Annotated in this window: 58 protein-coding genes and 3 tRNA genes (1 of these 61 only partly in view); 25 read left to right on the top strand and 36 right to left on the bottom strand. The window is 68.8% G+C overall.

Annotation, left to right across the window (positions count from 1 at the left end):
• Positions 1–167 carry the 5' portion of a hypothetical protein gene (locus AC07N1_RS17865; RefSeq protein ID WP_494673006.1) on the bottom strand. Its footprint begins 28 nt before the window's first position, so 167 of the gene's 195 nt are visible here — the first part of the coding sequence; it begins with the start codon at positions 165–167; its stop codon lies off the left edge, out of view.
• Positions 168–420: 253 nt separating this feature from the next.
• Between AC07N1_RS17865 and AC07N1_RS17860 the strand changes: the two genes are divergently transcribed.
• Positions 421–651 (top strand): hypothetical protein, encoded by a 231-nt coding sequence (locus tag AC07N1_RS17860; protein ID WP_494673005.1) that lies wholly within the window; start codon positions 421–423, stop codon positions 649–651.
• Positions 652–716: 65 nt separating this feature from the next.
• Here the strand turns inward: AC07N1_RS17860 and AC07N1_RS17855 are convergent, their stop codons facing one another.
• The 5 genes from AC07N1_RS17855 to queC form a co-directional block, all read right to left on the bottom strand.
• Complete coding sequence (locus tag AC07N1_RS17855; protein WP_494673004.1) at positions 717–1,112, bottom strand: YciI family protein; 396 nt, start codon at positions 1,110–1,112, stop codon at positions 717–719.
• A 67-nt stretch (positions 1,113–1,179) separates the two neighbouring features.
• Positions 1,180–1,653 (bottom strand): recombinase family protein, encoded by a 474-nt coding sequence (locus tag AC07N1_RS17850; RefSeq protein WP_494673003.1) that lies wholly within the window; start codon positions 1,651–1,653, stop codon positions 1,180–1,182.
• Positions 1,654–1,751: 98 nt separating this feature from the next.
• The gene (locus tag AC07N1_RS17845; RefSeq protein WP_494600570.1) at positions 1,752–2,120 is read right to left on the bottom strand and encodes a 6-pyruvoyl trahydropterin synthase family protein; all 369 of its coding nucleotides are present in this window, start codon (positions 2,118–2,120) and stop codon (positions 1,752–1,754) included.
• Positions 2,121–2,192: 72 nt separating this feature from the next.
• The gene (gene queE / locus AC07N1_RS17840; RefSeq protein ID WP_494673002.1) at positions 2,193–2,825 is read right to left on the bottom strand and encodes a 7-carboxy-7-deazaguanine synthase; all 633 of its coding nucleotides are present in this window, start codon (positions 2,823–2,825) and stop codon (positions 2,193–2,195) included.
• Positions 2,826–2,954: 129 nt separating this feature from the next.
• Positions 2,955–3,734, bottom strand: a complete 780-nt coding sequence (gene queC / locus AC07N1_RS17835) for a 7-cyano-7-deazaguanine synthase QueC (protein WP_494673001.1) — start codon at positions 3,732–3,734, stop codon at positions 2,955–2,957.
• A 471-nt stretch (positions 3,735–4,205) separates the two neighbouring features.
• Here queC and AC07N1_RS17830 point away from each other — a divergent pair, with 471 nt between their 5' ends.
• From AC07N1_RS17830 to AC07N1_RS17810, 5 genes are all read left to right on the top strand, one after another.
• Complete coding sequence (locus AC07N1_RS17830; RefSeq protein WP_494673000.1) at positions 4,206–7,196, top strand: TonB-dependent receptor; 2,991 nt, start codon at positions 4,206–4,208, stop codon at positions 7,194–7,196.
• Positions 7,197–7,339: 143 nt separating this feature from the next.
• On the top strand, positions 7,340–8,863 hold the full coding sequence (locus tag AC07N1_RS17825) for an ATP-binding response regulator (protein ID WP_494672999.1): 1,524 nt from the start codon (positions 7,340–7,342) through the stop codon (positions 8,861–8,863).
• Between the two features lie 167 nt (positions 8,864–9,030).
• The gene (locus AC07N1_RS17820; RefSeq protein WP_494672998.1) at positions 9,031–9,759 is read left to right on the top strand and encodes a helix-turn-helix transcriptional regulator; all 729 of its coding nucleotides are present in this window, start codon (positions 9,031–9,033) and stop codon (positions 9,757–9,759) included.
• 265 nt (positions 9,760–10,024) lie between these two features.
• On the top strand, positions 10,025–10,846 hold the full coding sequence (locus tag AC07N1_RS17815; protein WP_494672997.1) for an acyl-homoserine-lactone synthase: 822 nt from the start codon (positions 10,025–10,027) through the stop codon (positions 10,844–10,846).
• Between the two features lie 111 nt (positions 10,847–10,957).
• Positions 10,958–11,389, top strand: coding sequence for a helix-turn-helix domain-containing protein (locus AC07N1_RS17810; RefSeq protein WP_110119520.1), 432 nt, complete (start codon positions 10,958–10,960; stop codon positions 11,387–11,389).
• Positions 11,390–11,486: 97 nt separating this feature from the next.
• On the opposite strand, the gene AC07N1_RS17805 is transcribed toward AC07N1_RS17810, so the two are convergent.
• From AC07N1_RS17805 to AC07N1_RS17790, 4 genes are all read right to left on the bottom strand, one after another.
• Complete coding sequence (locus AC07N1_RS17805) at positions 11,487–11,840, bottom strand: PilZ domain-containing protein (protein ID WP_494672996.1); 354 nt, start codon at positions 11,838–11,840, stop codon at positions 11,487–11,489.
• Between the two features lie 83 nt (positions 11,841–11,923).
• Positions 11,924–12,247 carry a hypothetical protein gene (locus AC07N1_RS17800; RefSeq protein ID WP_494672995.1) on the bottom strand — a complete coding sequence of 108 codons (324 nt, stop codon included), beginning with the start codon at positions 12,245–12,247 and terminating at the stop codon, positions 11,924–11,926.
• Between the two features lie 41 nt (positions 12,248–12,288).
• On the bottom strand, positions 12,289–13,956 hold the full coding sequence (locus AC07N1_RS17795; protein ID WP_494672994.1) for a pilus assembly protein TadG-related protein: 1,668 nt from the start codon (positions 13,954–13,956) through the stop codon (positions 12,289–12,291).
• Entirely contained in the window at positions 13,956–14,381 is a 426-nt protein-coding gene (locus AC07N1_RS17790; protein WP_494672993.1) for a TadE/TadG family type IV pilus assembly protein, read from the bottom strand. The genes AC07N1_RS17795 and AC07N1_RS17790 overlap by 1 nt, the downstream gene beginning before the upstream one ends.
• A 294-nt stretch (positions 14,382–14,675) precedes the next feature.
• On the opposite strand from AC07N1_RS17790, the gene AC07N1_RS17785 reads away from it, so the two are divergent.
• From AC07N1_RS17785 to AC07N1_RS17775, 3 genes are all read left to right on the top strand, one after another.
• Entirely contained in the window at positions 14,676–15,578 is a 903-nt protein-coding gene (locus AC07N1_RS17785) for a PAS domain-containing protein (RefSeq protein WP_494672992.1), read from the top strand.
• A 121-nt stretch (positions 15,579–15,699) separates the two neighbouring features.
• Positions 15,700–16,086, top strand: a complete 387-nt coding sequence (locus tag AC07N1_RS17780) for a helix-turn-helix domain-containing protein (RefSeq protein ID WP_494672991.1) — start codon at positions 15,700–15,702, stop codon at positions 16,084–16,086.
• An 86-nt stretch (positions 16,087–16,172) separates the two neighbouring features.
• Positions 16,173–18,722: a hypothetical protein gene (locus AC07N1_RS17775; protein ID WP_494672990.1), complete on the top strand. Its 2,550-nt coding sequence runs from the start codon at positions 16,173–16,175 to the stop codon at positions 18,720–18,722.
• A 171-nt stretch (positions 18,723–18,893) separates the two neighbouring features.
• Here the strand turns inward: AC07N1_RS17775 and AC07N1_RS17770 are convergent.
• Positions 18,894–18,970, bottom strand: a tRNA-Met gene (locus AC07N1_RS17770).
• A gap of 42 nt (positions 18,971–19,012) precedes the next feature.
• A complete protein-coding gene (locus AC07N1_RS17765) occupies positions 19,013–20,062 on the bottom strand; it encodes a glycosyltransferase (RefSeq protein WP_494672989.1) in 1,050 nt (349 codons plus the stop codon).
• A 165-nt stretch (positions 20,063–20,227) separates the two neighbouring features.
• Here AC07N1_RS17765 and AC07N1_RS17760 point away from each other — a divergent pair, with 165 nt between their 5' ends.
• Entirely contained in the window at positions 20,228–21,472 is a 1,245-nt protein-coding gene (locus AC07N1_RS17760; protein WP_494672988.1) for a PQQ-dependent sugar dehydrogenase, read from the top strand.
• A 2-nt stretch (positions 21,473–21,474) separates the two neighbouring features.
• Here AC07N1_RS17760 and AC07N1_RS17755 read toward each other — a convergent pair whose 3' ends face one another.
• From AC07N1_RS17755 to AC07N1_RS17730, 6 genes are all read right to left on the bottom strand, one after another.
• Positions 21,475–21,843 (bottom strand): hypothetical protein, encoded by a 369-nt coding sequence (locus tag AC07N1_RS17755; RefSeq protein ID WP_494672987.1) that lies wholly within the window; start codon positions 21,841–21,843, stop codon positions 21,475–21,477.
• 117 nt (positions 21,844–21,960) lie between these two features.
• Positions 21,961–23,070, bottom strand: coding sequence for an NAD(P)/FAD-dependent oxidoreductase (locus tag AC07N1_RS17750; RefSeq protein WP_494672986.1), 1,110 nt, complete (start codon positions 23,068–23,070; stop codon positions 21,961–21,963).
• A complete protein-coding gene (locus AC07N1_RS17745; RefSeq protein WP_494672985.1) occupies positions 23,067–23,342 on the bottom strand; it encodes a type II toxin-antitoxin system RelE/ParE family toxin in 276 nt (91 codons plus the stop codon). The genes AC07N1_RS17750 and AC07N1_RS17745 overlap by 4 nt, the downstream gene beginning before the upstream one ends.
• Complete coding sequence (locus tag AC07N1_RS17740; protein WP_494672984.1) at positions 23,339–23,644, bottom strand: hypothetical protein; 306 nt, start codon at positions 23,642–23,644, stop codon at positions 23,339–23,341. Before AC07N1_RS17740 ends, AC07N1_RS17745 begins: the two co-directional genes overlap by 4 nt.
• A gap of 39 nt (positions 23,645–23,683) precedes the next feature.
• Positions 23,684–23,971: a type II toxin-antitoxin system RelE/ParE family toxin gene (locus AC07N1_RS17735; protein WP_494672983.1), complete on the bottom strand. Its 288-nt coding sequence runs from the start codon at positions 23,969–23,971 to the stop codon at positions 23,684–23,686.
• Positions 23,968–24,279, bottom strand: coding sequence for a hypothetical protein (locus AC07N1_RS17730; protein ID WP_494672982.1), 312 nt, complete (start codon positions 24,277–24,279; stop codon positions 23,968–23,970). Before AC07N1_RS17730 ends, AC07N1_RS17735 begins: the two co-directional genes overlap by 4 nt.
• 116 nt (positions 24,280–24,395) lie before the next feature.
• Between AC07N1_RS17730 and AC07N1_RS17725 the strand changes: the two genes are divergently transcribed.
• Positions 24,396–25,208, top strand: coding sequence for an energy transducer TonB (locus AC07N1_RS17725; RefSeq protein WP_494672981.1), 813 nt, complete (start codon positions 24,396–24,398; stop codon positions 25,206–25,208).
• A 7-nt stretch (positions 25,209–25,215) separates the two neighbouring features.
• Here AC07N1_RS17725 and AC07N1_RS17720 read toward each other — a convergent pair whose 3' ends face one another.
• Positions 25,216–28,656, bottom strand: a complete 3,441-nt coding sequence (locus tag AC07N1_RS17720) for an indolepyruvate ferredoxin oxidoreductase family protein (RefSeq protein WP_494672980.1) — start codon at positions 28,654–28,656, stop codon at positions 25,216–25,218.
• Positions 28,657–28,798: 142 nt separating this feature from the next.
• Between AC07N1_RS17720 and AC07N1_RS17715 the strand changes: the two genes are divergently transcribed.
• From AC07N1_RS17715 to AC07N1_RS17695, 5 genes are all read left to right on the top strand, one after another.
• The gene (locus AC07N1_RS17715; RefSeq protein ID WP_494672979.1) at positions 28,799–29,296 is read left to right on the top strand and encodes an Lrp/AsnC family transcriptional regulator; all 498 of its coding nucleotides are present in this window, start codon (positions 28,799–28,801) and stop codon (positions 29,294–29,296) included.
• A 117-nt stretch (positions 29,297–29,413) separates the two neighbouring features.
• The gene (locus tag AC07N1_RS17710) at positions 29,414–29,743 is read left to right on the top strand and encodes an Mpo1-like protein (RefSeq protein ID WP_494672978.1); all 330 of its coding nucleotides are present in this window, start codon (positions 29,414–29,416) and stop codon (positions 29,741–29,743) included.
• Positions 29,744–29,839: 96 nt separating this feature from the next.
• On the top strand, positions 29,840–30,337 hold the full coding sequence (locus tag AC07N1_RS17705) for a bactofilin family protein (RefSeq protein WP_494672977.1): 498 nt from the start codon (positions 29,840–29,842) through the stop codon (positions 30,335–30,337).
• Positions 30,338–30,420: 83 nt separating this feature from the next.
• The gene (locus tag AC07N1_RS17700) at positions 30,421–30,951 is read left to right on the top strand and encodes a DUF3617 domain-containing protein (RefSeq protein WP_494672976.1); all 531 of its coding nucleotides are present in this window, start codon (positions 30,421–30,423) and stop codon (positions 30,949–30,951) included.
• Between the two features lie 181 nt (positions 30,952–31,132).
• Positions 31,133–31,450 carry a hypothetical protein gene (locus AC07N1_RS17695; RefSeq protein ID WP_494672975.1) on the top strand — a complete coding sequence of 106 codons (318 nt, stop codon included), beginning with the start codon at positions 31,133–31,135 and terminating at the stop codon, positions 31,448–31,450.
• 71 nt (positions 31,451–31,521) lie between these two features.
• Here AC07N1_RS17695 and AC07N1_RS17690 read toward each other — a convergent pair whose 3' ends face one another.
• The 5 genes from AC07N1_RS17690 to AC07N1_RS17670 form a co-directional block, all read right to left on the bottom strand.
• Positions 31,522–32,091 (bottom strand): DUF3035 domain-containing protein, encoded by a 570-nt coding sequence (locus tag AC07N1_RS17690; RefSeq protein WP_494672974.1) that lies wholly within the window; start codon positions 32,089–32,091, stop codon positions 31,522–31,524.
• A gap of 128 nt (positions 32,092–32,219) precedes the next feature.
• Positions 32,220–32,726, bottom strand: a complete 507-nt coding sequence (gene lspA / locus AC07N1_RS17685) for a signal peptidase II (RefSeq protein ID WP_494672973.1) — start codon at positions 32,724–32,726, stop codon at positions 32,220–32,222.
• 10 nt (positions 32,727–32,736) lie between these two features.
• Positions 32,737–32,895: a hypothetical protein gene (locus tag AC07N1_RS17680; RefSeq protein ID WP_494672972.1), complete on the bottom strand. Its 159-nt coding sequence runs from the start codon at positions 32,893–32,895 to the stop codon at positions 32,737–32,739.
• Between the two features lie 10 nt (positions 32,896–32,905).
• Positions 32,906–35,815 carry an isoleucine--tRNA ligase gene (gene ileS, locus AC07N1_RS17675; protein ID WP_494672971.1) on the bottom strand — a complete coding sequence of 970 codons (2,910 nt, stop codon included), beginning with the start codon at positions 35,813–35,815 and terminating at the stop codon, positions 32,906–32,908.
• A 321-nt stretch (positions 35,816–36,136) separates the two neighbouring features.
• Positions 36,137–36,892, bottom strand: a complete 756-nt coding sequence (locus AC07N1_RS17670; RefSeq protein ID WP_494672970.1) for a YebC/PmpR family DNA-binding transcriptional regulator — start codon at positions 36,890–36,892, stop codon at positions 36,137–36,139.
• Positions 36,893–37,066: 174 nt separating this feature from the next.
• On the opposite strand from AC07N1_RS17670, the gene AC07N1_RS17665 reads away from it, so the two are divergent.
• On the top strand, positions 37,067–37,456 hold the full coding sequence (locus AC07N1_RS17665) for a BA14K family protein (RefSeq protein WP_494672969.1): 390 nt from the start codon (positions 37,067–37,069) through the stop codon (positions 37,454–37,456).
• 42 nt (positions 37,457–37,498) lie between these two features.
• Here the strand turns inward: AC07N1_RS17665 and AC07N1_RS17660 are convergent, their stop codons facing one another.
• Positions 37,499–37,915, bottom strand: coding sequence for an organic hydroperoxide resistance protein (locus AC07N1_RS17660; protein WP_494672968.1), 417 nt, complete (start codon positions 37,913–37,915; stop codon positions 37,499–37,501).
• A gap of 143 nt (positions 37,916–38,058) precedes the next feature.
• On the opposite strand from AC07N1_RS17660, the gene AC07N1_RS17655 reads away from it, so the two are divergent.
• Positions 38,059–38,721 (top strand): DUF2059 domain-containing protein, encoded by a 663-nt coding sequence (locus AC07N1_RS17655; protein WP_494672967.1) that lies wholly within the window; start codon positions 38,059–38,061, stop codon positions 38,719–38,721.
• 7 nt (positions 38,722–38,728) lie between these two features.
• Here the strand turns inward: AC07N1_RS17655 and AC07N1_RS17650 are convergent, their stop codons facing one another.
• The 4 genes from AC07N1_RS17650 to AC07N1_RS17635 form a co-directional block, all read right to left on the bottom strand.
• The gene (locus tag AC07N1_RS17650; RefSeq protein ID WP_494672966.1) at positions 38,729–39,550 is read right to left on the bottom strand and encodes a TIGR00282 family metallophosphoesterase; all 822 of its coding nucleotides are present in this window, start codon (positions 39,548–39,550) and stop codon (positions 38,729–38,731) included.
• 6 nt (positions 39,551–39,556) lie between these two features.
• Complete coding sequence (locus AC07N1_RS17645) at positions 39,557–40,171, bottom strand: 5-formyltetrahydrofolate cyclo-ligase (RefSeq protein WP_494672965.1); 615 nt, start codon at positions 40,169–40,171, stop codon at positions 39,557–39,559.
• A 382-nt stretch (positions 40,172–40,553) separates the two neighbouring features.
• A complete protein-coding gene (locus AC07N1_RS17640) occupies positions 40,554–40,880 on the bottom strand; it encodes a cell division protein ZapA (RefSeq protein WP_110119535.1) in 327 nt (108 codons plus the stop codon).
• Between the two features lie 4 nt (positions 40,881–40,884).
• A complete protein-coding gene (locus tag AC07N1_RS17635) occupies positions 40,885–41,328 on the bottom strand; it encodes a hypothetical protein (RefSeq protein WP_494672964.1) in 444 nt (147 codons plus the stop codon).
• Between the two features lie 217 nt (positions 41,329–41,545).
• Between AC07N1_RS17635 and gap the strand changes: the two genes are divergently transcribed.
• The 3 genes from gap (at position 41,546) to fba (ending at position 45,219) form a co-directional block, all read left to right on the top strand.
• Positions 41,546–42,553 (top strand): type I glyceraldehyde-3-phosphate dehydrogenase, encoded by a 1,008-nt coding sequence (gene gap / locus AC07N1_RS17630; protein WP_487288554.1) that lies wholly within the window; start codon positions 41,546–41,548, stop codon positions 42,551–42,553.
• Positions 42,554–42,728: 175 nt separating this feature from the next.
• Positions 42,729–43,919: a phosphoglycerate kinase gene (locus AC07N1_RS17625; protein ID WP_494672963.1), complete on the top strand. Its 1,191-nt coding sequence runs from the start codon at positions 42,729–42,731 to the stop codon at positions 43,917–43,919.
• A gap of 208 nt (positions 43,920–44,127) precedes the next feature.
• Complete coding sequence (gene fba, locus AC07N1_RS17620) at positions 44,128–45,219, top strand: class II fructose-bisphosphate aldolase (RefSeq protein WP_494672962.1); 1,092 nt, start codon at positions 44,128–44,130, stop codon at positions 45,217–45,219.
• 63 nt (positions 45,220–45,282) lie between these two features.
• Here the strand turns inward: fba and AC07N1_RS17615 are convergent, their stop codons facing one another.
• The 4 genes from AC07N1_RS17615 to AC07N1_RS17600 form a co-directional block, all read right to left on the bottom strand.
• Positions 45,283–46,662 (bottom strand): hypothetical protein, encoded by a 1,380-nt coding sequence (locus tag AC07N1_RS17615; protein ID WP_494672961.1) that lies wholly within the window; start codon positions 46,660–46,662, stop codon positions 45,283–45,285.
• 72 nt (positions 46,663–46,734) lie between these two features.
• Complete coding sequence (locus tag AC07N1_RS17610; RefSeq protein WP_494672960.1) at positions 46,735–47,397, bottom strand: DUF1109 domain-containing protein; 663 nt, start codon at positions 47,395–47,397, stop codon at positions 46,735–46,737.
• A 197-nt stretch (positions 47,398–47,594) separates the two neighbouring features.
• Positions 47,595–47,990 (bottom strand): ribosomal maturation YjgA family protein, encoded by a 396-nt coding sequence (locus AC07N1_RS17605; RefSeq protein WP_494672959.1) that lies wholly within the window; start codon positions 47,988–47,990, stop codon positions 47,595–47,597.
• A gap of 45 nt (positions 47,991–48,035) precedes the next feature.
• Positions 48,036–48,608, bottom strand: a complete 573-nt coding sequence (locus tag AC07N1_RS17600) for a TspO/MBR family protein (protein WP_110119541.1) — start codon at positions 48,606–48,608, stop codon at positions 48,036–48,038.
• 57 nt (positions 48,609–48,665) lie between these two features.
• On the opposite strand from AC07N1_RS17600, the gene AC07N1_RS17595 reads away from it, so the two are divergent.
• A complete protein-coding gene (locus AC07N1_RS17595; RefSeq protein ID WP_494672958.1) occupies positions 48,666–49,172 on the top strand; it encodes a GNAT family N-acetyltransferase in 507 nt (168 codons plus the stop codon).
• Between the two features lie 102 nt (positions 49,173–49,274).
• On the opposite strand, the gene AC07N1_RS17590 is transcribed toward AC07N1_RS17595, so the two are convergent.
• Positions 49,275–50,246 (bottom strand): glycosyltransferase family 9 protein, encoded by a 972-nt coding sequence (locus AC07N1_RS17590; RefSeq protein ID WP_494672957.1) that lies wholly within the window; start codon positions 50,244–50,246, stop codon positions 49,275–49,277.
• Entirely contained in the window at positions 50,243–51,439 is a 1,197-nt protein-coding gene (locus tag AC07N1_RS17585; RefSeq protein WP_494672956.1) for a glycosyltransferase family 4 protein, read from the bottom strand. The genes AC07N1_RS17590 and AC07N1_RS17585 overlap by 4 nt, the downstream gene beginning before the upstream one ends.
• A gap of 56 nt (positions 51,440–51,495) precedes the next feature.
• Here AC07N1_RS17585 and AC07N1_RS17580 point away from each other — a divergent pair, with 56 nt between their 5' ends.
• Positions 51,496–52,368 (top strand): alpha/beta hydrolase, encoded by an 873-nt coding sequence (locus tag AC07N1_RS17580; RefSeq protein WP_494672955.1) that lies wholly within the window; start codon positions 51,496–51,498, stop codon positions 52,366–52,368.
• Positions 52,369–52,586: 218 nt separating this feature from the next.
• On the opposite strand, the gene AC07N1_RS17575 is transcribed toward AC07N1_RS17580, so the two are convergent.
• A complete protein-coding gene (locus AC07N1_RS17575; RefSeq protein WP_494672954.1) occupies positions 52,587–53,441 on the bottom strand; it encodes an SDR family oxidoreductase in 855 nt (284 codons plus the stop codon).
• A 169-nt stretch (positions 53,442–53,610) separates the two neighbouring features.
• Between AC07N1_RS17575 and AC07N1_RS17570 the strand changes: the two genes are divergently transcribed.
• Positions 53,611–53,685, top strand: a tRNA-Gly gene (locus tag AC07N1_RS17570).
• A gap of 46 nt (positions 53,686–53,731) precedes the next feature.
• Positions 53,732–53,806, top strand: a tRNA-Gly gene (locus AC07N1_RS17565).
• The last annotated feature ends 2 nt before the right edge of the window (positions 53,807–53,808 follow it).

Below are 53,808 nucleotides of genomic sequence, written 5' to 3'. Positions count from 1 at the left end.
TCCGGACGCAGGATCATCGACGGACGCAGGAACGGCGACTGGACGCGGTCGTAGTCGGCGACGTCAAGATCTCGACATATTTTGTCAAGCAGTTCAGGCCCGCTGAGGTCGGGCGCAGGCTCGCCGTGCAGCTCTCGCCACAGCGCCTGGGCCTCTTGCTTGATCATGTCTTCTCGGCGGGGCATCGGTTCAAGTCTCTATCATTCGACCAACCAACAGCCGAACTTTAGGACTCGTTCCTGATTTTTTCGTTTACAAACCTTAATCAAGCTGCGCCGACGCAATTTTGCCACGAGAACTGTCGGCCTACAGACTCCAAGACCTGAAAAGTCGGCCAGATGACAGCGACCTTGCGACGCGGAGATCGTAAACCTTTATTCGGCTAGAACCGGCGAACCCTTGTTCCGCGAGTTTCTTCTCATGCGCGTTTCCCGCCTGCTTCTCGTTCCCGCTCTCATGGCCGTCGCGGTCGGCGCCCAGGGGTGCCTGGCCGGCGCCGTGGCCGGGGCGGCCGTCGGCACGGCCGGAGCCGTGGTCGGCACGACCGGCAAGGTCGTGGTCGGCGCCGGCAAGGCGGTGATCCCCGGCGAAAGCAAGAAGGACCGCGAAAAGCGCGAATTCCGCGAGTGGAAAAAGGCCCAGCGGGGCTGACCCCCTCCGGCCCTTCGGGCCACCTCCCCCAGAGGGGGAGGATCTGGGGAGCCGGCCGAGGGCCCCTACTCCGCCGCCTGGGGCAGTTGGTCGCCCACGGCCAGGCCCTGGAGATACAGCGACAGCGGGCGGATCTCGTAGGCTCCCGTCGGATTGGCCTCGCCCAGGTCGCGGGCCACGTCGAGGGCCTCGTCCATCGAGGCGCAGTCGACGATGTAGAAGCCGAGCATGGCTTCCTTGGTCTCGGCGTAGGGGCCGTCCATGACGATCGGCGGCTCCTGGCCCTTGACCAGGGTCTTGGCCGAGCCGGTGAAGCCCAGGCGACCGGCCGGCCCCAGCTTGCCCTCGGCGTAGAGCCGGTCATGCACGACCGACAGCTTTTCCATCACGGCCGCGTCTTCGGCCGGGGTCCAGTTCGAGACCAGGTCCTGATCGTTGTAGCAGAGGATGGCGTAGAGCACGGCGAGGCCTCCCGAGGCGCTTATGGGCGCAAGGGGTAGCCCGACCGGCGTTCTCTGGAAAGAGGACTCAGGCTTCGGGCGGAGCCTCTGCGACCGCTTCCGACGCATCCCCTTCAGGCTCAGACTCCGGCGTCGCGGGACGCGGACGGCCCAGGCGGACGATCTTCTCTTCGGCGGTGCGGACCATGCGGGTCTGGTCGTTGAACTGGGCGAGTTGGGCGCAGACCGTGAAGAACGCGCCCGGCATGCGGGTGTCGATCCCCTCGCTCAGCGTCATCAGATAGAGGCCGGCCGCCTGGACCTTGCCCAGCACCTGCAGCAGGTCGACCAGGTGTGCGGCGAAGGCGTGCAGGCTGGGGACCACCAGCAGATCGCCGGGCCGCGCCGAAGCGATCGCCGCGTCCAGCCCCGGCTTGTGCACGGCCAGGGCGTAGCAGGCGTCGTGGTGCAGCGCCTCGCAGCCGGCGGCGGTCAGTTTCTCCGCCAGGGGACCGTCGAAGGTCGCGCCGCGAACGGGCGGAACCCGGAAGTAGCCGATCATGCGCATGGGCGCTGTGTGACGAACTCCGCGCCGCCGCGCCAGAGGGCGGCGGCGTCAAAGTCGGGGATAATCGAACCTCCCCCAGAGGGGGAGGTTCCTTACAGCGTCAGCGCGCAGCTTTCGCCGATGGTCGGGCGCGACAGCACCACGCGCGACAGGCCGGGGAACTGCGGCTTAAGGCGCTCGGCGAAATAGAGGCAGATCCGCTCCAGGGTCGGGCTTTCCAGGCCGGGGCGGTCGTTGAGCAGGCCGTGGTCGAGCTCGGTGGCGACCGCCTTGAGGGCGACGTCCAGGCTCTCCAGGTCGGCCACCCAGCCGGCGGCCTGCATCGTGCCGCGCACGCTGGCCTCGACGCGGAACGAGTGGCCGTGCAGCCGGCGATAGCGATGATCGTCGGAGCCTTGCTCAATATAGTGGGCCGCATCGAAATGCGCGGCCTTCGTGATCTCGAAGACGGGTTCGGACATGGACTTCTTTTATGACTAGGCCTGGGAGGCTCTAGCGCAACGGTCCTGTCACCAAACCGAGCGCCTTATCCGTCAGGGCAGGCCGAGATACTTGTGTGTCTGGACGCTTAAACGCCATTGAGGGTGGGAAAGGCAATAGGCGACGGCCAATTGCGTGTTTGCGTCGCGGTCCGGGCCGTCCATCGGCTGGAGATAGAAGCGCTCGAAATCCAGGCTCTCGAAGCGTTCCGGCATGGCCTTTTCCTGCGGGAACACCAGCTTCAGCTCCTGGCCGCGGGTCTGCACGACCGGCGCGTCGGCCTTGGGGCTGATGCACACCCAGTCGATGCCTTCGGGCGCGACCACCGTGCCATTGCTCTCGCAGGCGATCTGGAAACCGCGGGCGTGCAGGGCGGCGATGGCGGCGTCGTCCAGCTGCAGCAGCGGCTCGCCGCCGGTGCAGACCACCAGCCGGTCGTTGGGACCGCCGGTCCAGGCGGCCTCGACCGCATCGGCCAAGGCGTCGGCTGTGGCGAACTTGCCGCCGCCCTCCCCGTCCGTACCGACGAAGTCGGTGTCGCAGAAGGTGCAGACGGCCTTGTGGCGGTCCTGCTCGCGACCGGTCCACAGGTTGCAGCCGGCGAACCGGCAGAACACGGCGGCCTTGCCCGCCTGGCCGCCTTCGCCTTGCAGGGTGAGGAAGATTTCCTTGACGGTGTAGGTCATTGAGGCCCTCCCCTCTCCCCTTGCGGGAGAGGGTGGCGGTCCGGAGGACCGTCGGGTGAGGGGTTGATGGCGATATCCGCCGCGTAGGGCGGAACGATCGGGCGCAGCGTCATCGGTTTGAGAGACCCCTCATCCGACGGCTTCGCCGCCACCTTCTCCCGCAAGGGGAGAAGGTGGCGGAAGACGACCGGCCGCGTCCCATTCGACATAGCCCTTCTCGCGCAGTTCACAGGCCGGGCATTCGCCGCAGCCGTGGCCCCACGGGTGTAGTTCGCCGCGTTCGCCCTGGTAGCAGGTGTGGCTCTCGACCACGATCAGGTCGACCAGGTCCTCGCCGCCGAGCTGCTTGGCCAGGGCCCAGGTCTGGGCCTTGGTGAGATACATCAGCGGGGTCTCGACGCGGAAACTCCTGTCCATGCCGAGGTTCATGGCGCTCTGCATGGCGTCCAGCGTGTCGCGGCGGCAGTCGGGATAGCCCGAGAAGTCGGTCTCGCACATGCCGCCGACCAGGGCCTCGATGCCCCGACGGTCGGCCAGGGCCGCGGCGTAGATCAGGAACACCAGGTTGCGGCCGGGGACGAAGGTCGACGGCAGGCCGCGCTCGGTCATCTCGATGGCGCGGTCGGCGGTCAGGGCCGACTCGGCGACGGCGCCGAAGCTGCGGATATCCAGGACGTGGTCCTCGCCCAGGCGATCGGCCCAGTGCGGAAAGCGGGCGGCGACCTGGTGACGGACGGCCTGGCGGGCCTCCATCTCGATCGAATGGCGCTGGCCGTAGTCGAAGCCCAAGGTCTCGACGCGCGCATAGCGCTCGAGCGCCCAGGCCAGGCAGACGCTGGAGTCCTGGCCGCCGGAGAACAGCACCAGGGCGGCGCCCGAGGGCGCGGAAGGCGTGAATGATGCGGACATGCCGCTCCTCTACACGACCTTGCCCCCGGCTGGAACGCCGGCGCGCGGCGAAGGCGCGGCCCAGGCCTCGCGGACCGGCGTTTTCCCACTGTACCTTTTACGGGAATGCGACAAGATACAGCGTGCGGGGAGCAGATTTTCTCCCTGTTTTCAGCATACCGCCACGGATGACCTTGCGTCACCCGGCAAACCTTCTTTTCTAAATTTCTAAGAAGCGAGTTTTCGGCGCAACAGATGACGTTGCGTCAAGTGAAAAGCCGTAACCTATCGCCGTTTACTTATCGGCGCGGCAGTTGACAGCCAAAGAACGCAAGTATGCAATCCTGCAATGCCGAAGCAGGTCTGCCGGACACCTGCTCGCCGATCTCCGCAAAGGAGATACGACAATGAAAACGTGCGGCGACGAGGAAACAACAGGACGCGGATAGGGGCCGCCAACAAGGCGTCATCGCGTCCAGGGAGGGATTTCGAATGACGCAGACCCTGCGCTTGCGCGGCCTGTTGGCCATGAGCGCTTCCGCCGCCGTGCTGGCCGCCGTGGCCGCACCGGCCTTCGCCCAGACTCAGGTCCCGGCCAAACCGGCCCAGGACAACGTGATCGAGGAACTGGTCGTCACCGCCCAGAAGAAGGAGGAAGCCCTCCAGGACGTGCCGATCGCGGTCTCGGCCTTCAGCCAGGACAGCCTGGAAGTCCAGAAGATCGACGGCGGCCCCAACCTGCAGCAGGCGATCCCGAACGTCAGCTTCGGCAAGAGCAACTTCACCAACACCTTCAACTTCCAGATCCGCGGCATCGGCTCCAAGGGCGTCGGCGTCTCGGCCGACAACGGCGTCGGCGTGCACGTCAACAACGCGCCCCTTCAGGCCTCCAACCTGTTCGAGGCCGAGTTCTACGACGTCGAGCGGGTGGAAGTGCTGCGCGGCCCGCAGGGCACGCTGTACGGCCGCAACGCCACCGGCGGCGTCGTCAACATCATCACCGCCAAGCCGTCCGACCAGTTCGAGGTCATGGGCCGGGCCGAATACGGCAACTACGGCACGACCAAGCTGCGCGGCATGGTCAACCTGCCGATCGTCGAAGAGAAGATGGCGCTGCGCATCGCCGCCGCCTCGGTCAAGCGCGACGGCTTCGTCACCAACACCTTCAACGGCCACAAGGTCGACGACCGTGACCTGTGGTCCAGCCGCGTCAGCCTGCAGGTGACCCCGAACGAGCGCCTGCGCGTCAACCTGACCTGGGAGCACTTCGAAGAGGACGACAACCGCGCCCGCATCGGCAAGCAGCTCTGCACCAAGGACGACGGCCCGGCCACGGTCGGCGGCGTCGCCACCGGCACGTCCCGACGATACCTGACGCAGGGCTGCGCCTCGGCCAGCCTCTACAACGACGCCGCCTACGGCACGGTCAACACGTCAGGCACGCTGTACGGCGTTCTGGGCAACCTGGTCGGCTTCACGAGCGGCGATCTCAACGCCGGCGACACGGTGACCAAGGACCTGCGCGAGATCGAGACGCGCTTCGACCCGATCTACAAGTCGAGCTCGGACGTCTACCAGTTCAACTTCTCGTACGACATCACCGACGCCCTGACCTTCACCTCGCTGACCTCGCTCAGCAACAACGACATCTATTCGAAGCAGGACTACTTCCGGAACATCTCGCCGGGCACGTTCAACAGCACGGCCCTGACCCCGGGCGGCAACTTCGCCGATCCGCAGACCGGCACGTCCAACACCTTCCTGACCTACGACATCTCGTCGTCGACATCGAAGCAGCTGAGCCAGGAATTCCGCCTGCAGTCGGCCTTCGACGGGCCGATCAACTTCAATGTCGGCGGCATCTATTTCGACTACCAGGGCACCACCGACTACTTCGTGGTCAGCAACGGCCTGACGATCTCGGCCCTGGCGCTGAACTTCCAGAACACCGGCAACCCGACCTGCAACCCGGCCACGACGGCCAACTGCATCGGCATCGACACCTCGGCCACGCCGACCGGCGCGGGCCACAACTACTATGACAACCACACCCCCTATCACCTGCGCGCGACCGCCCTGTTCGGCGAGGTCTACTGGCAGGCCAACGAGGACCTGAAGTTCACGCTGGGCCTGCGCCAGACCCAGGACAAGAAGAAGTCCGACTACTATCCGACCACCCTGCTGACCACGGGCTACGGCCTAACCCAGGGCACGCCGGCGGCGCAGTATTCCGACTTCAAGGAACTGACCGGGCGCCTGGGCTTCGACTACAAGGCCAACCTGCCGTTCACCGACGAAAGCCTGCTCTACGCCTTCTATTCCAAGGGCTACAAGGGCGGCGGCGCCAACCCGCCGGGGGCCATCGGCCTGGCCGGCGTGGCGGCGACCTACCAGCCGGAATTCGTCAACGCCTTCGAGGTCGGGGCCAAGAACACCCTGCTGGGCGGCAGCCTGCTGCTGAACGCCACCGGCTTCTACTACGACTACCAGGGCTACCAGATCTCGAAGATCGTCAACCGCACCTCGGTGAACGAGAACATCGACGCCAAGGTCTGGGGCGTGGAGCTGGAGACCCTGTGGCAGCCGATGCGCGGCCTGCGCCTGAACGCCAACATCGGCTATCTGAACACCGAGATCTCCGACGGCGTCACCTCGATCGACACCATGAACCGCACCCAGGGCGACGCGGCCCTGACCCTGGTCAAGGCCGCCCGGCCGACCGCGGCCCTGGGCAGCAACTGCGTGCTGACCACCGCGGGCGTGGCGACCGTGCTCGGCGCCGGCCTCGGCGGCACCCTGCCGCTGGCCTGCGCGGGCCCGGGCACCGGCGCCAGCAGCTACTACAGCAACCTGACCAACACTCTGCTGACCCTGGCCACCACCAGCGGCGGCGCAGGCCTGACCGCGGCCCAGGCCACGGCCGTCCAGACCATACTGGCGGCGGCCGGCGGCCCGGCGGCCGGGGCCAGCACCCTGGTCGGCGCCCTGATGTCGAACGGCTTCACCGCCCCCCAGGCCACCGGCCTGGTCACGGTGGCGCTGACCGCCAACACGATCGCCAACGGCACCGGCCTCTACAACTACGCCGCCGGGGCCTCGATCGACGGCCGGGCGGCCGACCTGTCGGGCAACGAGCTGCCCAACTCGCCGCACTGGACCCTGTCGCTGGGCGCCCAGTACACCTGGGATCTGCCTTCGGGTTGGGCCGCCACCCTGCGCGGCGACTACTATCGCCAGAGCGAGCAGTACGCCCGCATCTACAACACCGAGTACGACCGGCTGAAGTCGTGGGAGAACGTCAACCTGACGCTCAAGATCGAAAAGCCGGAGCTGGGCCTGTCGTTCGACGCCTACGTCAAGAACCTGCTCAACGACACGCCGATCACCGACGCCTACACCACCGACGACACCTCGGGCCTGTTCACCAACGTCTATACGCTGGAGCCCCGCCTCTACGGGATCAGCATCACCAAGACCTGGTGACCTGGCAAAACCGGGTTCGTTGAAAAATCGGGGGCGGCGGATGTAAATCCGCCGCCCCCGCTGCTTTCAGGCCTGTGACTTAACGACTCTGCAAGGCCAAGTCGTCCAAGCTGTGAACTCAACGTCGTCCAGCCCCCGGCCGCATGGAAACGCTCGCCCGCCTCATCGATCGCCGCGAACCGGTCGATCCCCAGACGTCCTGCCGGACGGTGCTGGAGATCTTCGCGAGCGAACCGCGCCTGGCGGCCCTGGCGGTCACGCGGGGCCGCACGCCGATCGGCCTGGTCTATCGCGACGTCTTCGTCGGCCAGATGCTGGTCGCCGCCGAACATCTGAACGATCGCCCGATCTCGGAGGTCATGGACCCCGAGCCGCGCAGCGTCCGCGTGTCCATGGACCCCGGCGTCTTCGTCGACGCCCTGGCCCAGAGCGCCACCCCCGTCTTCCGCACCGCCTTCGTCGCCACCGACGAGCACGGCGACTATGTCGGCGTCGGAGGCCTGGCCTCGCTGCTGGCCTCGCATCGCCGCAAGCAGCGCGAAGCCCGCGAGGCGATGGGCCTGGTCGAGCGCATGGCGTACGACATCGGCCTGCACCTGGACGGCGTCCAGGCCTTCACCGACCGGCTGGAGCACCAGCGCCTGGCGCCCGACGCCGCCGCCTGCGTGCGCGCCATCAGCGACACCAGCCGCGACATGAGCGACATCCTCGGCCGCGCCATGGACCTGCACCGCGCCGCCACCGGGGGCCTGGCCCTGTCGCCCGAGCCGACCCGCCTGCGCGACCTGGCCGACGCCGTCGAGGCCCGCTGGGCGCCGCGCGCGGCCGAAGGCGGCTCGACCCTGCTGTTCTCCTATGACGGCGAGCCCGAGGCCGCCGCCCTGATCGACCCCTCGCGCCTGCTGCAGGTGTTCGACGCCCTGATCGACGGCGCCCTGGCTCACGGGCGCGGCGTGATCGAGGCCAGCCTGCGGGCCCGCCTCGACGGCGACCGCCTGCGCCTGGAAGGCGACGTGCGCGACAACGCCGCCGCCGTCACCGCCGAAGAGCGTCTGGCCCGCGTGTTCGACCCGCTCGGCGAAGGCCGGATGGACGACCGCGCCGAGATGGCCCTGGGCGTCGGCATGGCCCTGGCCCACCGCGTGCTGCGCGAGATGGGCGGCCAGGTGCGCGCCGAGCCCAACCGCGGCGCCGGCCTGACCCTGCGCTTCGCCCTTACCGCCCCGGTCGCCGAGGCGCTGTTCGACGACGCCGAGGAAGTGACCGTCTCGGCCCGCCCCGCCCACATCCTGATCGTCGACGACAACGCCACCAACCGCATGGTCGCCGAGGCGCTGTGCGAGATGTTCGACTGCACCTCCGAGCAGGTGGTCGACGGCGTCGAGGCGGTCGAGGCGGCCCGCACCGGCCGGTTCGACCTGATCCTGATGGACATCAAGATGCCGCGCATGGACGGCGTGGCCGCCACCCGCGCCATCCGCGAACTGCCCGGCCCGGCCAGCGCGGCCCCGATCGTGGCCCTGACCGCCAACGCCGGTCCCGAGGACGTCGCCGTCTATCTGGCGGCCGGCATGCAGGACGTGGTTGAAAAGCCGATCAAGCCCGAGCGCCTGGCCGTGGTGCTGAGCGCCCTGCTGGGCGGCGAGGACGAGCAGGAAGCGGCCTGATCCTTCCGGTCGGTCAAGAAACCGGCCACGCAACCTCCGCGAACGATAAAATACCGCAAGTTGACTCAAGATCTGACTTGAGTAGAGCCCGCGACACATCGACGCCGCTACTGGCCTACGCGCAAAAGTAGCCTTAAGTTGATGATCGAGCGGGAGGCGAGAGCGTCGTGTTGAATTCGGCCGAACAGCAGGCTTGGGATTTCCTGAGCAAGGCGCCGCACTACGGCGCGCCGGCCGAGGTCGAAGAGCATTTCGGCCGCGCCCTGGCGGCCTTCGGCTACGAGCGCTTCGCCGCCACCCTGATCAACGCCGAGCGCTACGGCAAGGAGCCCCCGGCCCTGTCGCGCCAGGACTTCGAGGCCTGGGACAGCCGCTACTGGGGCGAACGCTACGTGGTCCACGACCCGTGTGTGAAGCTGCTGCTGAAATCGAGCAAGTCGTTTTCCTGGACCGACGCCAAGCCGCTGGGCGACCAGCGCGCCCACGCCATGTGGGGCGAGGCCTCCGAGTTCGGCATGAACGACGGCTATGTGGTGCGGGTGTTCGGCCCGGCCGGCCACGAAGTGCTGATCCGCATGGCCACCGCCGCGCCCGACACCGATCCGGCCGCCCGCGCCGTGGTCGAAAGCCTGGCCACGGTGTTCGGCACCATCATGCTCAAGCACTGGGAACTGCAGGACGACAATCCCGACTACGGGGTGATCTCCGAGCGCCAGGCCCAGTGCCTCTATTGGGCCAGCCGCGGCAAGACCGACTGGGAGATCGGCGCGATCCTCGAGCTCTCCCCCCGCACCGTCCACCATCACATCGAGGCGGCCAAGAAGCGCCTGGGCGTGGTCAAGCGGCAGGAAGCGGTGATGAAGGCCGGCGAACTGGGCCTGCTGAAGGCCAGCTGACCCTGCACGCGTAACGTCGATACGCGAGATTCCACAACCTTGAATATGGCCCGATGATCTGTTAGGTCTTCGAAATAGTCGTTTTGCGCCTGCGCGGAACGCCCATTCCTGCTGTGTTGTGCGCCAGCGCACAGACCAATTCCCTTTAAAATTTGGAAATGGCGCACGGACTGAGGCGGCGCGCGCATAGGCCGTTTGGCCTATCGGTGATTGGGCGGATCACACTGCCTAATGCGAGCTGTCCAGAACGGGGGACAGCATCGCCATGATCCACATCGTCACCTGCGAAAACCGCCACCTCTACGGGCCCCAACTCTGGGCCATGCACGAAGAACGTCGCAAGCAGTGCGTCGAGAAGAACGGCTGGGTCGACCTGGTCGTGCTCGACGGCGGCGAAGTCGACGACTACGACGACGCCCGCGCCATCTATCTGCTGGGCTTCGACGACGACATGCAGCTCGAGGTCGGCCTGCGCCTGCGGCCCACCGACGACCGCTGCATGCTGGCCGACAAGTTCCCGCACCTGATCGCTCCGGGCGAAACGCCCAAGAAGGGCGCCGGGGTGTGGGAGGCCAGCCGCCTGTTCACCACCGAGGCCTATCGCGCCAAGAAGGGTCCCGGTCGCGGAACCCGGGTGTTCGAGGCCTGGGCCGCCGCCATGGAACTGGCGCTGATCAACAAGGTCGAGCGCTTCGTCGGCATGATCGACATGGCGCTTTACCCCGGAATCATGAACTCGCCGATCGACACCCGGCTGGTCGGCCTGCCCCGCGCCTACGAGTACGGGGTGGTCGCCGGATCGGAAATTCTCCTGTCGCGAGAATTGCTTCAGCGAGTTCGCGAATCGATCGCCATCGAATCGACCGTGGGCTATCACGTCGACGAACTTGACCTGCGGGCCTTCGGTGATCTGGTCGCCGTGCAGCGCCAGGTGCTGCGGGCGATGACGCCTCAGATTCTTCCGGGTTCGGAGCGTGACGAAACCCTTTCCGCAGAAGCGCTTTTCCGCCTGCACGACGCAAGCGGCCAAGCTCGGCGGATCTGGAGCGATCGCGGTCAGAAATCGGAGTTTCAGCTTAACGCTTAGGGGAGCCGTAAGCTCCACCTCAGCGACGTAGCGCCGCACCTGGCCTAGCTCGACTTTCGCCGACGCCCCGGTCGTGTCATTTTACACAAACAACCGTTGGAGGCGAAAAAGTTGAGTGAAGAAACCGAAGGCCGGCGACCCAACCCGGTCGATCTGCACGTCGGCGGTCGAGTCCGTATGCGTCGCAAGCTTCTGGGCGTTAGCCAGGAGCAGCTGGCCGATTCCCTGGGCCTGACGTTCCAGCAGGTCCAGAAGTACGAGCGTGGCGCCAACCGCGTCAGCGCCTCGAAACTGTATGAAATCGCCCGCACCCTGCAGGTGCCGGTGTCCTTCTTCTTCGACGGCCTGGCCGATCCGATGAACGGCGCCGAAGAGGACGAAGTCGGTCACCACGCCGAACGCGTCGTTCAGGAATTCCTGACCACGCCGGAAGGCCTGGAACTGGCCGAGGTGTTCCCGAAGATCAACCGCGGCCGCGTTCGCCGCCAGGTGCTGGATCTCGTCCGCGCCATGGCCGAGGAAGCCGCCCGGGCCGACGCCTGATCTCAGCGATCACCGAGTACGCTTAGAAGAGCCTCGCCTCCCCCCAGGCGAGGCTTTTTCTTTGTCCCTGTCCCCGTCCCTGTCCCAGGTTCCTGGCTCAGCCGGCGTTGGCGCGGCTCTGGGCCGCCAGCCAGATGCGCTTGGCCGTCTGGGCGCCGGCCGGCGCCAGGCCGCGCAGGTCGTGGCTGCGCAGGAAGGTCAGGCCGATCTCGCGGTCCTTGCGCCAGGCCACCTTGGCGTCGTGGGCGAAGCCGCCGACCAGGTCGACCAGCTGGGCGCTCGCCGGCGGGGTCGAGCCGGACAGCATCTGCACCCGGGCGCCGCCGTCCGACATGTCCTTGATCACGCAGTCCCAGGCGAAGGCGCCGCACAGCACCTTGCCCGACCTGTTCGTGGACAGGCGCGGCGAGGTACGCCGGTCAGCCCCCGAACGTGAATCGAATATCGACATGCCTCAAGGAACGCACGGCGCGGTTAATCGGCCGTCTGTTCCGAAGGTTTTTCCGATGTTTACCTAAAGCTTGGCCATTCGGATCAGGCCGCGTCGCGGCTCGCGTCCGGCCGCCAGCCGTTGCTCAGCAGGTCGATGGCCATCAGGTGCGCCAGCTCCAGAACCTGGCCTTCCAGGCTGTCCAGCAGCGCCAGCCGCCGGTCGGGCGACGGGGTATGGGCGTAGAGCGCGCACAGCACGTGCAGGCGGGCGCGGATGCTGGGCGGCTGGAAATCGGAGTGCAGCAGCGAGGGCCCGGCCAACTCGGCCGCCGACACCCCGCGCCGGCCGAACGGACCGGTCGGAAGATCCTCGGAGGCGTCCCCGAGACCTGGCCACTGCTGCAACGGAACCGACTGCCTGGACATGACTGAACTCACGCTTTCCTGCCTTGGGGGTTGAAGAAGGATCAGGCCACGAGGGCCGGGACGCCGCAGCGCATGCCGTTGGTGCGAACGTCGGCCTCGCCCACGCCGACGCCGAGCATGCCGGTCAGGCTGTTGATCACCTGGTCGAGGGGGGCGGCCGCGGCCGCGAGCACCGGCGTCAGGGCCGTCAGCACCGCCGACTTGCCCAGGCCCAGCTGGATGCCCAGCAGATTGACGTCCAGCGTCAGGCCGGTGATCAGGGTGGCGACGGTCGTGCCGACCAGGTCGTTGGTCTTCACCTTCTTGACCGTGCCGGCCTTCACGTCGGCGCTGCTGAATACGACGTTGCGGAACGAGCCGCCGCCCAGATCCACCTTCGACGAGCCGTCCACCGTGAACAGCGGGGCCTGGACGATGCGGCCCTTGGTCGGGGTCAGCGCCTGCTTGAAGTTCGACAGCTTGCTGGTGTCGACCTGGCCGATGGTCAGCGAGCCGACGCTGGGCTTGACCGCCAGGGTGGTGGTGCGGGCCGTGCAGTCCAGGGCCGCCAGCTTGGCCTCGCCCGAGGCCAGCTCGACCATCAGCGGCACCTTGATCTGGGCCGCGCCGCCCAGCAGGCTGCCAGAGCCGAGCAGCTTGGCCTCGACATAGAGCCGCGTCTGGACGGTGCGGATGACCACCGACTTGTCCTGGGTGACGGTCAGGAACGGCGCGTTGTTCATGGGCTCGCCAATGGCCAGCCAGGCGTCGACGTCGGCGAGGCCGGGGATGGCGGTCCCCAGGTCGAGCTGCACCTGCCGCGAGCCGTTGCTCAGCATCAGCATGGCGTCGGCCAGCTGCATGGCGTCGATGCCGACCGCCGCGCCCGCCCCGCCGACCACGCGGTCCTGGCGGGCGTAGGGGCCGGCGTCGATCAGCGCGCTGAGCTTGATGCTCTGGTTGGCGTTGGTGGCCGAGGACAGCACCTTGGCCGCCGCCGAGGCGCGGGTCTGGCCCGCCGCCGACAGCACGTCGGACAGCACCGACAGGGCCTTGCTCGTCTTCACGTCGGTCGCCAGCAGGTCGTTGTAGCTGGCCGCCTTGATCCCGAGCTTGGTGTTGAGCGCGTTGAGATAGCCGAACAGCTCGACGTCTGCGCTGGCGAGGGCCTGATAGTCCATGACCGACAGGCTCACCGAGCTGCCGGTCAGGCCGGTCAGCAGGGCGTTGGCGACGCCGCCGTCGACGCTGGCCAGGCGCGTGCCGATCGAGAAGCTGGCGAGGTCGGCGCGGGCGGCCGTGGCCTCGCGGCGGATGGGAACGGTCGAGCGGCCCAGCAGCGCCTGGCCGAAAAAGAGGTCGGCCTGGCCCTGCACGGTCACGCGGGCGGCGTCGGGCGTGGTCGCGCCGCTCTGGAAGCGTTGCGTGCCGGCCGCCTTCTGGGAATCGTAGCGCCCCTTGGCGACCTGCACGGCGACGGTTCCGCCCACCGGATTGACCTCGACCGTCGCGCTGGCGGCGCGGTCGGCGCGATCCAGGTCGGCCGCCGCGGCCAGGGCCGCCAGGTCGGCCACGCCCTGCAGGCGCCGCGACTGCAGATAGACCGAGCCCAGGTCGACGGCCAGCGCGGCCAGGCCGACGCCGCCGGTCAGGGCCGCGGCGGCGATGATCGCCACGCCCCCCTGGTTGTTGGAAAGAAAGGCGCGATCGGAAAGGAAACGGCGCACCATCAGTACCCTCCCAGGCGGACCGCCGCCTGACGGGTGATCAGGCTGGACGGCATGGGAGCGATCTTGGCGAAGGCGAAGGCCACGGTGTTGGAGGCGTCGTAGGAAACCGAGATCACGGCCCGGTCGCCGCGATCGGTGACCTTGGTGGTCAGCCGCGCGGGGTCGAGGCCGGCGTAGTCGGAGACGCCCTCGGCGGCCGAGGCCTTGGCCAGCTGGGTCCGCTCGGCGGTGTTGAGACCCGCCACCGCCGCCCGGGCGGCGTCGTTGGCGACCTGCTGGACCGAGTGGGCCATCCAGAAGTAGGAGCCCCAGCCGACCATGCCGATCACCATCGCGATCAGCACCGGGCACACGAGCGCGAATTCCACCAGGGCCGTGCCTTGCTGGTCGGCGGCGAACTTTCGGATCGAACGCGGCTTCCTCATCTACGCCTCCCGTACCCGTCAGGCCCGCTTGGCCCGTCTGGGACAAACACCCTTTGGGTTGTGAAGCCAGATTAGTTCGACCTTGGCTGTCTCCCCGTTCGTACGGGTAATCCGGATTTTGCGAGGTTCGCGGACATGGAACCGGCGACCCGTGCGACGTTCTGCCGCCCCCCAGACCGCGTTGCCCCCGTACTCAGCCACCGGTAACTTTAGCGCGCAACTGACCAACCATTCCGAGAGTTTGCTTCAGTGAATGCGTAGCGTCCGGATTCCACGCAAATCTGGAGGAGCGACATGAAGTCGCGTGAAATCGCACCGGCCAGGGTGACCGCCGGGGAAATCAGCCGAAACTTCGGCCAATGGCAGGATGTGGCCCTGTCGGGGCCCGTCATCGTCACGCACCATGGTCGTCCACGGGTGGTGATGATCTCGGCCGAGCACTACGCCGCCGCCGGCCTCACCGAAGGCCCGGGCGGCTACGACAACGATTCCGCGCTGCAGACGGCCGAAACGGCCCGGTCGGCGATCCTGGGCCACATGAACGAGGCCTTCGTGGCCCTCGATCCGGACCTGCGCATCACCGCCGTCAATCCGGTGTTCGAGGACCTGAAGGGCTCGAGCGCCGCCCAGCTGATCGGCGCGGCCTGGAACGAGGTGTTCCACGCGCCGTCCCAGGCCCTGATCGGCGAGCAGTTCCGCCGCGTGCTGCGCACCGGCGAGATGCTGGAGTTCGAGTCGGAGTCCACCGTGCAGCCCGGCCGCTGCTTCGGCGTGCGCGTCTTCCCGTATCCCGGCGGCGTGGCGGCGCTGTTCGTCAACCGCACCGAGGAGCGCGACCTGCGCGGCCGCCTCGACCGCGCCATGGCCCTGGAGGCGGCCCTGGCCGTGCTGCCGGGCCTGGCGACCGCCCGGCTCAACATCCGCGGCGTGCTGGCCAGCATGGACGCCGACTTCCTGCGCCTGACCGGCTTCTCGGAGGCCGAGCTGCGCGATTGCCGCCTCAGCGACATCGTGCGTCCGGCCGAGCGGCGCGGCCTGACCCTGGCCGTCGAGCACGCCCTGCAGGGCGACCCGCCGGCCCGCCTGTCGGTGACCCTGCTGGTCAAGGACGGCGCGGAACGAACGGTGGAGCTGGGACTGGCGACGATCCGGCGCGACGGCGTTCCGGACGGCGTGCTGATCGCGATCGCAGCCTGACCTCTATACCGCTAACTTGACCGTACGGAACAATCGCCAGCCAATGCGCTGTAAGCGCTTGTCTTTTTGACGATCCCAAGGCAAACCCGAAACGTTGGTTTTCGTATACGGAAGCGGCGTCATGGCGGGCTCGCCCATTCCACATCCAGTCGACACACATGTCGGCGCGCTGATCCGCGCGCATCGTCGCGCGGCCGGTGTTTCTCAAGAAGAGCTGGGCAAGGCGATCGGCCTTACCTTCCAGCAGGTCCAGAAGTACGAGACCGGCGAGAACCGGATCAGCGCCTCCAAGCTCGTCGAGGTGGCCCGCACGCTCAACGTGCCCATCTCGGCCCTGTTCGACGGCCTCGACACCGGACCCGACGGTGAAAACCTGATCGTCCGCTTCACGGCCCTGCGCGACGCCAGCCCGTTCATGCAGGCCGCCGTCGACATGCCCGACGCCGTCCGGGCGGAACTGTTCAGGCTGGCCACGGTCTACGCCGCCGACGACGCCGCGACGTCCTGATCTTCGGCGCTCGAACAGCCTTAGCTTGCTATAATATATTACTCTACCCATAGTAGCCAATCCGACGCATCCGGGGGGATGGGGCCATGGGCGAGGCGAAGACGGTGAAGGTTTCGGCGCGGGACGGCGCCGAGATCGGCGAGGTCGCCGCCGGCGCAAGCTGGCGCTTCGCGGCCCGCGGCCGCTGGTGGGACTGGGTCGTGCCTTCGGGGCCGGGCGGCTATCGCTTCTTCCTGGCCGACATCCTGGACATCTACCCGGTGTCAAAGGGGCGGCCGTTCTTCGAGCTCACCGCCCGCGTGCGGGAACACCCCGAGACGCTCTATCCCGTCGGCCGGGGCGCGACTGTCACCTTCGAGCACGCCGGCACGATCGAGCTTTTCGCCAACGACGTCGAAGGATTCAACTGGAACAACGGCGGGGCCATCGAGGTCGACTACGAGCCCTGCGACTGCCCCGAGCCCCTGCCCGATCAAAGCCAGTACGACGGCCTGCCGGGCAAGTGGACGCTGCTGCGCGATACGTTGGACAAGACCAAGGGCGTCGGCTCGACCGCCATCCTCACCCTGGCCGCCGGCGCGGCGCTGGTCTTCGTCCAGCAGGGGCGAGACCTCGTGCGCACCGTCGCCGAGGGCGACTTCTCCGGCGACACCGCCGTGCGCCAGATCTTCTTTGCCCTGACCCTGCTGTTCCTGGCGGTGCAGACCTGGATCTGGCCGCGCCTGATCATCCTGTCGAACTACGGACGCGATCGCGCGGCCTGGACCCCCAACTGGCTGCTGCGCTGGACGCCGAGGCTGCTGGGCGTCGCGCCGTTCCTGCTGGTCATCTGGGCGCTGCTGAAGAACCCCGCGCCCAACACCGGACTGATCGCCGCCCTGGTGCTGATCGGCCTGGGCTTCTTCGCGGCGATCATCGCCCAGTACGACGCCCGCAAGCGCATCAGGGCCTCGGCGAACGCCAGGCGCGAACCCGACCTGCCGCCGCGCGAGCCGCTGCGCATCGGCCGCCTGTGGGTGGTCGCCAGCTTCCTGATCAGCCTGGCCGCGATGCTGTGGGCGATCTTCTTCCCCGTCGCCTTCGGCTGGACCCTGGGCGCGCCGGCCGTGGCCTTCCTGGGGATCGGCTGCATCATTCCGGTGCTGGTCGTGCTGGTCCAGACCGGCGACGCCGCCCGCGTGCCGGTGCTGGCCTTCCTGCTGGTCGCGGCGGGGATCTTCGGCCTGTGGGTCGACAACCATCCGGTCGGCTGGCGGGCGGCGACGACGCCGCACCACGAGATCGCCCAGGACCAGCGGCTGACGCTGGAAAAGGCCTACGAGGACTGGGCGAAGCAGGCGCCGCCCGGACCCGACGGCGTGCGGACCCTGGTGCTGGTCGCCTCGGAGGGCGGCGCCTCGCGGGCCGGCTACTGGAGCGCCGAGGTCCTGGCCTCGCTGCACGAGAAGACCGGGGGCAAGCTGGCCCACAACCTCTTCGCCATCAGCTCGGTCTCGGGCGGCAGCGTGGGCGCGGTCGGCTATGCGGCGGTGCTGCAGGACCGCCCGAACCTGCCGCCGAAGGATCTGCGCGGCGCGGTCACCGACTTCGCCGGCCGTGACTTCCTCAGCCCCACCTTCGGCGGGATGCTGTTCCCGGACCTGCTGCAACGCCTCGTGCCCGTGGCCCTGCTGCCCGACCGGGCCCAGGGCCTGGAGCTGGCCTTCGAGGCCGGGTGGCGCGAGCACTGCAAGGACGTTCCGGGATGCGCCCATCCCGACCTCCTGAGCCGGAGCTTCGGCCAGCTCGGCCCCGCGCAAGGCGTCTGGCGGCCGCTCGTCATCATCAACGGCGCGAGCCAGGAGACGGGCCGGAGGATCCTCACCAGCCGCCTGCGCTTCGATCCGTGGGAGATCGACGCCGACGACTTCTACAACGTGGTCGATCGCGACGTGCCGGTCTCGACCGCCATCCACAACGGCGCGCGCTTCCCCTGGATCAGCCCCGCCGGCACGCTGACCCGCAAGGACGGAACCGGCTCGGGCCACATCGTCGACGGCGGCTATTTCGAAGCGGCGGGGGTCGAGGTCCTGCGGGAACTGGCGCCCGCGCTGCGGACCGTGGCGCAGAAGCGCGGCGACAAGCTGCGCATCGTGTTCGTCTATATCGGCTATCGCGAGCGCACCGAGGAAGCCCTGGCCAGCGCCGCCGCGCCCGAGGACGAACCCCGGTCCAACAGCTTCCTGAACGAGCTGGGCGCGCCGCTGGCGGCCCTGTTCAGCAGCCGCTCGTCCCACGCCGGGCACCTGCAGCGGGAGCTCAAGCTTGAGGCGTCGGGAGATCCCAGGGACCTCAACCCGACCCTCCACGCCTCGACGCCGCTGGCGCATTACGAGCCGATCCTGCTGTGCAGGCAGACGGGCGATCGGCCCTTCGAGCCGCCCATGGACTGGGCCCTGTCGGGCTGCGCCAAGGCCTATATGCGCAAGGCGGCCGGCGGCGCGGCGATCGCCGAGGGACGACAGAGCGCCTGCCGCAAGATCCTCGACCAGCCGATCCCCTGCCAGGCCTCGCTCGACGCGGCGATCGCCCGCGCGGCCCGCCAGGCCCTGGGCGGAGCGCCCGAGCCGCGGACGCCGGCGGTGGCGACGCCTTAGACCATGCGTGCCGGCCAAGCATTCTTGGCCGCCTCGTCTCGATCAGATTTCGGGACTTATGAGGAATGGGAGTCTAACGGGCCGCCCCGACACCAGTCTGACGGCCACGGCAGTAGCGCCGCAGCCATTCGGGAAGCGGAGCAGGTTCAACAGCTTGTCGGGAGGAACCGTTGGTGGCTGGGGGCGGGATCGAACCGCCGACCTGTGGGTTATGAATCCACCGCTCTAACCATCTGAGCTACCCAGCCGCCGAAGCGGAGCGGGCTTATAAGCGCAAACTGACGCCGGCTTCAAGCCCGGTTTGCGATGTCATCCACAACTGCGCTGAGGCGCCGCGCGAGGCTGTCGGGGCCGTAATCGGCCAGCACAGCGTCGCGGGCCTTTTCCCCCAAGGCCAGCGATCCGGCGGGGTCGGCGACCAGCGCGGCCAAGGCGTCGGCCAGGGCGACCGCGTCGCCCGGCGGCAGCAGGCGGCCGCTGACGCCCTCGACGATCATCTCGTCCGGACCCGGAATGGCGCTGGCGGCGACCGGCACGCCCACGGCCATGGCCTCCAGCAGCACCAGGGGGAACCCCTCCTGGTAGGACGGGAAGGCGAAGACGTCGCCCGCGGCCAGGAAGGCCGAGGCGTCGCGCCAGCCGACCAGGCGCACGCGGTCGGCCAGGGCGTGCTGGGCGATCAGGCCCTCCAGCCTGGCGCGCTCGTCGCCCTCGCCGGCGATCTCGACCTCGAAGGCCAGCCCCCTGTCGCGCAGTAGGGCGGCGGCGGCGACCAGCACGTCGAAGCCCTTCTTGGGGTGCAGGCGGCCGGCGGCGACGATCCGCGGCGGGCGGCCGATCTCGGCGAAGGGCGTCGCCCGCACGATGGGGATCTTCACCGCGTTGGGCACGAAGTGAACATGGGCGGCCGGCACGCCCCTCTCGATCGCCAGCTCGGCCAGGTGTCGGCCAACGCAGATGTAGTCGGTGCGCGTGGTCTCGACATCGAATACCGGCTTGTGGACGCAGATCGCCAGGCGGGTCGATTTCGACGCGGCCTTGGCGAACAGCCGCGCGGGCCGTTGGCCGTGGCTGAGGATGATGGCGGGCTTGACCGCCTTCACGATCCGCCGGGCCGCGCCCAGGGTCAGGGGGTCCCAGTCGGTATGGGCGGGCATGGACAGCAGCGGCGGCGCGCGGCCGGCCTGGGCCTGCGCCACCTTGCTTCCCGTCCGCACGACGCCCGCGCACAGGCCGCCGCGACGGGCCGCCCAGGTCTCGAGGATCGGCTGGTAGTCGAGGAACACCTGTTCCAGGCCGCCCAGACCCTTGCCCAGCATGGCGTGCAGGATGGCGGTCAAGGCGGTCTCCGGAACTGACGGGAAGAGAAACGGCTGGGAAAACAGGGGCGAGAAGCGCCGGAACCTTCCCCGCGAGGCCCACGCTGTCAATGCGCCGGCCGAAAATGAGGCCCGCCCCTCGTCGCCCTCTCGCCTGCCGGAAGAAAAGCCGTCTATGGTCGCCTCATGCGCTCATCCCTGATCTTCGCCGCCTCCGCCCTTCTCGCCATGGCCGCCTGCGGTCCCGGCGAGGCCCAGAACAGCGCCGCTCCGGCCGTGACCGCCGACGGCGGGCCGGTCGAGACCCGCAACGCCAACGCGCCCGACCAGAAGCCGGCCTTCGCCGGCCAGACCCGCAGCCCCCTGAAGGCCGCCGGTGTCGCCTATCAGGTGCAGGTCGTGGCCAAGGGCCTGGAGCATCCCTGGGCCATCGCCTTCCTGCCCGACGGCTCGGCCCTGGTGACCGAGCGCACCGGCCGCCTGCGCCTGCTGGCCAGGGACGGAACGCTGTCGCCGGCCGTCGCCGGCCTGCCGGCGGTGGACCCCAACGGCCAGGGCGGCCTGCTGGGCCTGGCGGTCGATCCGCAGTACGCAGCGAACGGCCTCGTCTACTGGAGCTACGCCGAGCCCCGCGACGGCGGCAACGGCACGACCGTGGCCCGCGGCAGGCTGGTTCCGGGCGCGACGCCCAAGGTCGAGAACGTCCAGGTGATCTGGCGCCAGACGCCGACCCTGAACTCGCCCCTGCACTTCGGCGGCCGGCTGGTCTTCGCCCGCGATGGAAACCTGTTCGTCACCACCGGCGAGCGCTCGATCATCGAGGGCCGGATGCAAGCCCAGCGCCTGGACGGGACGCTGGGCAAGGTGATCCGCATCAAGCCGGACGGGTCGATCCCCGCCGGCAATCCGTTCGCCGGCCAGGCCGGGGCCAAGCCCGAGATCTGGTCGATCGGCCATCGCAACCTGCAGGCCGCCGCCATCAATCCGAAGACCGGCGAGCTGTGGACCGTCGAGCACGGCGCCAAGGGCGGCGACGAGCTGAACATCCCCCGCGCCGGCAAGAACTACGGCTGGCCGACCATCACCTACGGCGAGGAATATTCCGGCAAGCCGATCGGCGACGGGATCACCGCCAAGGAAGGCCTGGAGCAGCCGATCTACTACTGGGATCCGGTGATCGCGCCCTCGGGCATGGCCTTCTACGAGGCCGACCTGTTCCCGGCCTGGAAGGGCAGCCTGCTGGTCGGCTCGCTGAAGGAGCGCCACATCGCCCGCCTGACCCTGGACGGCGACAAGGTGGTCGGCGAGGAGCGTATCGCAACCGAGTTCGGCGAGCGCATCCGCGACGTCGTGGTCGGCCCCGACGGCGCCGTCTGGGCGGTGACCGACGAGGAAGACGGCAAGGTGCTGCGGATCGCGCCGAAAGGCTGAGGCTAGTCGACCTCGCGCCGGGCGCGCCAGGCCTTGCGGGCTTCGGACGGCTTGCCCTTGACCAGGGCGCCGGCCGCCACGCCCGCCAGGAACGAGGCGGTGGGATGGGCCAGGATGATGTCGGCCACCCGCTCCTCGATCGGGGCCTTGCGGTGCTTGGCCTGCTGGTTCGACTGGGCCAGGGCCCAGATCGCCACCACCGCAGCGGCGATGGCGGCGACGATGGCGTGGGCCCAGGCCGTGCCGACGATCGAGGCCAGGAAGGCGAAAACCGCCATCGCCCCCGACACCGCCGCGATCGCCGCGGCCATGACCAGACCCGCGCCCCGCACCAGGCGCGAGGTCAGCCGCTCGATGAAATCGTCCACCATCGCCCTCTCCGTGAAACAGCCTATCGGCTAACGCGCGAGCGGGCGTTTGGTGTCAGCCGGCCGACACAAGGGCGCCTGGCGGCAGAAAGTGTAAGCGGTTTCGGCGACCGCCACGCGTCAAGAAAGCAGGTCGGCGACGGCCTCGCCGATGGCGAGGCTGCTGGTCAGGCCCGGGCTCTCGATGCCGAACAGCGCCATCAGGCCCGCCAGACCGTGCGTGTCGGCGCCGCGCAGCTGGAAGTCGGGCTGGGGCTCGTTCGGACCATGAAGCTTGGGCCGCACCCCGGCGTAGTCGGGCGTCAAGGCGCCGTCGGGCAGGCCCGGCCAGAACTTGCGGATATAGGCGGCGAAGGCGTCGGCCCGGTTCGGATCGACCGAATAGTCGGGCGCGGGCACATATTCCAGGTCGGGCCCGAACACCGCCTGGCCGCCCATGTCGTTGCGATAGTGAGTGCCCAGCGCCCCATGGATCGGCGGCGGATAAACAAGGCGCTGGAACGGCGCCTTGCCCATCAGCCGAAAATAGACGCCCTTGCCGTAGTGGGCGGTCGGGATCTGGTCCTTGGGAAAGCCCTCGATGGTCGCCGCCACGGCCTGGGACGACAGCCCCGGCGCGGTGACCAGCAGGCGGCTGGTCAGGGTGGTCGGCTCGGCGCCGCCGGCACGCACGGTGAAGCCGCCGCCCTCCAGCGGGGTCGCGCCCTCGAACGGGGTGGAGAGCACCACCGCCCCGCCGGCGGCCTCGATCTCGCCCTGCAGGGCCAGCATGTAGTCGTGGCTGGCGAAGACGCCGCTTTCCGGCGACAGCAGGGCCGCGTGGGCGTTGAGGCCCGGCTCCAGGGTCTGGGCCTGCGCGCCCGTGAGCCGCTCCATGCCCTCGACGTCGTTGGCCAGGGCCTGGTCCCAGATGGCGTCGAGGCGGGCGATCTCGTCGTCGCTGGTGGCCACCACCAGCTTGCCGCACTTCTTGTAGGCGACCTTGTGGGCGTCGAGGAAAGCGTAGAGCCGCCGCCGCCCCAGCACGCACAGCCGGGCCTTCAGCGAGCCGGTCGGATAGTAGAGCCCGCCGTGGATCACCTCGGAATTGCGCGACGACACGCCCTGGCCGATATGCCCCTGCGCCTCCAGCACGGCGACGGTCAGCCCGCGCTGGGCCAGGGCGTAGCCGCAGGCCAGGCCAACGGCGCCGGCGCCGACCACCACGGCGTCGAAATCGAACTCGGTCATTTGAGGGTCGCTGAATGTTCGATGGAACGGATGATCACCGCGTTGTCCGCCACCTCGTAGAAGATCACATAGGCGCCGTGCGGCAGTCGGCGAAAACGAGGATGACTGGCGACCGCCTGGGCCATATAGGGCGCAAAGGCGAGCTGCTCGAAACGCTCCATCAGGCTCTCGATAAAGCGTACGCCGGCGCGAGGGCTGTCCCCCGAAATGTAGTCGCGAATTCGCGTCAAGTCGCGCCGAGCGCGCGGCGTCAGGACATAGGGAAGGCTCACTCGCCAGAGGCCTTGGCCCGCGCCTTCAGATCCTCCAGCATTTCAGACAGGAATTGACGGCCATCGACATGCTCGGCCGGATCGACGGCTTCCATTTCCAGCTCGTCGAGCAAGGCCTCGAGCTTGTCCGAACCGCCGACGATATCGACCGCCCGGCGATAGTTGAGTTCCGCCAGTTCGGCGGCCACGCCCTCGTCCAGCGAAGCAAACTCGCCACGCTCGACCCGCGCCAGGAGGTCGGCCGCGTCCTCGGCGCTCAAGGTCACCGTCACCTGGTCTGGATGTCGAACCGGCCTGTTCATGACGGGAAGCCTAGCACGGAGCCCAAAAATTCAATTCGGTCATTTGAACGCCACCGGCTTTCGCGCCCCGTGCCGGACGCCCAGGATGAGGATGTCCCGCTCGCGGATGCGATAGAGGACGATGTAGGGCGGGATGGTCACGCCCCGAACGCCCCGACCGAAGGCCGGCTTCAGGCCATATCCCTCCGGCGCGTTCGCCAGGCTCTGGCAACGTTGGATGAGGTGGTCGACGAAACTTGCCGCCGCCCTTGGCTTGTCGGCGGCGATGTCGTTACCGATCGCGCTGATGTCCCTCGCGGCCGACGCGCTCAAGCGAACCGGCTTCAAGCCTGATCGTCCTGCGCGTCCGCCATGTCCTCGTATCGGGCCTTCAGGGCGTGCAGAAATTCGAAGGCGTCCACCTCGCCGACGCCCGTGGCAGGATCGGCCTCGATCTCTTCAACCAGGGCTTGGAACGCGGTCTCGCCGCCGAGCAGTTCGACGGCGCGGAAGTGTTCGAGTTCGAGCAGCGCGGCCGTGACGGCTTCGTCGAGCGAGGTGAACTCCCCGCTCGCGACGCGCGCGTTCAGATCCTCGACGGCGCTGGCCGGAAGATTGACCGAAACCACCGAAGCGCTGCGAACCGGCCTGTTCATGGCGGGAAGCCTAGCACGAACCTCCCGGCCCGCCATGGCTCATGGCGGTTCAAGCGCTCGCCCCTGCATTGCAGGCGATGCGAAACTTGACCATAAGCGGCGGGGAGGAGCTTGCCATGATCCCACGTCTCGCCGCCCTGATGCTGGGCCTCGCCGTCGCCGGCCCGGCCCTGGCCGATCCCGCGCCGCCCGTGCGCGAACTCGGCGAAGGCGTGGTGTGGAAGAGCAAGCCCGGCCCCATCGACTTCGAGCGCTACTACCCCGAGGACGCCCGTCGCAAGGGACTGGGCGGCTGGGCGCTGCTGCGCTGCCGGGCGGCGGCGGACGGGAGCCTGCAGGCCTGCCGCGCGCCGGCGTCCTCGCCCGAAGGCGTGCACTTCGACGACATGGCGCTGAAGATGGCCTCGAAGTTCCGGATGGCCCCGACCACCGCCGCCGGCGATCCGGTGGACGGCGCGATGATCACCATCCCGATCACCCTGGTCGGCGGTCCCGACGGCGGCAAGCCGCCGCCGGTCAGCTACCAGCCGGGACGCGCGGCGGCGGCGCTGATCCCCGCCAAGGACGGCGCCGTTCCCTGCCCCAGGCCGGACGATCCCGACGGCCGATGCGGCGTGCACATGATCGCCTGGGAGAAGAGCCCCGCCCTGGACATCGCGGGCCCGCTGATCGCGGCGGCCGGCCCCGCCCAGGGCATGGCCAACCTCGAATGCACGGCCCGCGACGGCGCCTTGGCCGACTGCGACGTCAGCGGCCCCTCCCTGACGCCGGCGACGCGCGAGGCGATGCTGGCCCTGGCCCCCTACTTCACGCCGCCCAAGCGCGCCGCGAGCGGCGCCGCCACCGACGGTCAGCGGATCGTCGCCGTGTTCGACTGGACCTCGCTGAGCCGCATCTACGGCGCGGTGTACGGCGGCAAGGCCAGGTAGGAGGGCCTCAGCCCTCCCACTGCCCCCACAGCCTGGCCGCGGTCGCCTTGGCCTTCTCGACGGCCGCATCCTTGACGTGGCCGTAGCCGCGGATCTCGGAGGGAACCTCGGCCAGTTTCAGGGCCAGGGCCTTGGTCTCGGGACGCAGGCCAGCGACCAGACGGTCGAGCGTGACCTCGTAGTCGGCGATCAGGCCCCGCTCCATCCGGCGCTCGTCGGTCTTGCCGAAGACGTCCAGCGGACCGCCGCGCAGGCCCTTCATCCGCGCGATCATCGGGAAGGCCAGATCCAGCATCCAGCCGCCGAAGGCGATCTTGCGCGGTTTGCCGTCCTTGCCCTTGGGCGCGATCAGCGGCGGCGACAGCCAGACCTTGGCCTTGCCGCCCTTGAAGGTTCCGGCCAGCTCCTTGGCGAAGCGGCCGTCGGTGTAGAGGCGGGCGACCTCGTACTCGTCCTTGTAGGCCATCAGCTTGTAGAGGTTGGTCGCCGCCGCGCGGGTCAGCGGCAGGTTCGCCCCCTCCCCGACCACGGCGACCTCGGCGTGACGCACCTTGGCGATCCGCTCGGCGTAGCGGGCGGCGTAGTGGGCGTCCTGGTAGGCGACTAGGTCCTCGACGCGGCGGGCGATCAGGGCGTCCAGCGGCTCGGTCTGGGGCGTGGGGACATCGACCGGCTTGTCGCCGGCCGCGGCCGGGTCGAAAGCGATCTGGCGGCCCAGCTCGAAGGCCTGCAGGTTGGCGTCGGCGTCCACCCCGTTCAGCTTGATGGCGCGGTAGAGGGCGCGGCTGGAGAGCGGGATCACCCCGCGCTGCCAGGCGAACCCGACCATGATCATGTTGGCGTAGATGGCGTCGCCGAAGCGGCTCTCGGCCAGACGCTGGGCTGGACAGGCGTCGAAAGCCTTGGTCGCGGCCTTGACCCGCCGGGCCATGGCCCCGCCGTCGAAGCGCACGTCGCGGCTGGTGACGAAGTCGGCGGTCGGGGCGAAGTCGCTGTTGCCGAAAGCCATGGTGCGGTCCTTGGCGTAGAGCGACAGGGCCTCGGGGCTGGCGGCCACCAGCAGGTCGCAGGCGATCAACACGTCGGCGCTGGCGGCCGGCACGCGGCCGCCGACGACGGTGTCCTCCAGCTCGCCGATCTTGACGTGGCTGAACACCGCCCCGCCCTTCTGGGCCAGGCCCGTCATGTCGACCACGCTGCCGGCGCGGCCGTCGATGTGGGCGGCCATGGCCAGGATCGAGGCCACCGTGGTCACGCCGGTGCCGCCGACGCCGGTGAAGATGATCCGACGCACGCCGTGGAATTCCTCGAACGCCGGCAGCGGGGTGGAATCGACCGACAGCGGCGCGGGCCTGGCCTTGTCGCCGGCCTTCTCGGCGCCCTCCAGCGTCACGAAGGACGGGCAGAAGCCCTCCAGGCACGAATAGTCCTGATTGCAGCTGGACTGGTTGATCTTGCGCTTGCGGCCGAAAGCGGTGTCGAGCGGTTCGATCGACACGCAGTTGGACTTCACCGAGCAGTCGCCGCAGCCCTCGCAGACCAGCGGGTTGATGAAGACCTTCTGGGTCGCCTTGGCCATGGTCCCGCGCTTGCGGCGACGGCGCTTCTCGGTGGCGCAGGTCTGGTCGTAGAGCAGCACCGTGGTTCCGGGCGTGTCGCGCAGCATCTGCTGCACGCTCATCAGCTCCGAGCGCGGGAAGATCTCCACGCCAGGCGCCAGGTCGGTGACGCTCTCGTAGCGCTTGAGGTCGTCGACGACGATGACGGTGCGGGCCACGCCCTCGCTGGCCAGCTGGCGGGTGATCTGGGCCGGGGTGAAGCCGCTCTCGGCGCGCTGGCCGCCGGTCATGGCCACAGCGTCGTTGAACAGCAGCTTGTAGGTGATGTGCGCCCCGGCCGCGACGGCGGCCCGAATGGCGAGCGATCCCGAGTGGTTGTAGGTGCCGTCGCCCAGGTTCTGGAAGACGTGCTTCTCGGTCGTGAAGGGCGCGGCGCCCACCCAGGTCAGGCCCTCGCCGCCCATGTGGGTGTTGAGGTCGGTCGAGGGGTCGTTGAAGCCGGCCATGTAGTGGCAGCCGATCCCGGCCAGGGCCCGCGAGCCCTCGGGCAGCTTGGTCGAGGTGTTGTGCGGGCAGCCCGAGCAGAAGAACGGCTTGCGGGCCTGATCGGCGGCCAGGCTGACGGCGGCGACGCCGGCGGCCGAGACGCGATCGAGATAGGCCCGAGCGCGCTCCATGTGCGGCCCCGGCGGCAGGCGGTCGTAGATCGCCAGGGCGATTTCGGCCACCGACAGCGAGCCAAGCTCCGACAGCAGCGGATGGCCCTTCTCGTCGGTCTTGCCGATGATGCGGGGGCGAGCCTGGGCGGGCAGGTCGTAGAGCGCGGCCCGCGCCTGGGGCTCGATCAGGGCGCGCTTGTGCTCGATGACCATCAGGGTCTCGAGGCCGGCGGCGAAGGCGCGCAGGCCCAGCGGCTCAAGCGGCCAGGGCATGCCCACCTTGTAGACCGAGACGCCCAGGTCGGCGGCCTCCTGCAGGCTCACGCCCATGGCCGAGAAAGCCTCCAGCACGTCCTTGTAGGCCTGCCCCTGGCAGACGATGCCAAGGCGGGCCTTGCCGACCCGCACGTGCGAGGCGCCCAGCACCACGCGGTCGATCTGGTTGGCGCGGGCGAAGGCCAGGGCGGCGGGGATCTTGTGGAGGCGCAGACGGCGCTCCTTCTCCATCGGCTGGTCCTTCAGCCGGATGCCCAGCCCCCCGGGCGGCATCGGGAAGTCCGGGATCACCGCGTGGTGGCGATCCAGCGACACGTCGATGGTGACGCCGCTGTCCATGGTGTCGGCTAGGGCGATCAGACCGGTCCACAGGCCCGAGAAGCGCGACATGGCGATCCCCAGGATTCCGTAGTCGAGCACCTCCTGCACGTCGGCCGGCGACAGCACCGGAATCTCGAAGTCCTGGAAGGCGAACTCCGATTGCGACGGCAGGGTCGAGCTTTTGCAGGCGTGGTCGTCGCCGGCCACGGCCAGCACGCCGCCGGTCGGGAAGGTCCCCGCGAAATTGGCGTGCTTGAAGACGTCGCCCGTGCGGTCGACGCCCGGGGCCTTGCCGTACCAGAGGCCGAAGACGCCGTCGTGGGTCGCGCCGGGGAAGAGGTTGGCCTGCTGGCTGCCCCAGACCGCCGTTGCGGCCAGGTCCTCGTTGAGGCCTTCCTTGAAGACCACGTCGTGGGCGGTGAGCAGCTTGTTGATGCGCGCGGCCTGCTGGTCGAGGCCTCCCAGCGGCGAGCCGCGATAGCCCGACATGAAGCCGGCGGTGTTCAGCCCGGCGAGTCGATCCAGGCGCTTGCGATCGAGCAGCACACGGAGCAGCGCCTGCACGCCAGTGATGAACGCGCGACCATCTTCGAGCACATATTTGTCGTCAAGCGTGACTTCCGAGTGCCGCATGGCAAAATTTTTCCTCCCGGGTCTTTTCGCCCGCAACGCAATATCTTATAGAAGCGCGGAAATTGTTTGCCCAAGGCGTGCCCGACTCGTGTCGGTTTTGCGCAAGATCGACGCGTCAAACACCCTCTGGGGGGAGGAATTCTTGTCCGAACAACTCGACGCCGTGGATGCCAAGATCCTGGATCTCATCCAACACGACGCCGGACTGTCCGTCGCCGAGATCGCCGAGCGAGTCGGGCTGTCTTCCAGCCCGTGCTGGCGGCGCATCAAGCGACTGGAAGACGCGGGCGTCATCCAACGCCGCGTGACCATTCTCGACCGCGAAAAGCTGGGTCTCGGCTTCGAGGTCTACTGCACGGTCAAGCTGTCGCTGCCGACCAAGGAGAACCTCGAGACCTTCGAGCAGGCCGTGGCCAAGTGGGCGGAAGTCGTCCAGTGCGCCACCGTGACCGGCGCGGCGGACTATGAGATGCGCATCGTCACCCGCGACATGCACGCCTTCGACGAGTTCCTGCGCGACAAGATCCTGTCGCTGGGCCTGGTGTCGAACATCGAAAGCCGCATCGTCATCCGCGGCGTCAAGAACTCGACCGCCGTGCCGCTTGGCCTGGTCAGCCCCTACGTCAGCCCGCTGGGCTGAGGCTCCCGTTCGAGGGCGGCCTGCGAGCCGCCCTCGACGAGACCCCTTGCATCCGACGCCGGATGCGTCCTCCATTGGGCATAAGGTCGGGCTACATCGACCGGGAGGACACGCCCCATGGGCCAGCAGGTCGACCCCACGGCCGGCGCAGAGCGCTATCGGCGCTTCGCCGACTTCTATCCCTTCTACCTCTCCGAACACCGCAACCGCACCAGCCGCCGCCTGCACGTGGTCGGCACGGGCCTGGTCATCATCAGCCTGGTGATGGGCTTCACGGTCAGCCCGTGGTTCTTCGCGGCCGCGCCGCTCGTCGGCTACGGCTTCGCCTGGGCGGGCCACTTCGTGTTCGAGAAGAATCGCCCCGCCACCTTCACCTATCCGGTGTTCAGCCTGATGGGCGATTTCCGGCTTTTCTTCGAGACGGTGGCGGGCCGCCGGCCCTGGTAGCATCAGGAATTCGCGCGTTCGCACGCGGTTTTCAGATTGGCGCCGCACTTGCTGTTTAAGGGAGCAAGCGACCCAATTCGAGAAAGCCGCCGCCAGATGTTCCAGAAGAAGAAAGATGCTCCCGCCCCGCTGGCCCTGGAGCCCCTGGCGACGACGCCCGCCGCGCTCCAGCCGCAGGCCGCCGCTCCGGCCCCGCCGCCGCGTCCCAAGCCTGCCTCGCTGATCGCCCAGGGCCTGACCATCCGCGGCGACGTCTCCGGCGACGGCGAGCTGCACCTGGACTGCGTGGTGATCGGCGACATCAAGGTCGGCAAGCTGGTCCTGGGCCCCAATGGCCAGGTCGAGGGCTCGATCGCCGCCCAGGCCATCGAGATCCACGGCAAGGTCAAGGGCACGGTCGCCGCCCGCGCCGTGCGCCTCTACGGCACGGCCAAGGTCGAGGGCGACATCGCCCACGAGCAATTGGCCATGGAAACCGGCGCCGACTTCCAGGGCCGCAGCGTGAAGTTCACCCGCCCCGCACCGCAGCCTGCGCCCCAGCCGGCCGCTCCGGTCGCGACCGCTCCGGCGGCCTACGCGCCCGCCGTCGGCTGATCGCTGGAAACCGGTCGCGCGATCCGGGTATTGTGCGGACGAGGCGCCCCGCCGGCGCCCGTCAGTTCGAGTAAGGCCCGCCCATGACGCCGACCGTCCGTCTCGCCCTCGTGCTGGCCGCCCTCGCGGCGGCGGCCGGCTGCTCGCGCAACGACGACAAGGCCGCCGCGCCGACGGCCGGCGGTTCGGCCACCACGGCGGAATCGGAAGCCGCCCCCGCCGCCGGCGGCCCGCCCCGCCTGATGCGCCCCGGCCTGTGGAAGACCACCGCCCACACGCCCGGCGGCGCCGAACGCACGACCACCCAATGCGTCGGCGAAGGACAGGACCCGGCCCTGGCCGCGGCCCAGGACACGCCCTGCGGCAGGCCCGACATCACCCAGGTCGTCGACGGCTTCACGATCGAGCTGGCCTGCACCAAGGACAAGATCGCCTACAGCCTGGCCGGCGTGATCAAGGGCGACTTCCAGACCCGCACCACCAGCAATCTGGAAATGACCGTCCAGGCCTATGGCGTGAAGAAGGTCATGAAGCTGCAGAGCGAGAGCGTCTATCTCGGCCCCTGCGACGCGGCCGCCGCTCCGTCGGGCCAGGACCCGGCCCAGCCCAAGTAGAGCCGACTCGCTTCCGTCGAAAATGGACGGGCTCCAAGCAAAAACCATACCCAAAACAGGCGATGTGGCCACAACGCCACAAGCGCCGAGCTTCGCGCGAAGCATCGCTTTTTTACAGGAACAGCAAGGCTTGTAGGTTCATTGTCATCGCATGGGGGTTCCGTGAGTTCGAGGAGCCGAGATGACGATCAGCGGTCCGCACCTGACCGTAGTGCCGGAAGAAACCGACGGCGCCGAAGTCTATAATCTGACCCGTGGGCCGGAGACGACGGCCCAGCGTCTGCAGCGCCTGCAACAAGAAGCCCGTCTGCTGGCCCGCGAGGAAGTCGAGGCCCTGGAGCGGGACCTGATCGCCCTGGGCGAACGCGCCCAGCAGATCGCCGAAGGCGGCGAAGCCTATGCCGTAGGACTGCGGGAGATGGCCTCGCGGCTGTCGTCCGACCTGCCTCAGAAGGCCCAGTCCCTGCGCGCCATCCTGGAACGCAACGCGCGCGGCTGACGCACAAGGAAACGGCCCGGAAGCAAAGCCTCCGGGCCGTCCAATTCTCTCGAGGCGAACGCGCTCCGAGCCTAGAGGCCCGGCAGCTTGATCTTGCCTTGCTTCTCGCGGCTGATGACGATCGCGCCGCCACCGGTGAGGGCCTTCAGGCGGGCTTCCTCGGCGGCTGCGTCGACGGGAACCGGAGCGGTCGCGCCGGCCTCGGCGGCCGTCACGGCGCCGGCCGTCTTGTCGTCCTTCTTCCAGAACATCACCTTGCTGGCGAAGCTCTCGTCCTTGTGGGCCAGGTCGCCGTTCTCATCGTCGACGACGAAGCGGATCAGCGGGTCGGCCTTGTCGACGCCGGCCTTGGATACCAGCAGCTTCTCGCCGTCCGAACGGTTGGCGGCCACGCTCTGGCCCAGCAGCGCCTGACGGGCGGCGCTTTCCGGCTGCAGTTCCTGCGGACGCGGCTCGCCGGGCGCCGGCGGGCGCAGGCTGTAGTCCGGCGGAACGACGAGCGGAGCCTTGGTCACGACGCGGAACTCGTCGGGGACCACCTTGCTCATGCCCAGGGCCTTCGAGGCCGACTGGCAGCCCGCCAGACCGGTCGCGGCGGCCACGGCCAGCACGCTCAGGGTCGCAACCCGATTGAACTTCATGAAACCCATGCTCCAGCGGCCGCCCCCGGGGCCTAAAAATCGGACGCCCTCGATACGACATCCGAGGGCGGGCGCCAATGTCCTTCGGATTTGTGGCCTTGCTTGGGCGCTGAGCCCCCGTTTGGCCCCTATTCGGTCTGGTGAGACAGCTTCTTTTCTTCACTCACGAAACTGTCCAGCAACAGACAGGCGACCCCGATGTTGATCCATGAGTCGGCGACGTTGAAGACCCAGGGAAAGTGCAGGGCCGACACGTCGATGAAGTCGACCACGTAGCCGTAGATCATCCGGTCGATCAGGTTGTTGCCGACCGCGCCGGCGATGATCAGGCCCAGGCCCACGGCGACCAGCGGCCTGACCGTCTTGCTCGCCCAGATCCCCAGGCCGATCGCGACGGCCGTCGCAAAGCCGATCAGCAGCCAGCGCCCCCACTCGTGGTCGCGCAGCAGGCCGAAGCTCATGCCGTAGTTATGGACCATGGTGAAGTTGAGCGGCCCCACCACGTGGAGGCTGCTGCCCTGGGCCGTGCCCAGCAGGCCCAGGATCCAGACCTTGGAAATCTGGTCGAGCACCACCGCGACGACGGCGACGGCGTAGGCGGTCCAGCCCAGGCGGGTGATCTTCAAGGAAGCCACGTTCGTTCTCTCATCCCCGTCGTCCTTCTCCCCTTGCGGGAGAAGGTGGCCTGCGCAGCAGGTCGGATGAGGGGTCGCACCGGCCGAAACCGTGCGCGGCTGATCGCGCCTTCAACCCCTCATCCGTCGCCTGCGGCGACACCTTCTCCCGCAAGGGGAGAAGGAACAATGCGGCGAGCTTAAGCCCTTTGCGCGTCCCAGAAGGCCACGGCGTCGGCGTCGCGAAGGCTAAGCTCCGGATAGCGGGGGTCGGTTCCCACCTCCGGCAGGATGCGCCACGAACGGGCGCACTTGTTCCCCTCGGCCTTCACCGGATCCACCGACACGCCCTTGACCTCGTCGGTCGCAAACGCGCCGCCCTCGCCGGCGACCAGGGTCGCGGCGCTGGTGCGGAACACTTCGGCGGCGTCCAGTCCGTCGAACGCGGCCAGCAGGGCCTCGTCGGCGATGTGGACGACCGGAGCCGCCTCCAGCGCCGAACCGATGCGCTTTTCGCGACGCTCGACTTCCAGGGCGCCGGTGACGACGCCGGTGACGGTCTCGACCTTGGCCCAGCGGGCGGCCTCGGCCTGGTTTTCCCACGCCGCCGGGGTTTCCGGCACAACACGCAGGGCCACGGGGCCGGCTTCGGGGAAGCGCGTGACCCAGGCCTCTTCCATCGTGAAGCTGGCCAGCGGGGCCAGCCAGATGGTCAGGCGGTCGAAGACGTAATCCAGCACGGTGCGATAAGCCCGGCGGCGCAGGGCGCTCGGCGCGTCGCAGTAGAGGCTGTCCTTGCGGATGTCGAAGAAGATCGCCGACAGGTCGCTCTGGCAGAACTCGACCAGCGGCCGGATCACGTCCGAGAAGCGATAGCTCTCGTAGGCGGCCTTCACCTGGCCATCCAGCTCCCACAGGCGGTGCAGGATGAACTTCTCCAGCGGCGGGAACTCATTGTAGTCGGTGACCCGCTCGGCCTCGTCGAACCCGGCCAGGGCGCCCAGCAGGTAGCGCATGGTGTTGCGCAGCTTGCGATAGGCGTCGGTGGTGGTGGCCAGGATCGTCTTGCCGATCCGCTGGTCTTCCGAATAGTCGACCATCGCCGCCCACAGGCGCAGGATCTCGGCCCCGGACTCCTTGGTGATGCTCTGCGGCTCCACCGTATTGCCCTTGGACTTGCTCATCTTCTCGCCGTTCTCGTCCATGGTGAAACCATGGGTCAGGACGGCCTTGTAGGGCGCGCGGCCGCGCGAACCGCAGCCTTCGAGAAGCGAGGACTGGAACCAGCCGCGGTGCTGGTCGGAGCCTTCCAGATAGAGGTCGGCCGGCCAGGCGCTGTCGTCGCGGCCTTCGATGGTGAAAGCGTGGGTGCAGCCGCTGTCGAACCAGACGTCGAGGATGTCGCCGACCTTCTCGTACTGGGCCGGGTCGTGGTTGCCCAGGAAGTCGGCGTCCGGACGGGTGAACCAGGCGTCGGCCCCGCCTTCCGTCACGGCGGCCAGGATGCGGGCGTTGACGTCGGCGTCGACCAGCGGGTGGCCGGTGTGCTTGTCGACGAACATCGCCAGGGGCGTGCCCCAGTTGCGCTGGCGGCTGATCAGCCAGTCGGGACGGGTCTCGACCATGGCCCCGATGCGGTTGCGGCCGGCGTCGGGGTGGAAGGCGGTGTCGGCGATGGCCTGGACGGCCGTCTCGCGCAGGGTCTTGCCGCCCAGGGCCTCGACCTCGTGGTCCATGCGGATGAACCACTGCGGGGTGTTGCGGAAGATCACCGGGGCCTTGGAGCGCCAGCTGTGCGGATAGCTGTGCTCGACGCGGCCGCGGGCCAGCAGGTTTCCGGCCTCGATCAGCTTGTCCATGACCGCGCCGTTGGCCGGACCGAACTTGCCGATCTTCTTGCCCTCGGTCTCCAGCACCTTGAGGCCGGCGAACAGGGCCACCGACGGGTAGTAGGCGCCGTCCGGGTCGACGGTGTCGGGGATCTCGCGATGACCGTGGGCCAGCCACACCTGGTAGTCGTCGGCGCCGTGTCCCGGCGCGGTGTGCACGAAGCCCGTGCCGGCGTCGTCGGTGACGTGGTCGCCGGCCAGCAGCGGCACGGCGAAGCCGTAGTGGCTGTCCAGATCGGCCAGCGGGTGGGCCAGGACCATGCCCTCGCAGTCGACGCTCTCAACCTTCTCGAAGGCCGCGACCTTGGCGGCCTTGAAGACCTCTTCAGCCAGCTTTTCAGCCACGATCAGGCGATCGCCGACCTGGGACCAGGGGGCGAACTCGAGCCCCTCCTCCAGCGCCTTCACCTCGAAGACGGCGTAGGGGATGTCGGGGTTGTAGGAGACCGCGCGGTTGGCCGGGATCGTCCAGGGCGTGGTCGTCCAGATCACCAGCTTGGCGCCGACGGCGGCGTCCGAGCCCTCGACGACGGGGAACTTCACCCAGATCGTCGGCGAAACGTGGTCGTGATACTCGATCTCGGCCTCGGCCAGGGCCGTGCGCTCGACGGGGCTCCACATCACGGGCTTGGAGCCGCGATAGAGCTGGCCGCTCGAGGCGAAGCGGTGGAATTCCTCGACGATCTTGGCTTCCGAGGTGAAGTCCATGGTGGCGTAGCGGTTCCACCAGTCGCCCAGCACGCCCAGGCGCTGGAACTCGACCTTCTGGGCCTCGATCCAGCCGGCGGCGTAGGCGCGGCATTCGCGGCGGAACTCCTCGGCCGGGACCTCGTCCTTGCGGCGGCCCTTGGCGCGGAACTGCTCCTCGATCTTCCACTCGATCGGCAGGCCGTGGCAGTCCCAGCCCGGTACGTAGTCGACGTCGTAGCCGAGGGCGAAGCGCGAGCGGACGACGAAGTCCTTGAGAATCTTGTTCAGCGCGTGGCCGATGTGGATCGCGCCGTTGGCGTAGGGCGGACCGTCGTGCAGCACGAACAGCGGGGCGCCGTCGGCCTGGCGCCTGGCGCGCACGGCGCCATAGAGACCCTTGTCGGACAGGGCCGCCCAGCCCTCCAGGATCTCGGGCTCCTTCTTGGGCAGGCCCGCGCGCATCGGGAACGGCGTGTCGGGAAGGAAAACGGTTTCGCGGTAGTCGCGGGCGGGCGCGGCGTCGTCGGCCATGGGAAGGCTATCCAGCTCTGGAATGTCGGAAGAAGGCGGGTGGAACCCGGCGCGCGCTGGAGGTCTCGTCCGGCGGCGTCACGCCGGGCGGATAATTCGCGCGATCTTCCGAACGAAACTCATAGGGCGACGGGATAGCAGAGCGGGCGGCGAGCGCAAAGGGGAGCCTGACACGGAAACGGCCGCTCCAGAGGAGCGGCCGTCCGTTCGTTGCGTGATCCTCGTCCTTCGACAAGCTCAGGATGAGGACCATTGCAGGCTCGGTCGGCAGAGAACCTCATCCTGAGCTTGTCGAAGGATAAGGTTCCGCCACGAAGAAGATCAGCCCAGCTTGGCCAGGTCTTCCTCGCTGATGTCGGCGCTGGAATAGACGTTCTGGACGTCGTCGTCCTCGTCCAGGGCGTCGAGCAGCTTCATAAGGGTGGCGACGCTGTCGCCGGTGACCTCGTTCAGCAGCTTGGGCTTCCAGACGATCTTGGTCGAGGAAGCTTCGCCGAACTTGGCTTCCAGGGCGGCCGAGACCTCGTTGAGGTCTTCGAAGGCGGTGTAGACGGTGTGGCCGGAGCCCTCCTCGTCCATGTCGCTTTCGACGTCCTGGGCGCCGGCCTCGATGGCGGCTTCCATCATGTCGTCTTCGCTGGCCTTCTTGGCCGGATACTCGATCTGGCCCAGGCGGTCGAAGTTGAAGGTCACCGAGCCGGTGGCGCCCAGATTGCCGCCATACTTGGAGAACAGCGAGCGGACGTTGCTGGCGGCGCGGTTCTTGTTGTCGGTCAGCACCTCGACGATCACGCCGACTCCGCCCGGGCCCATGCCCTCGTAGCGGATCTCGGTGTAGTCGGCCGCGTCGCCCATCTGCGACTTCTTGATGGCGCGCTCGATGACGTCCTTGGGCAGGCTTTCGGCCTTGGCGTTGTTCACGGCCAGGCGCAGGCGCGGGTTCATGGCCGGGTCGGGCAGGCCGGTCTTGGCCGCCACGGTGATTTCACGCGACAGCTTTGAGAACAGCTTGGAGCGCGCGGCGTCGGCGCGGCCCTTGCGGTGCATGATGTTCTTGAATTTCGAGTGGCCGGCCATTCGGAGGCTCTTCTCTAGTGTGTGACAGTAATGGGTTGGCGGCGCTTCTACCGCTTCGGGGCGCGTCTTGTCACCCCGGGGATGGAACTGACGGCCGCGCCGACGGTTGAGGTTGCGCCGAGTTCCTTGATCGGGGGCGCGTCGGGCGCCGGCTCGGCCGGAGTATGGATCCTCATGCGGAAACTGATGCTCGCCGTCATCGGCGCGGCCCTGCTGGCGGCCGCGCCCGCCGCCATCGCCCAATCGCCCCAGTCCCACCCGCCGGGACACGGCGGCCAGGGTCCGGGCCAAGGCCCTGGCAATGGCCCGGGACACGGAAACGGCCCAGGTTCCGGCCCCGGCAGACCCACGCCCCTGCCCGGCCCCAATCGCCCGGGCGGTCCCGACTACGGCCACTGGGACAACCACTGGGGCGCCCGCCCGCCGACGCCGCCCTCGCACTGGAAGAAGCACAACAGCTGGTACCGCCACGTGCACGCCTGCCAGCAGCGCTATCGCAGCTACAACCCGCGCACCGACACTTACCGCGTGCGGCCGGGCGTCTATCGCCGATGCGTGCTGTAGCCTGAGAATGGCGCGGAGCCCGTCAGGCTCCGCGCCAGGACCTCACGCCACCTTCAGCTCGACCACGACGTTGCCGCGGGTGGCCTTGGAGTACGGGCAGACCTGGTGAGCCTTGTGCAGCAGGTCCTCGGCGACCGCGCGATCGACTTCAGGGGCGTTCAGCGTCAGGCGCACGCCGATGTGGAAGCTGACGTCGTCCTTGATCAGGTCGACCTCGCTGTCGAGGCTGTGCTCGCCAAGGGCGACGCCCTGGCCGCGCGCGACCAGGCCCAGCGCGCCGAGGAAGCAGGCCGCGTAGCCGGCGGCGAACAGCTGCTCGGGATTGGTGCCCTCGCCGTTGCCGCCCAGCGACTTGGGATAGCCCAGCTGCACGTCCAGGTGACCGTCGTCGGTCTTGGCGGTTCCCTGGCGCCCGCCCACGGCGTGGGCCTTGGCGGTATAGACGGTGGTGTCGGTCATGAGGGCTCCTCTGGCTGGCCTCGGATCGAGCTTGAGCCTCCGATCGTGACAGATGCAAGCGGGAGTAGATTGTCGGAAAGCGCCGCGTGGACACGCCGCGCACCGCAATGATAGGGCGAGCGCTCCACAGCTCGGGGGCGAGAATGAAGACTTTGACGCGCATCGTCGGCGCCGCGTGGCTCGCCACGGCCGCCCTGGCCGGACCCGCGCTCGTCCAGGCCCAGCCGGCGACGCCGCCGTCCAACGCCGCCCAGCCCGCCTCTCCCGAGCAGATCGCGCGAGGCCGCCGCCTGATGCGGGCCATGAACATGGAGACGGGCATCGCCCAGACGCTGGACCTGCTGATCGGCCAGACCCGCGAGCAGACCCTCAGCCAGGTCAAGACCCTGCCGGTCGAGAAGCAACGCCCCGTGATGGACGCCTTCGCCAACGCGGTCGAAGCGCCTCGCGCCCGCCTGACCGAAGGCGTCCTCGACGACCTGGCGGCCTATTACGCCGGCCAGCTGACAGCCGCCGAGATCGACGACCTCAGCGGCTTCTACGAAACCCCGCTGGGCCGCAAGTCGGTGCTGACGCCCAACGAGATGACGCCCGAGGAGAACGAACAGCTCGGCGCCTACGCCCTTGAGCACCCGCAGGTCATGCGCATCCTCGAGCTCGTTCCGGGCTCCATGGAGACGACCCGGTCCTCGCTGCAGCGTCGCGGCCCGATCTTCCGGACGGCCTTCACCAGGAACTACTGCGCCAACCTGGGCAGGATCGGCATGACCAACACCACCTGCCCAAAGCCGGCCGCGAAGAAGTAGCGCTCCGCTAGACCACCGGCACCGACTGCCGGAGCCGGCCGCCGACGCGGATCGGCTCGACGCGCACCGCCAGGCCCGTGCGGTCGTCGGTCTCGACGAACACGCCGCAGACCGTGGCCGGGCCGCTGGCGGGCTGGTAGCGACCGCCGCTGATCTTGGTGGTGAAGCGCCGCAGGGGCTCTTCCTTCTGGTTGCCGATCACGCTGTCGTAGTCGGCGCAGGCGCCGGCGTCGGTCTGGTAGGCCGTGCCGCCGGGCAGGATCTGGCAGTCGGCGGTCGGCACGTGGGTGTGGGTGCCCACCACCAGGCTGGCGCGGCTGTCGCAATAGTGGCCCATTGCCATCTTCTCGGACGTCGCCTCGCAGTGCATGTCGACGATCACCGCGTCAGCGACCTGGCCCAGCGGAGCCTTGTCGAGCTCGCGGTCGGCGGCGGCGAACGGGTCGTCCATGGCGTCCATGTGCACCCGGCCCAGCAGGTTGACGACGAACACCGTCTTCCCCGAGTCCGTCTGGAACAGGTGGCTGCCCCGGCCCGGGGCGTCGGACAGGATCGGGTAGTTGGCCGGACGGATCAGGCGCGGTTCGCGCACGATGTAGGTCAGGGCCTCGCGCTGGTCCCAGCTGTGGTTGCCCAGGGTCAGGCAGTCGGCGCCGGCGTCGAACAGCTCACGAGCGGTGTTCTCGGTGATGCCAAAGCCCGCGGCGGCGTTCTCGGCGTTGATGATGACGAACTCGAGGCCCAGTTGGCGACGGAGGCCCGGCAGGTGGTCGGCCAGGCCGTCGCGGCCCGACTTGCCGACGACGTCGCCGAAGAAAGCAAAACGCATGATCGATCAGTCCTTTCGGACCTCGATATACTCGTTTTCGGTAAGAATGGCGTCCAATCGTTGATCGTGCCGTTCGTCGGGCAGATTGTGGGTTTCCTGGCCGTGATAGGCGAGGCCCAGGACGAAGGCGTCCTTGCGCTGGCGCAGCGTCTCGAGAGCCCGGTCGTAGTAGCCGCCCCCCTGCCCCAGGCGGCGGCCCTCGCGGTCGTAGCCGAGCAGCGGCGCGACCACGAGGTCGGGCTGGACCACCGGGTTTTCGGCGACGGGCGCGACCAGGCCGATGGCGTCGCGGGCCAGGGGCTCGCCGGGCGTCCAGGCGCGAAACACCATGTGGCCGCCCTTGCCGTGCGGATCGGCGCCCTCGACGCTGGGCAGGGCCAGGCTCCAGCCTTGCTCGGCGAGCCAGTCGGCCAGGGCGCGGGCGGAAACCTCGGATCCCAGGCCATGATAGAGGGCGGCGACCTTGCCCTGCGGCTGCGGAAAGCGCGCCGACAGCGGCTCACGCCCCGCATCGACCAGCATCCAGTCGGCCTCGGGATGCTCAAGAGCCAGCTGTTTGCGGCGATTGCGCACGAAGACGCGCAGGGCGGACTTGGCGGCGGCGGGGTCGGCGATGGTCATGGCCGACTTCTAACGCGGGAATGGCGGGAGAGGGAAAGGGTGGCGGCGCCGCGAAGAACCGTGAAGACGTTTCAATCCACTCGAACCTGTTAGTTACAGGTGGGCCCCGTGTTCCCGCAGCCACGGCCACGGGAGGGAACAGGTCCCGATAGAGAGATTAAGGTCCCTGGGAATAGAAATCTTCGACGAGGGCCGCAGCAGGACCCGCCACGGAGCAATATAGGGGGTCGGACCGCTCAGCGATAGACCCTCACGTCCGACGAGATGTCGCGCCGGCCGAAAACCCCCTCAGTCGCTTCGCGACACCTCCCCCAGAGGGGGAGCATCTTGGCGCTTCAGATCCTCCCCCTCTGGGGGGAGGCGGCCCGAAGGGCCGGAGGGGTCAGCCCGCCGCCAGCTTCTCGATGCGCTCGGCGGCGGCGTCGATGGCCTTGATGGCGCGGATTTCGACGCGGGTCTGTTCGTTCTGCAGGCGGGCCAGTTCCGACTGGTTGTGGGCCAGGCGCAGCTTCAGGTCCGACAGCTCGTCGGCCAGCAGCAGGGCGCCCATCAGGAACAGGCGCGTCTCGCCCAGCTGGCCGACCTCCTGGCTGACCTGGCGGACCTGGCGATCGAACAGGCGCGCGATCTCCAGGAGGTGCGCCTCCTGGCCGTCTTCGCAGCCGACGGTGTAGGGCCGGCCGTTCACGTGGATGGTCAATTGCGCCATGGGCTCAGGCCTTCGCGGGCGGGTCGGGGTCGAAGGGCGGATCGTCCTCGTCGAACGGCGGCTCCAGGTCGTCCTCGACGACATCGGTGAGCTGGAGTTCGTCTTCGTCGTCGTGGACCCCTTCGCCGATCAGGCTTTCGTCGCCCAGGGCGGCGCGGATCTCGGCGATGGCGCGGCCCAGGGCCTCGCTGGCCTGCTCGCCGGCCTCTTCCAGGGCGCGCTCGCGCACACGGGCGGCCTCCAGGTCGGCGGCCAGCTGGGCTGCCTGCTCGACCACCGCCACATCGGCCGGAGCCGGCGACGCCTCGAACAGGTCGCCCGAGGTCGGCTGGGCGGCAAGACGCGCATGCTCGGCCCGCTCGGCGGCGATTTTCTGCTCCAGGTTCGCGACGGCGCGTTCGAGCCGGCGCGCGGCCAGGTCGAGGGCGCTTCCTTCGCCCGGGGTCATCGGCAAGTTCCCATCATGCGGCGCAACATATAGATCGCCGCCGACTTCGCCAGCGGGCGTGACCACAATTGGGCGATGTTACCGGCGTCACAACAATAGCTAATCTGTTGTGAGCGTTCCTGGGCTTGACTTCGCCGCTCGCGACCGCGAAACCGCCTGCAAAATCAAGGAACGCCGCTCGCTTCCGAGCGGGTCCGATCGTGAGGAGAAAGACCACATGGCCCTTCGCGTCGCCATCAACGGCTTCGGCCGCATCGGCCGCCTCGTGCTGCGCTCCATCGCCGAGAACGGCCGCCGCGACATCGAGGTGGTGGCGATCAACGATCTGGGCCCGGTCGAGACCAACGCCCACCTGCTGCGCTACGACAGCGTGCACGGCCGCTTCCCCGGCGTCGTCACCTCGGGCGAGGACTGGATCGACGTCGGCACGGGCAAGATCAAGGTCACCGCGATCCGCAACCCCGAAGAGCTGCCGCACGGCGACCTCGGCGTCGACATCGCCTTCGAGTGCACCGGCATCTTCACCGCCAAGGACAAGGCCGCCCTGCACCTGAAGGCCGGCGCCAAGCGCGTGCTGGTCTCGGCTCCCGCCGACGGCGCCGACAAGACCATCGTCTACAAGGTCAACCACGAGACCCTGACCGCCGACGACATCATCGTCTCGAACGGCTCGTGCACCACCAACGCCCTGGCCCCGGTGGCCAAGGTCCTGCACGATCTGGTCGGCATCGAGCGTGGCTACATGACCACGATCCACAGCTACACCGGCGACCAGCCGACGCTGGACACGATGCACAAGGACCTCTACCGCGCCCGCGCCGCGGCCCTGAGCATGATCCCGACCTCGACCGGCGCCGCCAAGGCCCTGGGCCTGGTGCTGCCGGAACTGAAGGGCAAGCTCGACGGCTCGTCGATCCGCGTCCCGACCCCGAACGTCTCGGTCATCGACCTGAAGGTCGTGCCCTCGCGCGACACCACGGTCGACGAGGTCAACGCCGCCCTGCAGGCCGCCGCCGACGGCGCCATGAAGGGCGTGCTGTTCACCACCACCGAGCCGCTGGTCTCGTCGGACCTCAACCACATCGCCGCCAGCTCGACGGCCGCCCTGCCCCAGACCCAGGTCATCGAGGGCAAGCTGGTCCGCGTGCTCAGCTGGTACGACAACGAGTGGGGCTTCGCGACCCGCATGAGCGACACCGCCCTGGAAATGGCGAAGTTCCTCTAAGCCTTCAAAAACCCCCGCCCTTCCAAGGACGGGGGTTTTCCTTGGCCTCTCGCGAGGCCGCCCTCGTCCTTCGACAGGCTCAGGATGAGGGCTGATGCAACGCCTGCTCTGTTGGACCTCACCCTGAGCTTGTCGAAGGACGAGGTCCAACGCACCGACCTTCAGGATCTTCCCGATGACCTTCCGCACCCTCGACACCGCCGATCTCGCCGGCAAGCGCGCCCTGGTCCGGGTGGACTTCAACGTGCCCGTCGATGGCGGCCGGATCACCGATGACACCCGCCTGCGCGCGGCGCTGCCGACCATCGCCTTCCTGTCCAAGGCCGGCGCCAAGGTCGTGCTGCTGGCCCACTTCGACCGCCCCAAGGGCAAGGTCGTGCCGGAGATGAGCCTCGGCTTCGTGGCCGAGCCCCTGAGCAAGCTGCTGGAGCAGCCGGTGGCCTTCGCCTCGGACGCTATCGGTCCTGAAGCCGCCAAGGTCGTCGACGGCCTGGAGAACGGCGGCGTCGCCCTGCTGGAGAACGTCCGCTTCCACGCCGGCGAAGAGAAGAACGACCCCGAGTTCGCCGCCGCCCTGGCCGCCAACGGCGATGTCTACGTCAACGACGCCTTCAGCGCCGCCCACCGCGCCCACGCTTCGACCGAAGGCCTGGCCAGGCTGCTGCCGGCCTATCCGGGCCTGGCCATGCAGCGCGAGCTGGAAGCCCTGGACGCGGCCCTCGGCAATCCGAAGAAGCCGGTGATCGGCATCGTCGGCGGCTCCAAGGTCTCGACCAAGCTCGACCTCCTGAACAACCTGGTCGCCAAGCTGGACCGCCTGGCCATCGGCGGCGGCATGGCCAACACCTTCCTCTACGCCCAGGGCCACGACGTCGGCGGCTCGCTCTGCGAAAAGGACCTGGCCGACACCGCCCGCGAGATCATCGAGAAGGCCAAGGCCGCCGGCTGCGAGCTGCTGCTGCCGGTCGACGTGGTCGTGGCCAAGAAGGTCGCCCCGGGCGTCGAGACCGCCGTGCGCCAGCTGGGCGACGTGCAGGCCGACGACCTGATCCTCGACGCCGGTCCGGAAAGCGCCAAGCGCCTGCTGGCGGCGATGGATCAAAGCGTCACCTTGATCTGGAACGGCCCTCTGGGCGTTTTCGAAGTGCAGCCCTTCGACGAAGCGACCGTTTCGGCGGCGAAACACGCGGCGGAACTGGCTAAATCGGGTAAGATCGTGGCGGTTGCAGGCGGCGGTGATACTGTCGCGGCGCTCAACCACGCGGGCGTGTCGGCCGACTTCACCTTCGTTTCGACGGCGGGCGGCGCGTTCCTGGAATGGATGGAGGGCAAGACGCTTCCGGGCGTCGCGGCCCTGGAGGCCTAAGGGAGGACCTTCTCCGGCCAGCCGAACGGCGCCGGACCTCAGCAAAGTCGGAACGCCCCGCCCCGAGCCTTTCGGGTCCGGGGCTTCCGCTCTCGGATCACCGGACGAGGAACCGGCCCCGGGAACCCTGGGCAAAGAGCGCAAAAGCGCCGCGCCCCAAAAACAAGAAACACGTCAACGACTTCAAAGCTTGCAGGAGAAATACCACGTGGCGAGGATCACGCTTAGGCAGTTGCTGGACCATGCGGCGGAGCATGAGTACGGCCTGCCCGCCTTCAACATCAACAACATGGAACAGGGCCTGGCCATCATGGAGGCCGCCGACGCGGTCGATAGCCCGGTCATCATCCAGGCGTCGCGCGGGGCGCGCAACTACGCCAACGATATCATCCTGACCCGCCTGATCGACGGGCTGGTCGAGCTCTATCCCCACATCCCGGTGTGCATGCACCAGGACCACGGCAACGGCCCGGCGACCTGCGCCACGGCGATCCAGTACGGCTTCACCTCGGTGATGATGGACGGCTCGCTGATGGAGGACGCCAAGACCCCGGCGTCCTACGAGTACAACGTCGACGTCACCCGCAAGGTGGTCCAGATGGCCCACAGCTGCGGCGTCTCGGTCGAGGGCGAACTGGGCGTTCTGGGCTCGCTGGAAACCGGCATGGGCGAGGCCGAAGACGGCCACGGCTTCGAAGGCAAGCTGTCGCACGACGAGCTGCTGACCGATCCGGACCAGGCGGTCGACTTCGTGCAGGCCACCGGCGTCGACGCCCTGGCGATCGCCATGGGCACCAGCCACGGCGCCTACAAGTTCACGCGCAAGCCGGACGGCGACGTCCTGGCCATGAACGTGATCGAGGAGATCCACCGCCGCCTGCCCAACACCCACCTGGTGATGCACGGCTCGTCCAGCGTTCCGCAGGACCTGCAGGACATCATCAACCAGTACGGCGGCGAGATGCCCCAGACCTGGGGCGTGCCGGTCGAAGAGATCCAGCGCGGCATCAAGCACGGCGTGCGCAAGATCAACGTCGACACCGACAACCGGATGGCCATCACCGGCGCCATCCGCAAGCTGCTGATCGAGAAGCCGCACGAGTTCGACCCGCGCGCCTATCTGAAGCCGGCCAAGGAAGCCATGCGCAAGGTCTGCCAGGCCCGCTTCGTCGAGTTCGGCTCGGCCGGCCACGCCAGCAAGATCAAGGCGATCTCGACCGCGGTCATGGCCAAGCGCTACGCCGCCGGCGAACTGGACGCCAAGTTCGGCGCCGCGGCCGGCAAGGCCGCCGCCGAATAGGCGATCGGCACGGCGCGATCGCAAACGGCCCTCCCGGTTCGCCGGGAGGGCCTTTTCTTTGCGTCAGAAGCCGTAGTTGACGCCGACTGTGAGGCGCGAGCTGTAGACGGGCCAGATGTAGACGGCCGAACCGTCCTCGAACGGCTTGGAGGCCCGCGTCAGGGTTCCCGGCGCCGTCTGGACGCTGTTCAGCGAGAGGTCGCGGCGCCGCTCGACGGCGACGAAACCGCCCAGCGGTCCGTGCACGTAGTCCAGGCGTGCGCCCACGGCGCCGATGACGCCGTCGTTCATGTCCTGGATCGTCGAACGGCTGCTGTAGCCGGCGGTCTGCTCTACCATCAACGAGGTGGCGGTGAGGTCGGCGATCTCGTAACCGATCCGTGAACGGATCGACCAGGACAGCCCCTCGATCCGGGGTACGCGCGCCGACAGCGCGCTCGTCAGGGCCAGGCGCCCAACCGGACCGTCGGCCGAGCGGAACCCCGCGATGTTACGGCCGAACGCGGCCATCTGCTCGCGCTCCTCGATCGTCCACCAGCCGGCCCCCAGTTCGCCGCCCACGCTGGCCAGGGCGCCCCTGAATACGCCGGCGAGCTGGAAGTCGCGGGCCGCGCCGAGGTCGATATCCACCTTCTTCGAGGTCTGCCTGACATTGTCGGCGAACAGTCGCGACGTCGGTACGCCCGCGCCCCTGAAGCGGACGACGTCCAGCGTGACCGGGAAGCGATAGGCCGGCGAGCAGAACCCGCACGGCAAGATCAGCTGCCCCGGCCCGGTGACCACATAGTCCGGCGTGAAGGGATCGATGCTGCTCTTGGTCCGCTCCAGCTGGTTGCCGATCCGCGAGGTGAAGCGCCAGCCCTGGTTCCCCAGGCCCGCAGGCGCGAACTCGCCCCCCAGGGTGAAGCCGGAAGACCAGCTGCGCACATGCGGCGTCGGCCCGTCGCGCCCGCCGCTAACCGTATAGTCGCTGTTGAGGCTCGGCAGGGCCTGGGTCGCCAGCACCGGCGTGCTGCTGAAGGCGTAGCCGACGCGGGTCTCGACGGCCAGGCGCCCGGCCGAGGTCGGCTGGCGGTCGGCCTCGAAGACGCTGGCCTCCACCCGGAAGCGGGGCGCGCCGTCGTTGTCGAGATGGATCATCTCGGAGGCCGGGGCAGGCGCATCCTGGGGCGGCGGCGGCGACGCGGCGGCCAGGACGGGACGGGCCCGGCAGGCGATGGCGTCGGCGCGCTGGCGGTCGGCCTCGACGCGCAGGCGCTTGTATTCGGCCCATTCGGCGTCGCCCGCCGCGCCGACGGGGCCGTTGCGCGCGGCCAGGGCCACCTTCTCGGTGGCGGCCCTCATGGCGGCGAAGGCCTGGTCCTCCAGGCGCGAGACAACGGCCTCCGCCGCGGCGGCGTCGCAGGTCTGGGCGGGGGGCGGCGGCGGCATCAGGAATGGCATGGAACCTCCATCAAGCTATGCTTGTGGTTGTCGCATGGCGCACCGATAAGATGAACCAGCCAACCTGCGCCTTCAGACCGTCAGGCGGTTGATCGCCGCGCCGGCCGCTCCGCTCAGCAGCATGCCGCCGCCGTACCACAGGCCGACGAACAGAAAGGTCGAGTGCGGGCAGTGCAGGCCATAGACGCTGGCCGCCACCCCGCCGGCGAAGATCCCCGCCGCGAAGCCGGCCAGGCTCGGGCGATCGCAGGCCATGCCGCGCAGGGCGGTCAGGCTCAGCAGCAGGGTCGGCAGGGCCAGGGCGACGATGTTGAAGAAGCACGACCCGATCGAGACCGGCGAGAACTGGCGCGCCAGCAGGGCCGGCTCCAGGCGTCCGATCTCGGCGACGCCGCCGACCACGAAGACCAGGGCGGCCACGGCGGCCAGGATGATGACGGTGGGCGCGGGCGGCCCACGACGCAGCAGCCGGGCCAGGCCGTCGAAGCCGGCCGCCCCCACCGCGGCGGTGAAGGCCATCTTCAGCCAGAAGAACGGCTGGGAAGGCGCGGTCTCGATGTCGGGCCGCAGGTCGAGCCAGAAGAAGATCAGCAGCAGGGCCGCCAGCCCGCCGGCCACGCCGATCTCGGCCAGCCGCCAGGCCGGGCGAGCAACGCGCGGCCCTTGGCCGGACGGGCGTCGGCGCGCGTCCTCGGCCAGGACGGCGTCGTCATAGGTCGCGTCGTCGAAGGCCAACCGCTTCCCCCCGCAACAGTCCCTTTGTTGTCGGCCGTCGTCCCCCGCCGGCTCGCGCTCTTGAGATGCGCTCTCAAAAGGTGGAGCGAATGCGTAAGGCTTAGGCAGAGGAAGTCAATACCGGCGTTCTTCGACTCCTGTGGAGCGGTTGTGGACGCTCTCGATTCGCGCATGGCGACGCTTTCGGCGCCGCGCGTTCAGGCCGCTCGCTTCAATCCGACCACGGATCGTCCCAGCGCCAGCCGATCGGCGGTCAGCGCCAGGAGCGCGCCCAGACCGTAGCAGACGAGATCCGCAGGATCGAACACCCCGCCGAACACCACGCGGGCCAGGGCGCTGCCCTGAAGTCCGACGAGAGCCAGGACATGCGCGGCCTGGCCAAGCTCGATCGCCACGCCCAGGCCGAAGGCGCTCACCGCCGCGCCTTTCGCTTTCAGGGGCGTCACGCCGCGCAGGCCGAAATGCACCATGACCACGGCCAGCACGTCGCCCAGATAGGGCCGCACGAAACGGTCACGCCACCATAGAGCGATGGCGACCTCGACCGCGAACAGCGTCAGGGCGACAACCAGATGGCCCAACCGAATCCGCATGCCTCTCCCCGCTCGAACGGCCAGGAGGAAGCCGCGTCGGGGCGATCAGTGCAAGGTGGGACGAACCGGCGAACGGCGCCACAGCTGGGCGGTCAGGGCGTTGGCCACGCCCAGCCAGCCGAGGTCGGGCGACGAGGCGCCGCCGACCTTGCGGGCCTCGACGGCGTAGGCGGCCGAGGCGCCCAGAGAAGCCGTCGCCACCGCCAACTGGCCGCCGCCCCGCTTCGTGCCGAACGCCAGCCACAGGGCGTTGAAGCCCTGGGTCAGACTCCACAGGGTCAGCGCCCGGGTGCGAGCCGGGCTGGACGGCGCGTTCCAGGTGCGCAGGCCCGACAGGGTCATGGCGATGAACAGCGGCGGCAGCAGCAGGCTGGTCAGGGGCTTGGGCTGATGGGCGACGGGCTCGTGCATCTCGGCGTAGCCGACCGCGTATTCCTCGTCATCGATCACCCGCTCGTGGCGGCGGCCCATCAGCGTCGCGGCCAACAGCGCCCCGCCGGCCAGGGCCAGGCCTATAGCCAGTTGCGCGCCGGCGCTGTTTCCGCTGGTGTCCGGCTGGAACGCTTCGCGGCCGGCCAGGGTGCGATGGGCGTACGGCTTGCCGGTGGTGATGCGCATGACGGACTCCTCGATAACTTGGAACCGTAAACCGCTCAGCTTTCGGCTTGGTTCCAGATGACCCGCGCCCCCACGACTCCCATCCTGCTACGTCCCGCGCGCGCCGTCGAGGTCGAGACGATCCGGGCGCTGGAGCGCGCTTCGGCCCAGCGCTTCGTCGGCCTGATGGACGCCATCGCCGCCGACGAGCCGACGCCCTTGGCGGTGCTGATCCAGCGCGTGGCCGAGGGCGGCCTGCTGGTCGCCGAGGCGGGCGGCGAGATCGCCGGCTTCGTCATGTTCCGAGCGCTGGAGGACGGGCTCTATGTGGAGCAGCTCGACGTCCTGCCCGCCTTCGCCGGCCGGCGGATCGGCGCGGCGCTGCTGGACGCCGTGGGCGAACGGACGAGCGGGCGCCTGACCCTCTCGACCTTCCGCGACGTGCCCTGGAACGCGCCCTACTACGCGCGGCTGGGGTTCGTGGAGGTCCAAGCGCTGACGCCCGGCATGGCGGCGATCAGGGCCGAGCACCTGGTGCGGGGATTGGACGAGTCCGCCAGGCTTTTCATGGCCCGGCCGGGCTGACGGGAAGAAACCTCGTCCTTCGACAAGCTCAGGATGAGGTTTCTACTGCGGCGCCTGCATTTGATCCTCACCCTGAGCCTGCCAAAGGGCGAGGATCAGCACCTACCGCGGCAGCAGCGAGATCGCGGTGCTGGCCACGGTGCTGACCGGCAGGGCCTTGAGGTCGGGCGAGCGGATCACGGCCACGTGGCCGCGCGGGCCGCACAGCGCCGGGTCCGAGGCGTCGGAGAACAGGGCGATGGTCGGTGCGCCGGCCGCCGCCAGCAGGTGGGTCGGGCCGGTGTCGTTGCCGACCACCAAGGCCGCCTTGGCGCCGAGCACCGCCAGCTGGGCGAAGTCGGTGCGGCCGGTGAGGTCGCGGGCCTGGCCGGCCGCCTTCTGGATCTGGCGGGCCATGGCGCTTTCCTGCGGCCCGCCGATGATGACGATGTCCAGGCCCTTCGATTTCAGCAGCGCCGCCAGCTGGGCGTAGCTTTCCACCGGCCAGCGCTTCTCGGGCCGGTGGGCCGAACCGCCGGGCACCAGCAGCACATAGGGCTTGGGCGTCACCGCCCCGGCCACCGGCCGGGCGTCCTTGTGCTTGCGCAGGATCCACGACAGGTCCGGCGGCGGGGCGCTGCCCGGCTCGATCGGCGCGTCGGGCCAGATACCGGCCTGGCGCAGCTGGTCGGCGTGCCGCTCCAGCGTGTGCATGTGATAGCGGGCGCGGCCGCGCTGGGGCAGGCTGGCGCCCTTGGCGATGCCCGACCACTGCGGCGGGAACGGCCGCAGGGCCTGGAAGTACCAGCCGGTGCGGCTGTTGGTCTGCAGGTCGTAGACGCGGTCGTACTTGGCCTTGCGGATGCGGCCGAGCATCTTGAAGAGGTCGCCGGCGTCGCTGGGACGGCCGTCCACTTCCACCGCGTTGAAATAGGGCGACAGGCGGGCCAGGGCTTCGAACGGCGGGGTGGTCAGCAGGGTGATCTTGGCGCGCGGGTGGGCCTCGCGGATCTTCTTCATCGCCGCCAGGGCCAGGACGAAATCGCCCAGCGCGCCCAGCTTGATGACCAGGACCTTCTTGATCTCCTTGCTCAACCCTTCGACTCCGAAACTCTCACACCGGCCCTGTGGGCCGAGATCACGCGCGCATAGACCTTAAGGGTCGCCTCGACCATGGCGTCCACCGAATACAACCGACGGGCTCGGGTTCGCGCCGCCACGCCCATGGCCAGGCGCCCCGCGGCTCCCGCCTCGCAGGCGTCGTTCAGGGCCTTGGCCCAGGCCTCGACGTCGCCGGGCGCGGCCAGCCAGCCGGTTTCGCCGGGAACCACCGTCTCGCACGTCGCCCCATGGTCGGCGGCGATCACCGGGCGGCCCATGACCTGCGGCTCGACCGCCGTGCGGCCGAAGGCCTCCGGCTCCAGCGAAGGGGCGATGGCGAGGTCGGCCAGCAGATAGGCGGCCGGCATGTCGTCGCAGTGGCCCACCAGCTTGACGCTGTCTTCCAGGCCCGCCTGCGCGATCATGTGCTCGAGCTCGGCGCGATAGCCCTTGCGGCCCTGGTCGTCGCCGGCCAGCAGCAGCAGCACCCGGACGTCGCCTAGCGCCTTCAGCCGGGCCACCGCCTGGATCGCCAGCCCCTGGCCTTTCCAGCGGGTCAGGCGGCCGGCCAGCAGCACCTTCAGGCGTCGCTCGTCGGCGGCCACGCCCCAGGCCTTGCGCAGGGCCTCGACCCGCTCGGCGGCGACGAAGCCGGGCTCGAAGCGCGAAAGGTCCACCCCGCGCGGGATGGCCACCACGCGCTCGGGAGCGACGCCGTGCTCAGCGATGACGTGGGCGCGGGTGTATTCGGAATTGGCGATCACCAGGTCGCCCTTGGTCATCACCGCGTTGTACCAGCGCTTGAGGCTGGACTTGGCGTTGTAGACCCCGTGGTAGGTGGCCACGAACGGCGTGCGGGTGGCGTGGGCCGCCCACAGGGCCGAGAAGGCCGGGGCGCGCGAGCGGGCATGGACCAGGGTCACCTTCTCGCGGCGGATCAGGTCGATCAGGCGGGCGGCGTTGCCCAGCATCACCAGGGGGTTCTTCGACTGGGCCGGCATCTGGGCCAGGCGACCGCCGTCGGCCTCCAGCCGCGAGGCCATGCGGCCGCCTCGGGTGGCGACCAGGGCCTTGCCGCCCAGGGCGACCACGCCATGGGCCACGTCGATCGTGGTCTGCTCGGCGCCGCCGGTCTCCAGTTCCGGAGTCACCTGCAGCAGGGTGAAATCATCGGGAAGGATGGACACGCCGCGCTCTGAAGAGGTTAGGAGAAGCTAGTTAGCGAAACGAACAAGGCCGCGCCATGACCGAAGTCCGCGATTTCCTCCCGCGCGAAGAAAATCAGCGTCTCGCGTACCGCCGGATCGACGGCGAAGGCCCCACGGTGGTCTGGCTGGGCGGTTTTCACTCCGACATGACCGGGACCAAGGCCCAGGTCCTGGCTGACCAGGCCGTGGCGACGGGCGGCGCCTATGTCCGCTTCGACTATTTCGGCCACGGCGAATCGTCGGGCGACTTCAAGGACGGAACGATCAGCCGCTGGCGGGCCGACGCCCTCTGCGTGATCGACGACCTGACCGAGGGACCGCTGGTGCTGGTCGGCTCGTCGATGGGCGGCTGGCTGGCGTGCCTGGCGGCCATCGCCCGGCCCGAGCGGGTCAAGGCCCTGGTGCTGGTCGCCCCGGCCCCCGACTTCACCGAGAAGCTGATGGCGCCCGACCTTTCCGACGAGGCCAGGGCGGCGATCGAGCGCGACGGCTTCTGGATCCGGCCGTCCGAATACGACGACGGCGGCTACGCCATCACCCGCGACCTGCTGGAGGACGGCGGCCGCTGGTCGATCCTGCCCGGCCCCGTGCCGATCGACGTTCCCGTCCGCGTGCTGCAGGGCGGCCAGGACGAGGACGTGCCCTGGACCCATGCCCTGGAGCTGGCCAACGGCCTGACCAGCGCCGACGTCATCTTCTCGCTGATCAAGGACGGCGACCACCGCCTGTCGCGCCCGCAGGACCTGGAACGCCTGGTCGCCGCCGTGGCCGAGGCCCGCGTGCTGGCCACGCCCGTGGAAGACGACCCCGTGGCCCGCCGCCTGGCCCGCGCCGCCGCCGCCCGCTCGGCCGGCCAGGCCCCGGCGGCGGCCTGGGCCGCGGCCGACCTGGGGGACGAGGAGGAGTAGGCGGGAACCTTCCCCCCACAATCTCCCGTCATTCCCGCCCTTGTGGCGGGAACCCCTCTATCAGCCGCGGGGGCGGTAGTGGCGGCGTGCCGAGCACGCCGCTCGCACTTCTACTTGCGAACGGAACCAGGGGTTCCCGCCACAAGGGCGGGAATGACGGGAAAAGAGGAAAGGTCTTGCGGCTCGCAAGGCCGCCGCAACCTCGACCTCTCTAGCCCCTACCCCTTCAAAATCGCCGCCAGGCCTTCGCGATAGGTCGGGTGCTTCGGCCGCCACCCCAGCTCGGCCTTGGCGAGCGCGTTCGAGACGCGCTTGTTCTCGGCGTAGAAGCGGCGAGTGGCGGGCGACAGGCCCATGGCGTTGAAGGGCAGGTCCGGCGGGACCGGCGCGCCCAGCAGAAGGGCGGCGTGCTCCATCACGTCCTGCGGCGGGGCCGGCGCGTCGTCGCACAGATTGTAGACCGCCCCGGCGCGGGGCTTCTCCAGCGAGGCCAGCAGGCCGCTGACAATGTCGTCGCGGTGGATGCGGCTGAACACCTGGCCCGGCTTGACGATGCGACGGCCCTCGCCGGCCCGCAGTCGGTCGAAGGCGCTGCGGCCCGGGCCATAGATTCCCGGCAGGCGGAAGGTCACGACGGTAAGCCCCATGCCACGGCAGACCTGTCGCCAGTCGCGCTCGGCGCCGACCCGGCGCGCGCCCTCGACCGACTGGGCCTTCAGCGGGCTCGTCTCGAACACCCAGCGCCCGTCGAAGTCGCCATAGACGCCGGTGGTGGAGAGGTAGCCGATCCAGTCGGGGAAGGCCTCGGCGGCGGCCAGGGCGGGAATCACCGCCTCCAGCGCCGGACAGCCCTCGCCGGTCGGCGGCGAGGTGACCAGCACCGCGCTGACGCCACGCATGGCCTCGACCATCGCGGCCTTGTCGTCCGGATCGACCGCGGTGAAGCCCCGGGCCTGCACCGCCGCCCGCGCCTCGGGCGTGCGGCCCGTCGCCGCGACCGACCAGCCCCGCGCCGCCAGAGATTCGGCGAAGGCGGCGCCGACATAGCCCAATCCAAACACGAAGAGACGCAAACGCGAGATCCCGACCCCAATTCCAAGGGCCCAATGAGCCGCCTAAACGGCCGGTTCCGCAAGTGCGACATTCATCCCCATGAAGTTCGCCAACACCGCTTGCCAAGCGCGGATCGCTCTGCCATAAGCCGCCTCCTCGTCGCGGGGCGCTGTTTTCAGCCTCTTCGATGCGGGCGTAGCTCAGTGGTAGAGCGCCACCTTGCCAAGGTGGATGTCGAGAGTTCGAATCTCTTCGCCCGCTCCATTCCCTCCTCCCTGGAGGTCGTGGACAGAGACAAGAAAATCGGTGCGCGGGCGTAGCTCAGTGGTAGAGCGCCACCTTGCCAAGGTGGATGTCGAGAGTTCGAATCTCTTCGCCCGCTCCATT

Source organism: Caulobacter sp. GW821-FHT09B11 (assembly GCF_059418205.1).
This window is presented reverse-complemented; position numbering and strand designations above follow the sequence as displayed.

Excerpts from the sequence above, each read along its gene's own strand:
- AC07N1_RS17805 (WP_494672996.1), bottom strand. The coding sequence starts at position 11,840 with ATGTCGATATTCGATTCACGTTCGGGGGCTGACCGGCGTACCTCGCCG.
- AC07N1_RS17725 (WP_494672981.1), top strand. The coding sequence starts at position 24,396 with ATGATCCCACGTCTCGCCGCCCTGATGCTGGGCCTCGCCGTCGCCGGC.
- AC07N1_RS17600 (WP_110119541.1), bottom strand. The coding sequence starts at position 48,608 with ATGCGCATCACCACCGGCAAGCCGTACGCCCATCGCACCCTGGCCGGC.
- AC07N1_RS17710 (WP_494672978.1), top strand. The coding sequence starts at position 29,414 with ATGGGCCAGCAGGTCGACCCCACGGCCGGCGCAGAGCGCTATCGGCGC.
- AC07N1_RS17830 (WP_494673000.1), top strand. The coding sequence starts at position 4,206 with ATGACGCAGACCCTGCGCTTGCGCGGCCTGTTGGCCATGAGCGCTTCC.
- AC07N1_RS17790 (WP_494672993.1), bottom strand. The coding sequence starts at position 14,381 with ATGAGGAAGCCGCGTTCGATCCGAAAGTTCGCCGCCGACCAGCAAGGC.
- AC07N1_RS17695 (WP_494672975.1), top strand. The coding sequence starts at position 31,133 with ATGACGATCAGCGGTCCGCACCTGACCGTAGTGCCGGAAGAAACCGAC.
- AC07N1_RS17615 (WP_494672961.1), bottom strand. The coding sequence starts at position 46,662 with ATGCCATTCCTGATGCCGCCGCCGCCCCCCGCCCAGACCTGCGACGCC.
- AC07N1_RS17785 (WP_494672992.1), top strand. The coding sequence starts at position 14,676 with ATGAAGTCGCGTGAAATCGCACCGGCCAGGGTGACCGCCGGGGAAATC.
- AC07N1_RS17760 (WP_494672988.1), top strand. The coding sequence starts at position 20,228 with ATGCGCTCATCCCTGATCTTCGCCGCCTCCGCCCTTCTCGCCATGGCC.
- AC07N1_RS17595 (WP_494672958.1), top strand. The coding sequence starts at position 48,666 with ATGACCCGCGCCCCCACGACTCCCATCCTGCTACGTCCCGCGCGCGCC.
- AC07N1_RS17605 (WP_494672959.1), bottom strand. The coding sequence starts at position 47,990 with ATGCGGATTCGGTTGGGCCATCTGGTTGTCGCCCTGACGCTGTTCGCG.
- AC07N1_RS17730 (WP_494672982.1), bottom strand. The coding sequence starts at position 24,279 with ATGAACAGGCCGGTTCGCAGCGCTTCGGTGGTTTCGGTCAATCTTCCG.
- AC07N1_RS17660 (WP_494672968.1), bottom strand. The coding sequence starts at position 37,915 with ATGACCGACACCACCGTCTATACCGCCAAGGCCCACGCCGTGGGCGGG.
- AC07N1_RS17825 (WP_494672999.1), top strand. The coding sequence starts at position 7,340 with ATGGAAACGCTCGCCCGCCTCATCGATCGCCGCGAACCGGTCGATCCC.
- AC07N1_RS17645 (WP_494672965.1), bottom strand. The coding sequence starts at position 40,171 with ATGACCATCGCCGACCCCGCCGCCGCCAAGTCCGCCCTGCGCGTCTTC.
- AC07N1_RS17780 (WP_494672991.1), top strand. The coding sequence starts at position 15,700 with ATGGCGGGCTCGCCCATTCCACATCCAGTCGACACACATGTCGGCGCG.
- AC07N1_RS17700 (WP_494672976.1), top strand. The coding sequence starts at position 30,421 with ATGACGCCGACCGTCCGTCTCGCCCTCGTGCTGGCCGCCCTCGCGGCG.
- AC07N1_RS17625 (WP_494672963.1), top strand. The coding sequence starts at position 42,729 with ATGACCTTCCGCACCCTCGACACCGCCGATCTCGCCGGCAAGCGCGCC.
- ileS (WP_494672971.1), bottom strand. The coding sequence starts at position 35,815 with ATGGCCGACGACGCCGCGCCCGCCCGCGACTACCGCGAAACCGTTTTC.
- AC07N1_RS17635 (WP_494672964.1), bottom strand. The coding sequence starts at position 41,328 with ATGACCCCGGGCGAAGGAAGCGCCCTCGACCTGGCCGCGCGCCGGCTC.
- AC07N1_RS17860 (WP_494673005.1), top strand. The coding sequence starts at position 421 with ATGCGCGTTTCCCGCCTGCTTCTCGTTCCCGCTCTCATGGCCGTCGCG.
- AC07N1_RS17755 (WP_494672987.1), bottom strand. The coding sequence starts at position 21,843 with ATGGTGGACGATTTCATCGAGCGGCTGACCTCGCGCCTGGTGCGGGGC.
- AC07N1_RS17720 (WP_494672980.1), bottom strand. The coding sequence starts at position 28,656 with ATGCGGCACTCGGAAGTCACGCTTGACGACAAATATGTGCTCGAAGAT.
- AC07N1_RS17640 (WP_110119535.1), bottom strand. The coding sequence starts at position 40,880 with ATGGCGCAATTGACCATCCACGTGAACGGCCGGCCCTACACCGTCGGC.
- AC07N1_RS17690 (WP_494672974.1), bottom strand. The coding sequence starts at position 32,091 with ATGAAGTTCAATCGGGTTGCGACCCTGAGCGTGCTGGCCGTGGCCGCC.
- AC07N1_RS17775 (WP_494672990.1), top strand. The coding sequence starts at position 16,173 with ATGGGCGAGGCGAAGACGGTGAAGGTTTCGGCGCGGGACGGCGCCGAG.
- AC07N1_RS17845 (WP_494600570.1), bottom strand. The coding sequence starts at position 2,120 with ATGTCCGAACCCGTCTTCGAGATCACGAAGGCCGCGCATTTCGATGCG.
- AC07N1_RS17850 (WP_494673003.1), bottom strand. The coding sequence starts at position 1,653 with ATGATCGGCTACTTCCGGGTTCCGCCCGTTCGCGGCGCGACCTTCGAC.
- AC07N1_RS17670 (WP_494672970.1), bottom strand. The coding sequence starts at position 36,892 with ATGGCCGGCCACTCGAAATTCAAGAACATCATGCACCGCAAGGGCCGC.
- AC07N1_RS17800 (WP_494672995.1), bottom strand. The coding sequence starts at position 12,247 with ATGTCCAGGCAGTCGGTTCCGTTGCAGCAGTGGCCAGGTCTCGGGGAC.
- queC (WP_494673001.1), bottom strand. The coding sequence starts at position 3,734 with ATGTCCGCATCATTCACGCCTTCCGCGCCCTCGGGCGCCGCCCTGGTG.
- AC07N1_RS17650 (WP_494672966.1), bottom strand. The coding sequence starts at position 39,550 with ATGCGTTTTGCTTTCTTCGGCGACGTCGTCGGCAAGTCGGGCCGCGAC.
- gap (WP_487288554.1), top strand. The coding sequence starts at position 41,546 with ATGGCCCTTCGCGTCGCCATCAACGGCTTCGGCCGCATCGGCCGCCTC.
- AC07N1_RS17750 (WP_494672986.1), bottom strand. The coding sequence starts at position 23,070 with ATGACCGAGTTCGATTTCGACGCCGTGGTGGTCGGCGCCGGCGCCGTT.
- AC07N1_RS17665 (WP_494672969.1), top strand. The coding sequence starts at position 37,067 with ATGCGGAAACTGATGCTCGCCGTCATCGGCGCGGCCCTGCTGGCGGCC.
- AC07N1_RS17740 (WP_494672984.1), bottom strand. The coding sequence starts at position 23,644 with ATGAACAGGCCGGTTCGACATCCAGACCAGGTGACGGTGACCTTGAGC.
- AC07N1_RS17655 (WP_494672967.1), top strand. The coding sequence starts at position 38,059 with ATGAAGACTTTGACGCGCATCGTCGGCGCCGCGTGGCTCGCCACGGCC.
- AC07N1_RS17705 (WP_494672977.1), top strand. The coding sequence starts at position 29,840 with ATGTTCCAGAAGAAGAAAGATGCTCCCGCCCCGCTGGCCCTGGAGCCC.
- AC07N1_RS17815 (WP_494672997.1), top strand. The coding sequence starts at position 10,025 with ATGATCCACATCGTCACCTGCGAAAACCGCCACCTCTACGGGCCCCAA.
- queE (WP_494673002.1), bottom strand. The coding sequence starts at position 2,825 with ATGACCTACACCGTCAAGGAAATCTTCCTCACCCTGCAAGGCGAAGGC.
- AC07N1_RS17795 (WP_494672994.1), bottom strand. The coding sequence starts at position 13,956 with ATGGTGCGCCGTTTCCTTTCCGATCGCGCCTTTCTTTCCAACAACCAG.
- AC07N1_RS17580 (WP_494672955.1), top strand. The coding sequence starts at position 51,496 with ATGACCGAAGTCCGCGATTTCCTCCCGCGCGAAGAAAATCAGCGTCTC.